This window comes from Stenotrophomonas sp. SY1 (genome assembly GCF_021202945.1).
Classification (GTDB): Bacteria; Pseudomonadota; Gammaproteobacteria; order Xanthomonadales; family Xanthomonadaceae; genus Stenotrophomonas.
Map to the genome: position 1 here is coordinate 2,457,820 of NZ_JAJOYR010000001.1, position 57,671 is coordinate 2,515,490.

The 57,671-nt window shown below is 64.4% G+C and carries 43 protein-coding genes (2 of these 43 only partly in view); 29 read left to right on the plus strand and 14 right to left on the minus strand.

Annotated elements, in window-relative coordinates:
* The 16 genes from flhF to LR961_RS10490 form a co-directional block, all read left to right on the plus strand.
* Nucleotides 1-844, plus strand: partial view of a flagellar biosynthesis protein FlhF gene (flhF, locus tag LR961_RS10415; RefSeq protein ID WP_232148803.1) — the 3' portion only. 803 nt of this gene lie to the left of the window's left edge; the window shows 844 of its 1,647 coding nt (coding positions 804-1,647); its start codon lies beyond the left edge, outside the window; it ends in the stop codon at nt 842-844.
* Complete coding sequence (locus LR961_RS10420; protein ID WP_232148806.1) at nt 831-1,715, plus strand: MinD/ParA family protein; 885 nt, start codon at nt 831-833, stop codon at nt 1,713-1,715. The genes flhF and LR961_RS10420 overlap by 14 nt, the downstream gene beginning before the upstream one ends.
* Nucleotides 1,712-2,458, plus strand: a complete 747-nt coding sequence (locus tag LR961_RS10425; RefSeq protein ID WP_232148808.1) for an RNA polymerase sigma factor FliA — start codon at nt 1,712-1,714, stop codon at nt 2,456-2,458. Before LR961_RS10420 ends, LR961_RS10425 begins: the two co-directional genes overlap by 4 nt.
* A 13-nt stretch (nt 2,459-2,471) precedes the next feature.
* Nucleotides 2,472-2,864, plus strand: a complete 393-nt coding sequence (gene cheY, locus LR961_RS10430; RefSeq protein ID WP_232148810.1) for a chemotaxis response regulator CheY — start codon at nt 2,472-2,474, stop codon at nt 2,862-2,864.
* Nucleotides 2,864-3,484 carry a protein phosphatase CheZ gene (locus LR961_RS10435; RefSeq protein ID WP_232148812.1) on the plus strand — a complete coding sequence of 207 codons (621 nt, stop codon included), beginning with the start codon at nt 2,864-2,866 and terminating at the stop codon, nt 3,482-3,484. Before cheY ends, LR961_RS10435 begins: the two co-directional genes overlap by 1 nt.
* 4 nt (nt 3,485-3,488) lie before the next feature.
* Complete coding sequence (locus tag LR961_RS10440) at nt 3,489-5,342, plus strand: chemotaxis protein CheA (RefSeq protein WP_232148814.1); 1,854 nt, start codon at nt 3,489-3,491, stop codon at nt 5,340-5,342.
* Nucleotides 5,343-5,612: 270 nt separating this feature from the next.
* Nucleotides 5,613-6,356 (plus strand): flagellar motor protein, encoded by a 744-nt coding sequence (locus tag LR961_RS10445; protein ID WP_232148815.1) that lies wholly within the window; start codon nt 5,613-5,615, stop codon nt 6,354-6,356.
* The gene (gene motD, locus LR961_RS10450; RefSeq protein ID WP_232149319.1) at nt 6,357-7,301 is read left to right on the plus strand and encodes a flagellar motor protein MotD; all 945 of its coding nucleotides are present in this window, start codon (nt 6,357-6,359) and stop codon (nt 7,299-7,301) included. It begins immediately after the preceding gene.
* Nucleotides 7,301-8,089, plus strand: a complete 789-nt coding sequence (locus LR961_RS10455) for a ParA family protein (protein WP_232148817.1) — start codon at nt 7,301-7,303, stop codon at nt 8,087-8,089. Before motD ends, LR961_RS10455 begins: the two co-directional genes overlap by 1 nt.
* On the plus strand, nt 8,086-8,976 hold the full coding sequence (locus LR961_RS10460) for a chemotaxis protein CheW (RefSeq protein WP_232148818.1): 891 nt from the start codon (nt 8,086-8,088) through the stop codon (nt 8,974-8,976). The genes LR961_RS10455 and LR961_RS10460 overlap by 4 nt, the downstream gene beginning before the upstream one ends.
* 664 nt (nt 8,977-9,640) lie before the next feature.
* Entirely contained in the window at nt 9,641-9,949 is a 309-nt protein-coding gene (locus LR961_RS10465) for an STAS domain-containing protein (protein ID WP_232148819.1), read from the plus strand.
* Nucleotides 9,946-10,311 (plus strand): response regulator, encoded by a 366-nt coding sequence (locus LR961_RS10470; RefSeq protein ID WP_232148821.1) that lies wholly within the window; start codon nt 9,946-9,948, stop codon nt 10,309-10,311. Before LR961_RS10465 ends, LR961_RS10470 begins: the two co-directional genes overlap by 4 nt.
* 37 nt (nt 10,312-10,348) lie before the next feature.
* On the plus strand, nt 10,349-12,322 hold the full coding sequence (locus tag LR961_RS10475; RefSeq protein ID WP_232148823.1) for a chemotaxis protein CheA: 1,974 nt from the start codon (nt 10,349-10,351) through the stop codon (nt 12,320-12,322).
* Nucleotides 12,323-12,761: 439 nt separating this feature from the next.
* Nucleotides 12,762-15,005 carry a methyl-accepting chemotaxis protein gene (locus LR961_RS10480; RefSeq protein ID WP_232148825.1) on the plus strand — a complete coding sequence of 748 codons (2,244 nt, stop codon included), beginning with the start codon at nt 12,762-12,764 and terminating at the stop codon, nt 15,003-15,005.
* Nucleotides 15,006-15,382: 377 nt separating this feature from the next.
* Nucleotides 15,383-17,614 (plus strand): methyl-accepting chemotaxis protein, encoded by a 2,232-nt coding sequence (locus LR961_RS10485; RefSeq protein ID WP_232148830.1) that lies wholly within the window; start codon nt 15,383-15,385, stop codon nt 17,612-17,614.
* Nucleotides 17,615-17,924: 310 nt separating this feature from the next.
* Nucleotides 17,925-18,695: a flagellar brake protein gene (locus LR961_RS10490; protein WP_232148831.1), complete on the plus strand. Its 771-nt coding sequence runs from the start codon at nt 17,925-17,927 to the stop codon at nt 18,693-18,695.
* Nucleotides 18,696-18,751: 56 nt separating this feature from the next.
* Here LR961_RS10490 and LR961_RS10495 read toward each other — a convergent pair whose 3' ends face one another.
* From LR961_RS10495 to LR961_RS10515, 5 genes are all read right to left on the minus strand, one after another.
* Nucleotides 18,752-19,807, minus strand: coding sequence for a PoNe immunity protein domain-containing protein (locus LR961_RS10495; protein WP_232148832.1), 1,056 nt, complete (start codon nt 19,805-19,807; stop codon nt 18,752-18,754).
* A 152-nt stretch (nt 19,808-19,959) separates the two neighbouring features.
* Nucleotides 19,960-20,151: a hypothetical protein gene (locus LR961_RS10500; protein ID WP_232148834.1), complete on the minus strand. Its 192-nt coding sequence runs from the start codon at nt 20,149-20,151 to the stop codon at nt 19,960-19,962.
* Nucleotides 20,152-21,015, minus strand: coding sequence for a PoNe immunity protein domain-containing protein (locus LR961_RS10505; protein ID WP_232148836.1), 864 nt, complete (start codon nt 21,013-21,015; stop codon nt 20,152-20,154).
* A 9-nt stretch (nt 21,016-21,024) separates the two neighbouring features.
* Complete coding sequence (locus LR961_RS10510; RefSeq protein WP_232148838.1) at nt 21,025-22,449, minus strand: hypothetical protein; 1,425 nt, start codon at nt 22,447-22,449, stop codon at nt 21,025-21,027.
* Nucleotides 22,446-25,400: a type VI secretion system Vgr family protein gene (locus LR961_RS10515; protein ID WP_232148840.1), complete on the minus strand. Its 2,955-nt coding sequence runs from the start codon at nt 25,398-25,400 to the stop codon at nt 22,446-22,448. The genes LR961_RS10510 and LR961_RS10515 overlap by 4 nt, the downstream gene beginning before the upstream one ends.
* Nucleotides 25,401-25,723: 323 nt before the next feature.
* Here LR961_RS10515 and LR961_RS10520 point away from each other — a divergent pair, with 323 nt between their 5' ends.
* The 7 genes from LR961_RS10520 to LR961_RS10550 all read left to right on the plus strand — a co-directional run bounded on the left by LR961_RS10520 (nt 25,724) and on the right by LR961_RS10550 (nt 34,096).
* A complete protein-coding gene (locus LR961_RS10520) occupies nt 25,724-26,215 on the plus strand; it encodes a chemotaxis protein CheW (protein ID WP_232148842.1) in 492 nt (163 codons plus the stop codon).
* A 128-nt stretch (nt 26,216-26,343) separates the two neighbouring features.
* Nucleotides 26,344-26,730 carry a hypothetical protein gene (locus LR961_RS10525; RefSeq protein ID WP_232148843.1) on the plus strand — a complete coding sequence of 129 codons (387 nt, stop codon included), beginning with the start codon at nt 26,344-26,346 and terminating at the stop codon, nt 26,728-26,730.
* A 93-nt stretch (nt 26,731-26,823) separates the two neighbouring features.
* On the plus strand, nt 26,824-29,196 hold the full coding sequence (locus LR961_RS10530) for a methyl-accepting chemotaxis protein (RefSeq protein WP_232148844.1): 2,373 nt from the start codon (nt 26,824-26,826) through the stop codon (nt 29,194-29,196).
* Nucleotides 29,197-29,416: 220 nt separating this feature from the next.
* Nucleotides 29,417-31,585 carry a methyl-accepting chemotaxis protein gene (locus tag LR961_RS10535; protein ID WP_269670575.1) on the plus strand — a complete coding sequence of 723 codons (2,169 nt, stop codon included), beginning with the start codon at nt 29,417-29,419 and terminating at the stop codon, nt 31,583-31,585.
* Between the two features lie 11 nt (nt 31,586-31,596).
* Complete coding sequence (locus LR961_RS10540; RefSeq protein WP_232149321.1) at nt 31,597-32,448, plus strand: CheR family methyltransferase; 852 nt, start codon at nt 31,597-31,599, stop codon at nt 32,446-32,448.
* Nucleotides 32,445-33,044 carry a chemoreceptor glutamine deamidase CheD gene (gene cheD / locus LR961_RS10545; protein ID WP_232148845.1) on the plus strand — a complete coding sequence of 200 codons (600 nt, stop codon included), beginning with the start codon at nt 32,445-32,447 and terminating at the stop codon, nt 33,042-33,044. Before LR961_RS10540 ends, cheD begins: the two co-directional genes overlap by 4 nt.
* Nucleotides 33,041-34,096, plus strand: a complete 1,056-nt coding sequence (locus tag LR961_RS10550) for a chemotaxis response regulator protein-glutamate methylesterase (RefSeq protein WP_232148846.1) — start codon at nt 33,041-33,043, stop codon at nt 34,094-34,096. Before cheD ends, LR961_RS10550 begins: the two co-directional genes overlap by 4 nt.
* 52 nt (nt 34,097-34,148) lie before the next feature.
* Here the strand turns inward: LR961_RS10550 and LR961_RS10555 are convergent, their stop codons facing one another.
* Complete coding sequence (locus LR961_RS10555; RefSeq protein ID WP_232148847.1) at nt 34,149-34,877, minus strand: response regulator; 729 nt, start codon at nt 34,875-34,877, stop codon at nt 34,149-34,151.
* Here LR961_RS10555 and LR961_RS10560 point away from each other — a divergent pair.
* Nucleotides 34,797-35,348 (plus strand): ATP-binding cassette domain-containing protein, encoded by a 552-nt coding sequence (locus LR961_RS10560; RefSeq protein ID WP_232148848.1) that lies wholly within the window; start codon nt 34,797-34,799, stop codon nt 35,346-35,348. The genes LR961_RS10555 and LR961_RS10560 overlap by 81 nt on opposite strands.
* Nucleotides 35,348-36,589: an HlyD family type I secretion periplasmic adaptor subunit gene (locus LR961_RS10565; protein ID WP_232148849.1), complete on the plus strand. Its 1,242-nt coding sequence runs from the start codon at nt 35,348-35,350 to the stop codon at nt 36,587-36,589. Before LR961_RS10560 ends, LR961_RS10565 begins: the two co-directional genes overlap by 1 nt.
* Before the next feature lie 1,019 nt (nt 36,590-37,608).
* On the opposite strand, the gene LR961_RS10570 is transcribed toward LR961_RS10565, so the two are convergent.
* The 4 genes from LR961_RS10570 to LR961_RS10585 form a co-directional block, all read right to left on the minus strand.
* Complete coding sequence (locus tag LR961_RS10570; protein WP_232148850.1) at nt 37,609-41,487, minus strand: Ig-like domain-containing protein; 3,879 nt, start codon at nt 41,485-41,487, stop codon at nt 37,609-37,611.
* A gap of 422 nt (nt 41,488-41,909) precedes the next feature.
* Complete coding sequence (gene acnB, locus LR961_RS10575) at nt 41,910-44,501, minus strand: bifunctional aconitate hydratase 2/2-methylisocitrate dehydratase (protein WP_232148851.1); 2,592 nt, start codon at nt 44,499-44,501, stop codon at nt 41,910-41,912.
* 38 nt (nt 44,502-44,539) lie between these two features.
* Nucleotides 44,540-44,938 carry a type II toxin-antitoxin system VapC family toxin gene (locus tag LR961_RS10580; RefSeq protein ID WP_232148852.1) on the minus strand — a complete coding sequence of 133 codons (399 nt, stop codon included), beginning with the start codon at nt 44,936-44,938 and terminating at the stop codon, nt 44,540-44,542.
* Nucleotides 44,935-45,168, minus strand: coding sequence for an AbrB/MazE/SpoVT family DNA-binding domain-containing protein (locus LR961_RS10585; RefSeq protein ID WP_232148854.1), 234 nt, complete (start codon nt 45,166-45,168; stop codon nt 44,935-44,937). The genes LR961_RS10580 and LR961_RS10585 overlap by 4 nt, the downstream gene beginning before the upstream one ends.
* A gap of 268 nt (nt 45,169-45,436) precedes the next feature.
* Here LR961_RS10585 and acnA point away from each other — a divergent pair, with 268 nt between their 5' ends.
* Nucleotides 45,437-48,199 (plus strand): aconitate hydratase AcnA, encoded by a 2,763-nt coding sequence (gene acnA, locus LR961_RS10590; RefSeq protein WP_232148856.1) that lies wholly within the window; start codon nt 45,437-45,439, stop codon nt 48,197-48,199.
* Nucleotides 48,200-48,741: 542 nt separating this feature from the next.
* Here acnA and LR961_RS10595 read toward each other — a convergent pair.
* Nucleotides 48,742-49,062, minus strand: coding sequence for a hypothetical protein (locus LR961_RS10595; protein WP_232148858.1), 321 nt, complete (start codon nt 49,060-49,062; stop codon nt 48,742-48,744).
* Nucleotides 49,063-49,294: 232 nt separating this feature from the next.
* Between LR961_RS10595 and LR961_RS10600 the strand changes: the two genes are divergently transcribed.
* Nucleotides 49,295-50,977, plus strand: a complete 1,683-nt coding sequence (locus LR961_RS10600) for a long-chain fatty acid--CoA ligase (RefSeq protein WP_232148860.1) — start codon at nt 49,295-49,297, stop codon at nt 50,975-50,977.
* 557 nt (nt 50,978-51,534) lie between these two features.
* Here the strand turns inward: LR961_RS10600 and lysS are convergent.
* Together lysS and prfB are read right to left on the minus strand one after the other, a co-directional pair.
* Nucleotides 51,535-53,055, minus strand: coding sequence for a lysine--tRNA ligase (lysS, locus tag LR961_RS10605; RefSeq protein WP_232148862.1), 1,521 nt, complete (start codon nt 53,053-53,055; stop codon nt 51,535-51,537).
* Nucleotides 53,056-53,157: 102 nt separating this feature from the next.
* Nucleotides 53,158-54,283 (minus strand): peptide chain release factor 2 gene (gene prfB / locus LR961_RS10610; protein WP_232148864.1). Its coding sequence is split into 2 segments (ribosomal slippage): nt 53,158-54,207 and nt 54,209-54,283, totalling 1,125 coding nucleotides; the frame shifts between segments, so codons are not numbered across the junction.
* A gap of 168 nt (nt 54,284-54,451) precedes the next feature.
* On the opposite strand from prfB, the gene LR961_RS10615 reads away from it, so the two are divergent.
* Nucleotides 54,452-55,615 (plus strand): ABC transporter substrate-binding protein, encoded by a 1,164-nt coding sequence (locus tag LR961_RS10615; RefSeq protein ID WP_232148865.1) that lies wholly within the window; start codon nt 54,452-54,454, stop codon nt 55,613-55,615.
* Nucleotides 55,616-55,728: 113 nt separating this feature from the next.
* Nucleotides 55,729-57,075, plus strand: a complete 1,347-nt coding sequence (locus LR961_RS10620; RefSeq protein ID WP_232148866.1) for an ABC transporter substrate-binding protein — start codon at nt 55,729-55,731, stop codon at nt 57,073-57,075.
* A gap of 199 nt (nt 57,076-57,274) precedes the next feature.
* On the opposite strand, the gene LR961_RS10625 is transcribed toward LR961_RS10620, so the two are convergent.
* Nucleotides 57,275-57,671: the 3' portion of a transporter gene (locus tag LR961_RS10625; RefSeq protein WP_232148868.1), read on the minus strand. 380 nt of this gene lie beyond the right edge of the window; 397 of the gene's 777 nt are visible here — the last part of the coding sequence; the start codon falls outside the window, past its right edge; the stop codon is at nt 57,275-57,277.

Below are 57,671 nucleotides of genomic sequence, written 5' to 3' on the forward strand. Positions count from 1 at the left end.
GATGAACCGCTTCACCGACGAGCGCCTGCGCGGCAGCGCGGTGCGCGCCAACGCCCTGGACCTGATGGACGAGTACGGCTTCGACGCCGGCCTGGCACGCGATGTCGCCGTGCAGATTCCCACCGATACCGACCCGAGCCGTGCGCGCGGGCTGATGCTGGGGCTGATTTCCAAGAAGCTGCCGATCGCTCCGGTCGATCCGATCCAGACCGGCGGCGTGATCGCCCTGGTCGGCCCCACCGGCGCCGGCAAGACCACCACCATCGCCAAACTGGCCTCGCGCTTTGCCGAAGCCCACGCGGCCCGCGACGTGGCCCTGGTCACCACCGACACCCAGCGCATCGGTGCCCGCGAGCAGTTGTATGGCTTCGGTCGCCAGCTCGGCATCGCCGTGCACGAGGCCAACAGCAGCACCAACCTCAATCAGCTGCTGGAACGCCTGGCCGACTACAAGCTGGTGCTGATCGACACCGCCGGCCTGGGCCAGCGCGACCGCGCCCTCACCGCCCAGCTGCAGTGGCTGCGTGCCGCCGGCCAGATCCGCACGCTGCTGGTGCTGCCGGCCAACACCTCCTTCCAGGACATGGATGAGGTGGTGCGCCGCTTCAGCGCCGCCAACCCGCAGGGCCTGGTGCTGACCAAGCTCGACGAGACCGGCCGCTTCGGCTCGGCACTGTCGGTGGCGGTGGACCACCGACTGCCGATCACCTGGGTGACCGACGGCCAGGACGTGCCGGAAGACCTGCACCGGGCTTCGGCGGCCAATCTCGTACTTCGCCTTGAAGATTTGCGGCGCGCGGCCGATATGCCCTGCAATCCGGAGTTGAACAATGCAGTCGCGTGAGTACGCCAAGCTGACCCACACCTTCCCGCTATCGGCCACCCGGCGCGATCCGGCGGGCCCGGTGCGTACCATCGCCGTCACCGGCGGCAAGGGCGGCGTGGGCAAGACCAACGTCTCGGCCAACCTGGCCGTGGCACTGGCCGGCATGGGCAAGCGCACCCTGCTGCTGGACGCCGACCTGGGCCTGGCCAACATCGACGTGGTGCTGGGCCTGCATCCCACGCACACCCTGGCCGACCTGGTCGCCGGGCGCTGCACGCTGGACGAAGTGATCATCGAAGGCCCCAACGGCGTGTTGGTGGTGCCTGCCGCGTCCGGGCGCCGGCACATGGCCGAGCTGCAACCGGCCGAACATGTCGGCCTGGTCAACGTGTTCTCCGAACTGGAACGCGACCTGGACGTGATGATCATCGACACCGCCGCCGGCATCACCGACAGCGTGCTGACCTTCTGCCAGGCCGCGCAGGACACCGTTGTGGTGGTCTGCGACGAACCAGCCTCCATCACCGACGCCTACGCGTTGATCAAGGTGCTCTCGCGCGAGCGCGGCGTGGACCGCATCCAGGTGGTGGCCAACATGGCCCGTGACCCCAACGAAGGCCGCGCGCTGTACGAGAAGCTGGTGAGGGTCTGCGAGAAGTTCCTCACCGATGTCTCACTCAATTACCTCGGCTGCGTCCCGCAGGACGACTGGCTGCGCCTGTCGGTGCAGCGCCAGCAGCCGGTGGTGAAGCTGTATCCCTCGGCGCCTGCATCGCTGGCGATCAACGAGATCGCCCGCCGCACCGCCCGCTGGCAGGCGCCCACCGCCCCGCGCGGCGGCGTCGAATTCTTCCTGGAACGCATCCTCCAGCAGAAGGTGAGCGCATGAACGCAGCCGCCCAGTACCGCGAAGTCCAGCGCAGCGCCGCCAACGACTGCCTGGTCCGGCATGCCGATCTGGTACGGCGTATCGCCCACCATCTGGCGGCACGCCTGCCGGCCAGCGTGGAGATCGATGACCTGATCCAGGCCGGCATGATGGGCCTGCTGGAAGCCTCGCGCAGTTACGACGCTGACCAGGGTGCCTCGTTCGAGACCTACGCCTCGATCCGCATCCGCGGTTCGATGATCGATGAGATCCGGCGCGGCGACTGGGTCCCGCGTTCGGTGCACCGTCGCGCCCGCGATGCCGCCGCCACCATCCGCCGCCTGGAACAGGCCAGTGGCCGCGCCGCCAGCGCCAGCGAAGTGGCCGAGGCGATGGACATTCCGCTGCCCGATTACATGCGTCTGGTCGAGGACGCTTCACGCGGCCAGGTGTTGAGCCTGGAGTCGCGCATCGAGGACCAGGGCGAGCTGGACACGCCAACCACCGGCGGCCCGACCCCGCAGCAGGTGCTGGAGCGCAGCCAGTTCGGCAGCGAACTGGGCAAGGCCATCGGCCAGTTGCCCGAACGCGAACAACTGGTGCTCTCGCTCTACTACGAGCAGGAACTGAACCTGAAAGAGATCGGCGCGGTACTCGGTGTCAGCGAGTCACGCGTCTGCCAGATCCACGGCCAGGCCATGCTGCGTCTGCGTGGCCGGTTGAAAATTTTCGAGGCGGCTGATGCCGGCCTTGAGGAACCATGAAGAGGAAAGCCTTTTGAACAAGAACATGCGCATCCTGATCGTCGATGACTTCTCGACCATGCGCCGCATCGTCAAGAACCTGCTCGGCGATCTGGGCTTCTCCAATACCGCCGAAGCCGAGGACGGGCATGCTGCGTTGGCGCTGCTGCAAAGCCAGCCGTTCGATTTCGTCGTCACCGACTGGAACATGCCGGTGATGACCGGCATCGAACTGCTCAAGGCGATCCGCACCGATCCCAAGCTCAAGACCCTGCCGGTGCTGATGGTCACCGCCGAAGCCAAGCGCGAGCAGATCATCGAAGCCGCACAGGCCGGCGTGAACGGCTACATCATCAAGCCGTTCACCGCGCAGACGCTGGAAGAAAAGCTCGGCAAGATTTTTGAACGCCTGGCGGCGAGCGCCTGATGCACGCGCACGCCGAGGCACTGAGCGACAAGTCGGCGCTGATCCAGCGCCTGCAGGACGCATTGGCCGCGCTGGAAAGTGGCGATGAAGCCAGTTGGCGCCGGGAAATCGACGCGTTGGCGGCACTGCGCACCCAGCCGATGATGGCCGGCCTGGGCCGGCTCGCGCGCGAGCTTGGCCAGGCGCTGGGCGAACTGCCCAGCGTGCCCAGCGAAGCTGGCGAACTGGATGACGCCTGCGCGCGCTTGGACCATGTGGTGGCGATGACCGAACAGGCCACCCACCGCACCCTGGACCTGGCCGAGGAATGCCGCGAGCTGACCGAGCGCCTGCGCGCCGAAGGCCTCAACCCGGACCAGGATCAGTTGCTGGACCGCATCCGCCACAACCTCACCGAAGTGGCGTTGACCCAGAGCTACCAGGACCTGACCGGGCAGATCATCCGCCGCGTGGTCGGCATCGTCCGCCGCGTGCATGAAGGCTTCGGCGCATTGGGCCTGCCGCCGCCGGAAGACGAAGCACGCAAGCAAGGCCTGGCCGGCCCGGCCGTCAATGGCCTGGACCGTCACGCCGTTTCCCAGCACGACGCCGACGACCTGCTCTCGGATCTGGGGCTGTAACGCCATGAGCCAGGTTGCCGACGACATCGCCGCCGATTTCATCCTTGAAGCGCAGGAGATCCTCGATCGCCTGGGCGAACAGCTGGTGACGCTGGAACAGGCACCGCAGGACGCCGATCAGCTCAACGCGGTGTTCCGTGGCTTCCACACGCTCAAGGGTGGCGCCGGCTTCCTGGCGATCACGCCGATGGTCGAGCTGTGCCACGCCGCCGAGGAAACCCTCGGCATGGCCCGCGCCGGCAAGGCGCAGCTGCTGGCACATCATTTCGATGCCGCCCAGCAATCGCTGGACTGGTTGCAGGCCATGCTCGATGCAGTCGGCGCCGGTGCCGAGCCCGAACACGCTCCGCCCGCGTTGATCGCACAGTTCGATGTCGGCGCAGCGCCGGTTGCGGCACCAATCAAGGTGGCCCCGGCGGCAAGCGACAGCGCGCTGATCGACGAAGACGAATTCGAAGCACGGCTCGACCAGCTGCACGGCAGCACCGCACCGGGCAGCCAGCCTGCACAGGCAGGCACCGGCAAGGCCGATGATGCGCTGATCAGCGAGGACGAATTCGAGGCCCTGCTCGACCAGTTGCACGGCCAGGCCGCGCCCGGCGCCAGCACCGCGGTTACCGCGCCTGCACCAGTCATTGCCACGCCGGCCCCAGTCCGGCCGGCACCCACAGCGGCGCCCAAACCCGCGGCCGCCAAATCCGGCGAACCCGAACACACCGTCCGCGTGGACACCAAGCGCCTGGACGCGATCGTCAACCTGATCGGCGAACTGGTGCTGTCGCGCAACCGTTTGAAGACCCTGCGCACGCGCCTGAAGGACGAAGAGCTGGACCGCGCCGTCTCTACCCTGGACATCGCCACCGCGCGCCTGCAATCGGCGGTGATGCGTACCCGCATGCAGCCGGTGGGCAAGGTGTTTTCGCGCTTCCCGAAGGTGGCCCGCGACGTGGCCCGCTCCTTGAGCAAGGAAGTGGACCTGGAACTGATCGGCGCCGACACCGAACTGGACCGCAACCTGGTCGAAGCGCTGGCCGATCCTCTGGTTCACCTAGTGCGCAACGCCATCGACCACGGCGTGGAAAAGCCGGAGCTTCGCGAAGCCCAGGGCAAACCACGCATGGGACGGGTGCGCCTGTCCGCGCAGCAGGAAGGCGACTACGTCAGCATCGAGGTGCAGGATGACGGTGCCGGCATCGATCCGGAACGGCTGCGCGCCAAGGCCCGCGAGAAGGGTTTGATCGACCCGGAAGCCGCTGCCCGCCTGAGCAGCGAAGAGTGCCTGCACCTGGTGTTTCTGCCGGGCTTCTCGACCAAACAACAGGTCACCGACATCTCCGGCCGCGGCGTCGGCATGGACGTGGTGCAGTCGCGTATCCGCGAACTCAGCGGGCAGATCCAGATCCAGTCCGAACTGGGCCGTGGCAGCCGCTTCCTGATCCGTGTGCCGCTGACCCTGGCGATCCTGCCGACCCTGCTGGTACAGGCCGGCGAGGACGTCTACGCGCTGCCGCTGGCGCGCGTGATGGAAGTGCTGCATGCACCAGCCACTTCGCTGGGCTGGTTCGACGGCCGTGCGGTCCTCGACCGCAAGACCCACACGCTGGCGCTGGTCGATCTACGCCAGTGGCTGGGGGTCACGCCGATTCCGACGACGCTGTTGACCATCGTCGTGCTGCAGGTTGGCGAAGCACGCTTTGGTCTGGTTGTTGACCAGGTGCGTGGTCGCGAGGAAGTGGTGATCAAACCCTTGCCACGCGCACTGCGCGGCCTGCGCGGCTATGCCGGTGCCACTTTGATCGGTGACGGCCGCATGGCGTTGATTCTGGATGTGGATGGGCTGCGCGGTGGGCCGGATTGAGCGTTGCCTGAGCAACAGAAGGAGCATGACATCTCCCCTCTCCCGCCTGCGGGAGAGGGTGCCCGGAGGGCGGGTGAGGGCAGCTTTCAGCTCCATCAAGCAGAACCTCCCCCACCCCAACTCCTCTCCCGCAAGCGGGAGAGGGGCTCAAGCGAAAGCCCTGCCCGCCCGCTGGCAAGGGCTCGAACAACACCTGCTCCCGCAGGCAGGAAAGGGCTTCAGTTCACGCCCTGATTCAAGACCACCGCCACCAGGCCGATATCCAACACCATGGACCGACTCAGCATCATTGGACTTTTCCTCGCCCTGCTCTCACTGGTGGGTGGCAGCATCCTCAAGGGCGCCGGCCTGTCCTCGCTGTGGTCACCAGCCGCATTCGTGATCGTCATCGTCGGTACCGTGGCGGCCATTCTGCTGCACACCTCTCCGGCGGTGTTCAAGCATGCGTTCAAGATCGTGCGTTGGGTCGTCAAGCCGCCGTCCAGCGATCGTCGCGCGCTGATCCAGCAGATCGTGGACTGGAGCAACATCGCCCGGCGCCAGGGCCTGCTCGGCCTGGAACCGCAGGTGGAAATGCAGGACGACCCGTTCATCCGCAAAGGCCTGCAATTGGTCGTCGATGGCGTTGAGCCGGACACCATCCGCCACATGCTGGAGATCGAACTGGGCAGCCAGGAGCAGCAGGATCTGGCCGCGACCAAGGTGTTCGAAGGCATGGGTATCTATGCGCCCACGCTGGGCATCATCGGCGCGGTGCTGGGCCTGATCGCAGTGATGAAGAACCTTGCCGACCCGAGCAAACTCGGCCACGGCATCGCTGCTGCGTTCACCGCCACCATCTACGGCATCGCCTCGGCGAACCTGCTGTTCCTGCCGGTGTCGGCCAAGCTCAAGGGCGTGATCGCCCACAGCACCCGCGAGCGCGAGATGGTCATCGAGGGCTTGATCGCCATCGCCCAGGGCGAGAACCCGCGCAACATCGAAAACAGCCTGGCCGGCTTCGTGAATCACTGAATCATGGCCCGTCGCAAGCGCCACGAAGAACACAGCAACCACGAAGCATGGGCCATCCCCTATGCCGACCTGATGACCCTGCTGCTGGCGTTTTTCGTAGTCATGTACGCCATTTCCTCGCTCAACGAAGGCAAGTACCGGGTGATGGCCGATGCGCTGACCACCGCCTTCGGTGGTGCACCGCGCACCATCAGCCAGGTGAAGGTTGGCAACATGCAGATCCAGGGCGGCGGCCACGATGCCCCGTCGGTAATCCGCGCCCCGAGCATGACCGGCGGTGCCGTTGCCGATCCCACCCAGTTGCCATCGATGGCCTCGCACATGCGCATGCCGGTCTCGGCGCACAACCAGGAACAGCTCAAGCGCGCCGAGCGCCAGTTGAACCAGATTGCCGACCGTCTGAGCACCGCGCTTGCGCCGCTGGTCAAGCAGGGCGTGATCACCGTACGCCGCACCGAACTGTGGCTGGAAGTGGAGATCAACAGCGACATCCTGTTCAGTACCGGCTCGGCCGCACTGGATAAAGGCGCCCGTGAAACGCTGGGCAAACTGGCCGACGTGCTGCTTGATGCCCCGAACGGCGTGCGCGTGGAAGGGCACACCGACAACCTGCCCATCGCCACGATGCAGTTCCCCTCCAACTGGGAACTGTCCGCTGGCCGCGCCGCCAGCGTCGTGCACCTGTTCGCCGACCACGGCGTGCAGCCCGCCAGGCTGGCCATGGTCGGCTATGGCGAGTTCCGCCCGCGCGAAAGCAACGATCTGCCGGAAGGCCGCAACCGCAACCGGCGCGTGATGGTCATCATCCTTGCCGACTCTGCTGCCGCGGCCGATCTGCCCGACGTCAACGCCACCGCCGCTGCGACCAGCGTCGATGTCGGCAACCCTCCGGTCACCGCAGCTGCATCCGGCGCGGTACCGGTTGTCATCGAAGGAGTTGAATGATGCGTATCTGGGCCATTGCCAACCAGAAAGGTGGCGTCGGCAAGACCACCACCACCCTCTCACTCGGCCGCGGCCTGGCTGCACGCGGGCACAGGGTGCTGCTGATCGACCTGGACCCGCACGCCTCGCTCACGCGCGCCTTCAACGTGCCGGTGGAGCCGGTGCCCCAGGGCGTGCAGGAGCTGTTCGCCAACCCGCCGCATGAAATCTCCACGCTCGCCCTTGGCAGCGATATTCCGGGGCTGGAGTTCCTGTGCGCACAGGCCTCGCTGGCCACGCTGGAACGACGCAGCGCCAGCCAACCCGGCTTGGGCTTGGCCCTGCAACAGGCGCTCACCCGCCACAACGGCCAGCACGATTACATCCTGCTCGATTGCGCGCCCACGCTGGGCCTGTTGATGATCAACGCATTGGCTGCGGCCGATCGCCTGATCATCCCCACCCAGGCCGAGCCACTGGCGCTGCACGGCCTTGACGGCATGGTCCGCACCGGCGAGATGGTCGAGCGCTCGCGCAAGCGTGCGTTGCCGATCTCGGTGCTCCCCACCCTGTTCGACCGCCGCACCCGCGCCGGCAATGACTCGGTGCGCAGCATGCAGGACCGCCACGGTACGCGGGTTTGGGAAGACGCCATTCCCATCGACACGCGCATCAGTCACGTCTCCAGCCTGACCCAGCCCATCGTCGGTGACGACTACCCCGGCCGCGGCCATGCCGCCTATCGTCGTGCCCTGGACTGGCTGCTGGCCGAGGAAGCGCGCCTGCGGTTCGAGCAGGAGGCCGCATGAGCACCGCCGGCGCATTGGACGACTATCTGGACGCGCTGCTGAGCGAGGCACCGCCAGCTCCGGCTGTCCAGGCAGCAGCACAGCCGATCGCGGCGGCGCGCGTCCAGGTACCGGCGGACAACGCCGAACTGGAAGCCGCCTTCGAGGCGGCAGTAGCCGCGCGCGAGGCTGCCGAGGCCACACCTGCACCCACCTGGGACGACCTGCCGGACGAGGTGATCTACGAAACCAGCGCTGCCGAAAGCGCGGCGCTGACGCACACCGACAGCCCGGACCTGCAGGCCGCTTTCGAGGTGGCCGCAGGCGGTGGAGCCGCAGCGGCCAAACCGGCGCCAGCTCTCCCGAGACTCCCACCCGCCGTTGCCCGCCCCTCCCTCGCTCCAGCCGCACGACCAAGCACCTGGCAGGAACTGCAGGCGCAGGCACAACGCGCCCAGCACGCGCCGCCGCAACGAAGGGCCAGTGAAAAGAGTTCGCGCTGGCTGCGGCTGCGCTGTGGTCCGCAGGCCTATGCACTGGAACTGTTGAAGGTGCAGGAAGTGGTACTGCCGGTTCCCCTGCTCGCCCTGCGCGGCACCGATGCATCGATGCTCGGCATCATGAACTTGCGCGGCCAGGTAGTGCCGGTGCTGGACCTGTGCCGCCATCTGGACGTTGCCAGCACACCGGAAGACAGCCAGACCCGGATTGTCGTGCTGGAAGAGAACGGCGAGATCCTTGGCCTACGGGTATCGGCGGTGGAGGATGTTGCCAGCCTCACCGACTCACAGATCGAACCACCGGACACCGCGCGCATCTGCCAGATCTCCAATGAACTGTTCCGGGGCATCGCCCGTCTCGGCAACCAGCCCATGATCCTGTTGGATGCCTCGCGGTTGCTGGGTTGAGCCTACAAAGCGCACCGTTCCTTGTAGAAGCGGCCTCGGCCGCGAAGCATATAGCGCAGTGCCGTTGGCAATCCTGCAACTGCGATCTCAGCCTCTTCCCCTTCGCTGCGCGGAAGAGAGGGGGCAAGAAGATCCACCTCCTCCCTTGCGCATCGCGCAGAGGAGGATTGAGGAGGGGTGCCGTTGCTTCACCGAGCCCCGCCTAGAGCCCCCCCCTCCCCAGCCTTCCCCTTCGCTGCGCGAAAGGGAGGGAGCAAGCAATCCGCCCCGTCCCTTGCGCATCGCGCAGGGGAGGATTGAGAACGGGTGCCGTTCCTTCACAGAGTCCCGTCCAGAGCACCCCTCCCCAGCCCTCCCTTTGCTGCGCGAAAGGGAGGGGGCAAGCAGTCGACCTCCTCCCTTGCGCATCGCGCAGGGGAGGATTGAGGAGGGGTGCCGTTGCTTCACCGAGCCCCGCCCAAAGCACCCCTCCCCAGCCCTCCCCTTCGCTGCGCGCAAGGGAGGGTGCAAGCAAATCCACCCCCTCCTTTGCGCATCAGGCACCGGGAAAACGAACGCCCAAAGCGTGAGCCGGTTAACAGTCTCCATGGCATCGCATTACGCGCCCTAAAGAAGCCGGCCACAACGCCGCTATCTCACCCAGTAACGTTTGTCCGGAGCAACGATGAGCACTGTGGCGCTGTCGCAGGATCTCGGTATCGAGTCCACCAGCGAGCTGAAACAGCAACTGGCCCCGCACCTGGCCCAGGCCGGTGAGCTGCGCGTGGACGCCGGTCAGGTGGCCCGCGTGCATACCGCCGCCATGCAGGTGCTGTGCGCCTTCGTGCTGGCGCGCCAGCAGGCCGGCCTTGGCACCGTCTTCGACAACGCTACCGACACCTTCCGCGATGCCGCGCGACTGCTCGGCATCCTCCGGCCCCTGGGGCTGGAAGCAACCCCTGACACAACGAAATCTGTGGAGAACGCTGCATGAGCGCACGAATCCTGGTGGTGGACGACTCGGCGTCAATGCGCCAGATGGTCTCTTTCGCCCTCACCTCGGCCGGCTTTTCGGTTGAAGAAGCCGAAGACGGTGCCGTGGCCCTGGGCCGCGCCAAGGGCCAGCGCTTCAACGCGGTGGTGACCGACGTGAACATGCCGAACATGGACGGCATCGCGCTGATCCGCGAGCTGCGCCAGCTGACGGACTACAAGTTCACCCCGCTGCTGATGCTGACCACCGAATCGGCCGCCGACAAGAAGTCCGAAGGCAAGGCTGCCGGTGCCACCGGCTGGCTGGTCAAGCCGTTCAATCCCGAACAGCTCGTCGCCACCGTCCAGAAAGTCCTGGGCTGATACGCCCTACCCGCCCCAGCAACGGAACCCCGCGCCGATGAGCATGGACCTGCAACGTTTCCACGCCACCTTCTTCGAGGAAAGCCGCGAAGGGCTGGATGCGATGGAGGCTGGCCTGCTCGCGCTTGAAGACGGCAGCAACGACCCGGAAGTCATCAACTCGGTGTTCCGCGCCGCCCATTCGATCAAGGGCGGCGCCGGCACCTTCGGCTTCGACGCAATCGCCAGCCTGACCCACGTGCTGGAGACGCTGCTGGACGAGCTGCGCGCCGGCAAGCGCGCCCTGGAAAGCAACGCGGTTGATGCGATGCTGGCCTCGGTCGACGTGCTGCGTGCATTGCTGCGCGAAGCCGAACACGGCCAGGCGGCTGACCCGGCGGCGGTCAAGGCAGTCACTGATCGACTGCAGGCGGTGCTGTCCGGTGAAGCGCTGGCAGCGCCCACCGCATCGGCCGCCAAGGTGGACGACATCCCCGACGCATGGCAGATCGGCTTCGTGCCGGCGCCGTCGTTGTTCATGAGCGGCAATGACCCGCTACGTATCATCCGCGAACTGGAGACGCTGGGTTCGCTGCATGTCGCACCGCGCATGGAGCGCCTGCCCGGCTTCCAGCAACTGGACCCGCTGGAAGCCTATCTGGCCTGGGATCTTGGCCTGGTCGGCAAGGTGCCCCGCAGCCGCATCGAGGACACCTTTGCCTGGGTGGTGGACGACTGCGAACTGGACATCCGTCCGGCCGCACCTCCGAGCCTGGCCGTTGAAACACCGGCACCGGTCGCCGCAGCGCCCGTCGCTGCCAGCGTCGATACCGGCAAGCCCGCCGCCAACACCGCGCATGAAGCGGAAACCTCCATCCGCGTCAGCGTCGACAAGGTCGATGCACTGATCAACTTGGTCGGCGAGCTGGTCATCACCCAGGCCATGCTCAAGCAGGTCTCCGGCGGCCTGGACCCGGTACATGCCGAACGCCTGTTCGCCGGCCTGGACCTGCTCGAACGCAACACCCGCGACCTGCAGGAAGCCGTCATCGGCGTGCGCATGCTGCCGGTGGATGCGGTGTTCCGGCGCTTCCCGCGACTGGTCCGCGACCTGTCCAGCCGTCTGGGCAAGCAGGTGCGTCTGCGCACCGTCGGCGAAGGTACCGAACTGGACAAGGGCCTGATCGAAAAGATCGCTGATCCGCTTGTGCACCTGGTCCGCAACTCCATCGACCACGGCCTGGAAATGCCCGACGTCCGCCGCGATGCCGGCAAGGACGAGACCGGCACGATCACGCTGGCCGCGTCGCACCAGGGCGGGCATATCGTCATCGAGGTCAGCGACGATGGCCGCGGACTGAACCGCGACAAGATCCTGTCCAAGGCCGTCGAGCGCGGCCTGAGCGTGCCGGACAATCCGACCGATGCGCAGGTCTGGGATCTGATCTTCCAGCCCGGCTTCTCCACCGCCGATGCGGTTACCGACCTGTCCGGGCGTGGCGTCGGCATGGACGTGGTCCGCCGCAACATCCAGGCGCTGGGCGGCGAAGTGCAGTTGGAAAGCCGCACCGGCCACGGCACACGCGTGCTGATCCGGTTGCCGCTGACCCTGGCCATCCTCGACGGCATGACCGTTTCGGTGGCGGGCGAAACGCTGATCCTGCCGCTGGCTTATGTGCTTGAGGCGCTGCAGCCGCAGGCCGAGGACATCCGCACCATGGCCGGCGAGGGCCGCGTGCTGCGCGTGCGCGGCGAGTACCTGCCGATCCTGTCCTTGGGCCAGTACTACGGTTATCCGGACAGCAACCACGCCGACCCGCTGGTGGTGGTGGTCGAAGGCGATGGCCAGAAGATCGCGCTGGAAGTCGACGAACTGCTCGGCCAGCAGCAGGTGGTGGTCAAGAACATCGAGAACAACTACCGCCGCATCGGCGGCGTCTCCGGCGCCACCATCCTCGGCGACGGACGTGTCGCGCTGATCGTGGACATCGGCGGCCTGGTCCGTTCGCTGCGTACCCCGCAGGCGGCGTAAACACCTTGAGCCCCTCTCCCAACGGGAGAGGGGTTGGCGGGAAGGCAACGCGTCCGCTCCGGCGACAAGCAACGCAGGCAGGGACGAACTCCCACCCAAGCCCGGCCAAGCCGATCACCGAAGAACGCCGGGAATGCGCCCCGCTCCCTGGCAGTCACCCCATCCGGCAAACGACATGAGTGCCTCAAGCCGTCCTCCTCGGGAGAAGGGCTGGTAACAGATCACCGCGCCCGTGCTCACCAAGCAGCTCCCCGCGATCACCTGAACGCCGTCAGCAATCGCACTTCACCGCCGATCAAGAACCCCAAGGCAGTGCCGATACCGCTGCACGCCGTGGTTTCAGCACCACACGGACACCCCGCTCCTCCCCCTTCAATCGCTACTTCCGCAGGTCCGAAGGACCTGTGCGTAGCACGCAATGCCAACGGAGGCATCTGCAATGAAATGGTTCCAGAACCTGTCGATCACGCGGAAGCTGCTGCTGGCGTTCTGCACCACCGGTCTGCTGACTTTGCTGTTGGGTTTGTTCTCGGTGTGGCGCATGGACGCTGCCCAGCAGCAGATCCGCCAGGTCAACGAGAACTGGATGCCGGCCGTGCAGCATCTGGGCGAGATGCGCGCGCAGCTCGGCGAATTCCGCACCTTCGAGCAGGCGCAGCTGGCCTACCAGGGCAATCCCGAACAGCTGGCCGATTATGACAAGCGCATGGCCGACACGCGCGCGGTGATCGAAGCCGAGGAGAAGGCTTACGACGATATCGACACCGATTACACGGCTGAAGAGAAGGCCTTGTATGAGGCACTCAAGCGCCAGCGTGCCGCCTATTTCGAAGCGCACGAGCGCATTGCCGCGGCCATCGCCGCAGATGATTTCGTCACCGCCGCGACCATCTCCAGCACCGATTCGCGCATGACGCGACGGGCGATGTTCGACCAGCTGAAGAAGCTCTCGCAGTACAACCAGGAACAGCTGGCCAAGGAAACGGCAGCGTCGCGCGAAGCACACAAGCGTTCGCTGCTGGCCGTGTTCGGCACGTTGGCGCTGGCGCTGGTGCTGGCCTCGCTGCTTGGCTGGGCCATCATCCGCGCGATCATGGCACCGCTGGGCGAGGCGGTGCGTGTTGCCGATGATGTATCGGCCGGCAAGCTGGACCGCCGCATCAATGCCAGCCGTCGCGATGAAATCGGCATGCTGCTGTCGTCGATGCAGCGCATGCAGGCCCAGCTGCAGTCGGTGATCACTGCGCAGGGTGAGATGGCCCGTCAACACGATGCCGGCTCGTTGAGCTACCGCATGGACGAGAGTGCCTTCCCGGGCGACTACGGCCAGATGGTGCGCGCCACCAACGGCCTGGTGGCCAGCAACGTGGCCACCATCAGCAACACGCTGGACATCCTCAAGCGCTACTCGATCGGCGACATGAGCGTGGACATCGAGCGCCTGCCCGGCGAGAAAGCCGTGATCACCGACACGGTGGACACCATCAAGGCCAACCTGTCGGCAATCAACACCGAGATCAAGCAGCTGGCCGATGCCGCCGCCGCCGGTGACTTCACCCAGCGCGGTGACCTGGACCGCTACCAGCACGATTTCCGCAGCATGGTCGCCGGCCTGAACCACCTGATGGAAACCGCCGACGGCAATCTGGCCAAGGTCTCACAGGTACTGCAGGCCTTGGCCCAAGGCGACCTGACCGTACGCATGGAAGGCCAGTTCAACGGTGTGTTCGCACAGATGCGCGATGACGCCAACGCCACCGTCGACCAGCTCTCGGGCATCGTCGGCCGCATCCAGAACGCCGCCTCCAGCATCAACCTGGCCGCCAGCGAGATCGCCACGGGCAACAACGACCTGTCGCGCCGCACCGAGCAGCAGGCCGCCAACCTGGAAGAAACCGCCGCCTCGATGGAGGAACTGACCTCCACCGTGCGCCAGAACGCCGAACACGCGCGCCAGGCCAACCAGCTCGCCATCGGCGCGCATGGCGTTGCCAGCCAGGGCGGCGACGTCGTGCAGCAGGTGGTGAGCACGATGAATGGTATCGAGGCCGCCTCGAAGAAGATCGCCGAGATCATTTCTGTCATCGACGGCATCGCCTTCCAGACCAACATCCTGGCGCTCAACGCCGCAGTGGAAGCGGCCCGTGCCGGTGAACAGGGTCGCGGCTTCGCCGTGGTCGCTTCGGAAGTGCGCACCCTGGCCCAGCGCTCGGCCGGTGCCGCCAAGGAGATCAAGGGCCTGATCGAGGACTCGGTGGACAAGGTCGGTGAAGGCTCGGTGCTGGTGCACCAGGCCGGCACCACGATGGGTGAAATCGTCGCCTCCGTGCAGCGCGTCACCGACATCATGGCCGAGATCTCCGCCGCTTCGCAGGAACAGTCAGCCGGCATCGAACAGGTCAACCAGACCGTGATGCAGATGGACGAAACCACCCAGCAGAACGCTGCTCTGGTGGAGGAAGCCACCGCCGCAGCACGTGCGATGGAAGATCAGGCACAGCTGCTCAACGAGGCCGTCGCCGCGTTCCGCGTGGCCTCCGCACCACGCCCGGCCGCCATCGCCAGCCGGCCCAAGGCCGTGACGGCTCCGCTGTCGCCGGCCGTGCAGCGTCCTGCCCGCGCAGCGGTGCAGCGTCGTGCAGAGCCGATGGTCGCCAACGGTGAGGACTGGCAGGAGTTCTAAGGCCCCCAGTTGCTGATTCAAGCCAGCGGCCCCGTCTTCCGACGGGGCCGTTTTCATTTCCGTGGGCCAATCCACGCAACCGGGGCTGCGGCCACTCACTCGTAAGAACGACAGCCTCCCGTCACAGATTTCCGGTCCAAAACGCCAATGTCTCTATTGACTTCGCTGGACGCATCAACCACGTGAGAGGCGCGTGAGCAATCGCGATGAATCATTAAGAATTTCAGTTGCTGCCCGCCTACAGCTGGCCATCCGGACGCCGTTATCCGCTGTAACCCCACTGTTTCATGACAGTGATGTGCACGCATCCGGCGGCGTCGCGGCAACAGCCACGCGTCCGCCATACCTCAACCAGTAGACGATCCGGAGAGCAAGAGATGGAGTTCTTTCGCAACCTCACCATCGCCCGAAAGCTTGCGATCGCTTTCACCCTGACGACCGTCGCCACCCTTGCCATGGGCGGGTTCGCCGTGGTCCGTCTCAAGCAGGCCAGCACCCAGCTGGGGGAAGTCAGCAGCCGCTACATGCCGGCCGTGCAGTACCTGGACCGCATCCGCGCCGACCTGGCTGAAATCCGCATCGCCGAACTCTCGCAGCTCTCGCATCTGGACGACCCGGCTTTCGTCGCCGAGTACGACCAGCGCATCGCCAACCAGCTGCAGAAGCTGGCCGAACACAGCAAGCAGTACGAAGCCCTGCCAGCCAGCGACGAGCAGAAGCAGCTCTACGCCGAAATGCAGAAGACCACCAAGGCCTACCTCGACGCGCATGCACTGATGGCCCGTGCCATCGCCGCCGGGGAATCGGCCAACGCCCAGGCCATTTCCAACGAGCAGTCCCGGGTGGCGCGGCGCGACCTGTTTGAAGACGTCGAGCAGCTCAGCGGTTACGTGGCCACTGCACTGAAGCGTGAAACCGACACCGCCGACCGCGTACAGGCCAGCAGCATCACCGCCATCTTCGTGTTCATGCTGGTGCTTGCCGTCACCTCGGCCATGCTGGGCGTGATCATCGTCCGCTCCATCGTCGGCCCGGTACGCAGTGCGCTGCGCGCGGCTGACGACATCGCCAGTGGCCGGCTGGATGGCAGCGTGGACAGTGCCCGCAAGGACGAAGTCGGGCAACTGCTGGCTTCGATGCAGCGCATGCAGGAGCAGCTCAAGGCCGTCATCGCCGCACAGGTGGAACTGGCGCGCCAGCACGACCAGGGCCAGATCAGCTTCCGCATCGATGAGAGCCGCTTCCCGGGCGACTATGGGCGCATGGTGCGTGAGGTCAACACGCTGGTCGCGCAGCACATCGGGGTCAAGATGCGCGCGGTCGAGGTCATGCGCCATTACGCGCGTGGCGACCTGTCGGTGGACATGGACCGCCTGCCGGGCGAGAAAGCCGCCATCACCGACGCCATGGACAGCACCAAGGCCAGCCTGTCGGCGATCAACAACGAGATCAAACGCCTGTCCGGCGCCGCCGCCGTCGGTGACTTCAGCCAGCGCGGCGATGTGAGCCGCTTCGAGCATGACTTCCGTGACATGGTCAGCGGCCTCAATGCGCTGATGGAAAGCACTGAAGACAACCTGGGCCATCTCTCGCGGCTGCTGCAGGCCATCGCCCAAGGTGACCTGACCCAGCGCATGGAGGGCGATTTCCATGGCGTGTTCGCACGCATGCGCGACGACGGCAACGCCAGCATCGATCAACTGGCCGCCATCGTTACCCGCATCCACGCGGCCAGCGGCAGCATTGGCCTGTCGGCCAGTGAGATCGCCACCGGCAACAGCGACCTGTCCCGCCGTACCGAACAACAAGCCGCCAATCTGGAAGAAACCGCTGCCTCGATGGAAGAGTTGACCTCCACCGTGCGCCAGAACGCCGAGCATGCACGCCAGGCCGACCAGCTCGCACGGGGCGCCGCTGACGTGGCCGCCAAGGGTGGCGAGGTGGTCAGCCAGGTGGTCACCACCATGACCTCGATCGAGCAATCCTCCCAGCGCATCGGCGACATCATCAGCGTCATCGACGGCATCGCCTTCCAGACCAACATCCTGGCGCTCAACGCCGCCGTGGAAGCCGCACGTGCCGGCGACCAGGGCCGCGGCTTCGCCGTGGTGGCCTCGGAAGTACGCACCCTGGCGCAGCGTTCGGCATCAGCGGCCAAGGAGATCAAGGCACTGATCGACACGTCGGTGGACAAGGTCAGCGAGGGCTCGCAGTTGGTACGCAATGCCGGCACGACGATGGACGAGATCGTCACTTCCGTGCAGCGCGTCACCACGATCATGGCCGATATCGCCAGCGCATCGCAGGAGCAGTCCTCCGGCATCGACCAGGTCAACCAGACCGTGATGCAGATGGACGAAAGCACCCAACAGAACGCTGCATTGGTCGAAGAAGCTTCGGCGGCAGCACGCTCGATGGAAGACCAGGCACGCCAGTTGAGTGAAGCGGTGGCGCAGTTCCGCCTGGCCGACACGTTGGATGCCTCCCTGGCACGCGCTGTCGCACGGGTCACGCCGCCAGTCCAGCGGCCACGTCCTGCACTGCGTGCCATCCCCGCCCCGGCAACCCGGACGCCGGTTGCCACCGGGCATGACTGGCAGGAGTTCTGAGTTAGGGGAGAAGCAGGCGGCACGGACGCCGCCTGCGACTTTTCGCCGCGCACGCGCCGGGCGCACGCCAGACAGCGTCCATGGCGAGCACCATGCCGTTCTTCTGCCCTGACGGCGCCAGGCTCCGGCCGGCGGCCGGCGGCTGGCTGGCTGGCTGGCTGGCTGGCTGGCTGGCGTAGCAAGATGCGGATGCTTCGTCGTGAAGGAAGCCCGGCTTACGTTCGGCTAAAGACTCGAAAAACGCGGCCGATATCACAGTTTCAAGCCCTGCAAGGCACTTCTTCGGCCCTGTCTTACTGCTATCGCACCCATGCCAGACAACGATCCGTTCGCGCCGAGTCCCTCTAACATCGCCGGCAATCTGTACGCCGACGACCGCTACATGGTGCGCAACCGCCATCAGATCCGGCACCTGCTGCAGGCCATGATCGACCAACGCTCGCCGGTCAGCGTGCATCCGGACGGGCGCGAGCAGTCGTTCCCCAGCGCCATCTTGGAAGTGCACGAGCAGGGAGTAGTGCTGGATGCCAGTCCGCAACCGGCCATCAATCGCATCGCCGAATCGGCCTCCAGCCTGTTGTGTTTCGGCCAGGTGGACAAGGTCATTGTGCGTTTCCAGCTGCACGCGCACCGACGCATCGACCGTGACCAGCACCTTGCCTTCCGCTCATCGCTGCCGGAAGAAGTCCATCACCTGCAACGGCGCGAGTTCTATCGCCTTGAGACACCGGTAGGAGATTCACCGCATTGCCTGCTGCCCGACCCGGCCGGAAGCGAGCCCAGCCGCTGGCGTGTGCAGGACATCAGCGCCGGCGGCATTGCCCTGATGCTGCCCTCGCCCCAAGGCCTGCTTGCCCTCCAGGCCCGACTGCGCGACTGCGTGCTGCAGATCCCCGACGCTCCACCGATCAACACCTCGCTGGTGGTCTGCAACCTGCGCCAGCAGAAGTTGGCCAACAACGTGGAGATGACCCGCGCCGGGCTGCGTTTCGACGACCTGCCACGCGGCGCCGACACCCTTATCCAGCGCTACATCTTCCGTATCGACCGGCTGCGCAAGGCGCGTGCCAACGGTGAATGACAACACGAAGCGAACGCACCTTATCGCGAGGGCGCGCCGTGCACAGGGTGAAGCGCTCAGCCGCCCAGCGTTGGCGCTGACTGATCCAGCGCCCACAACCAGAATGTATCGCCCCAATCGCTGTTGTCGATGATGGGGAGCACGTCGCCCTGCTTGAAGTAGCGACGTGTGCCTTGGGCGGGCGAGTACCACCACCCCGTACGCGAACAGGACTCGCCACCGGCCCGCCGTTCGGGGCGGTGTGCCACCAGTTCACCGGCCGCAATCCGCCGCGCCAGGTCGGCCAGGTCTGCCGGATAGAACTGCATCTCACGATAGCTGCTGTCGTCGATGCCCAGCACAAAGGTGGTTGCCGCCGCCTCCCAGGCCCAGTAGCCGTAGAACGCGACATCGCCCTCGCCGTGCTGGTCGATGTAAGGCTCACGGCGACTGGCGTGGTACCACTCGTCCAGGTAGGTCGCCATCAACGCCGGGCGCTTGTCCGGCTCCGTCGCAAACAACTTGAACAGCTTGCGATACGGCAAGTGACGGGTAGCCTTGTCGGGGATCGGCCGGCCCGGCGCCCATGGCGCAACCAACCGCTCAAGCAGACCATCGTGAATGCCGAGGTTGGCATTGACGTAGTCAAGGATGGCCATCACCCGTGGCATCTGCTCGGCATGGCCGGTAAGAAGACCGAAGCAGACCAGGCGGAGGGCGACGCACCAGTATTCGTTTTCTTCCAGTGCGACATGGGGAATGCGGTCCCCGGACGTGTTCTCCGGGGAGTCGTCATAGGCCTTGTCGAACCTCGCATACTCCTCCGCCCACTCAAGGGCATAAGGCCAGATCTCTGCCAACTGCTCGACCGGAGCGCCGGCTGAGTACTGCATGCTCATCCAGTCCAGCGTGTTCCAAAGCCTGCGCCGGGTGGACGTCATCAAACCACCCTTACGCGCCTTCGCAATGTGCTTCGGCAGGTCCGTGGTGACCAGCGCAATCCCGCCAAGCTTGTCGTCAAAACGTTTCTGATACGTAGCAGGACGCAGGTACTGCTCACGCCTATTCGTGAATCCTGCCTCAGCAACCTTCCACGACATCCAGTTCTTCCAATCTGGCATTTCGGAATTCATAAATCTCCACTACTTCAGAAGAATGGTATTTCGCAGCACAAACTTATGCTTCGACCCAGTGGCCACCTGCGCAAGGCGCGTGCCAACGGTGAATGACAACACGAAGCAAACGCTCCTTATCGCGAAGGCGCGCCGTGCACAGGGTGAAGCGCTCAGCCGCCCAGCGTTGGCGCTGACTGATCCAGCGCCCACAGCCAGAATGTGTCGCCCCAATCGCTGTTGTCGATGATGGGGAGCACGTCGCCCTGCTTGAAGTAGCGGCGTGTGCCTTGGGCGGGTGAGTACCACCACCCCGTACGCGAACAGGACTCGCCACCGGCCCGCCGTTCGGTGCGTTGTGCCACCTATTCACCGGCCGCAATCCGCCGCGCCAGATCGGCCAGGTCTGCCGGATAGAATTGCATCTCACGATAGCTGCTGTCGTCGATGCCCAGCACAAAGGTGGTTGCCGCCGCCTCCCAGGCCCAGTAGCCGTAGAACGCGACATCGCCCTCGCCGTGCTGGTCGATATAAGGCTCACGGCGACTGGCGTGGTACCACTCGTCCAGGTAGGTCGCCATCAACGCCGGGCGCTTGTCCGGCTCCGCCGCAAACACCTTGAACAGCTTGCGATACGGCAAGTGACGGGTAGCCTTGTCGGGGATCGGCCGGCCCGGCGCCCACGGCGCAACCAACCGCTCAAGCAGACCATCGTGAATGCCAAGGTTGGCATTGACGTAGTCAAGAAAGGCCATCACTCGTGGCATCTGCGCGGCATGGCCGGTAAGAAGACCGAAGCAGACCAAGCGGAGGGCGACTATCCAATAGCTCTCCGTAACCAGAGGCGCATGCGGAATACGATCGCCGGAGGTGTTCTCGGGCGAGTCGTCGTACGCCTTGTCGAAACGACCGAACTCCTCTGCCCACTCGAGTGCATAAGGCCATATCTCTGCCAACTGCTCGACTGGAGCGCCGGCGGAGTACTGCATGCTCATCCAGTCCAGCGTATCCCAGAGACGGCGACGGGTTGATGTCATCAAACCGCCCTTGCGTGCTCTGGCTAAATGCTTTGGAAGATCTGTGGTGACCATTGCGATACCACCAAGATTCGCTCTGAACTGCGAACAATAGGTTTCATAGCGTTGATAGGGCTCGCGACGGGAATCGAAGCTATCCGCTGCAACCCGCCAGTTTGCCCAGGCCTTCCAATCGGGGATCTCATTATTCATAGACATCGATCACTTCAACAGAATCGTATTGGGAAGTACAAACTCAGTAGAGATCTGATGACTCCGGACGGACTTTGCGCACCGACCAGAAGTTACGCCTACCGCGTTCTCGTGTGCGTTGTGATTGGGACCAACGACTGTAATGATGCTCCGATCATAAGGGCATTTCGCTAAGGCACGATTTATCGCACCGTCGTCACCCATATCACTTGAAAATCCGATCTTGAAGCTGTTCTGTTCCCACAATTTTATTCTTGGCAAAAGCTCTGTCGAGTTTCCCGGCAGCAACTGCGCCGTATTGATCTTCTCTGCAATCCACATGTGACTCATCTGCTTCCCCGCCCGAGTTTCTCTAGAGTTCATCGCCCCACGCGCCCGGCCCTCATCCTCCTCACCAAGGTAAGCGTCGATGCCGTACTCCAATGCTTCGAACACTGCCCTTGCGCTTTCCAGCCGGTGAAACGGCCCGCCAGTCCCCTTGGTGTCGCTGATGCGATAGCCATGCGGTAGCTGCGTGCCATGCCAAACATGGTCAATTCCTCGATGACCTGGCTGGCGCATCTCGAACAGATTGCCGTTGAAACTCACCTTGCTGCGGCTGCGCTGCCGTCGTACGAAGTAGTAATCGGCAATATGCTCGCCCGAGACACCAATGCCCGGCCGATTCAACGTGGAGCGTTCGCTCTGGCGCTTGGTGCCGTTGGCAGTGCCGACAGCCGGCGTCGTGGTGCCGGATGAGGTGCTACGGACGCTGCCAGGTGCTTGTGTCCCAGGTGTTGGAGTTCGCGCTGCGGTGGTGCTGACTCGGCCCGTTGCGGCGGTGCTCGGCAATGGATCCTGCAGTGCACGCCGGTGCGCCGCCCGCAGTACATCCATCGCCTCGTCTATCTTGGCGACAGCCTGCATGTTCAGCTCCTTCAGACGCGCCACCAGTTGCTGCACGCCCTGCTGGCCAAGCAGGAAGCCACTGATCCGGTTATCAAGCACGTCAACGATTCCGCTCAGTATCTTGCTGACGGCCTGTTTCATCTCCGTGGTGTACTCAGGCCAATCCAGCTTCCGGAACCATGCCTCGACATTCCCCCTGAGGCTGTTCGGCATGCTGTCCAGAATCCGCCCCATCTTCTTGCCGGAGCGCATCATCATGAAGGCGTTCTTCAGTGCATCACCGATACCGGGAACCACGGCCACCAATGCCAACGACAGCTGGATCCAGCTCTCCGAACTTGAAGGAGCACGGGTAAGCGCATAGAGGCTGCGCAGAATGTTGTAGGCATCAACGGCCTGCCCGACGAACGGAAGGCAGCCCAGCACGACGCTTATCACCATCTGCGCAATGGAGTTTCCGCGCCCTTCCACCACCTCCTGCACCCAGGTCAGGATTTCAGCAAGCGTGTCATCCTCGGCCTTTTTCAGCGCGATGTTGCCGCTCATGAGCCAGCCCCTTCCGTGTCACCGGCCTCGTCCAGCAGCACCTCGACGTGCTCGCCCGGCGTACCACCTTCCGATGGCGAACATGCCACCTCATCGAGGTACGCATAGTCGTTGAGCAGGTCGCCATACTCCGCTTCACCGGAGTAGATCGCCGCGACTTCATCCGGGAAGTAGTTGTCCTGCATGTACTCGTCTTCTGCCTTGGCGTAGCACTCCAATGCCTGTCGCGCGTCCTCTTCGGAAGTCGGGAGAAAGCCGTAGATCGGATTGGCCGGACGGCTGGGATAGGCAAACACCTCGCGCTGGTCGTATCCGAAGAAAACCTTCCCTGGGCCCGGCGGGTTGTGAACTGTCGCCTCACCCTTTTCATCCAGTACGCCTTCAGCGCGGGTGCCGTTCTCAAACAGCACGGAATACGGCGCACCCACTACTGGCTTCAGATCCTTGTAGGCGTACTTGAGCTCCAACGCACGGGCTGCAAGCCCGAGCGGAAGCGCAAACAGCGGCTGTTCCACCTTGCTCCCCCCTTGGAACGGATGCTCGCTGGCCTTGACCTTGAACTCGCCCGGGCAACTGATGGTGATGTTCTCGCCTTCCAGCGTGATCGCGCTGTTGCCGGCTTTCAGGACCACTTTGCTCTGCGCCAGTACGTCGATCCGACAATCGCTGGCAGTAATGGTCAGAGCCTGCTCACTGAGCAGTTCCAGCTCGCCGTCATGGGCCTGCAAACTCGCTGGGCCGTTGGCGGCTATCAGCCGCAGCGGGCCGTTCTGTGTGAAGAGCGAAACGTGCCCACCGCTGACGCTGGAGACGGTCTGTCCGGCGCTGATGTGCAGATCCTGTTGCACGGTTATTTCCAGATTGGCGCCTGCATAGGCAATCGCGCTGGCCGGGGTGGTCCAGGCGATATGGTGCGGGCCTTCGGCCACCAACAGCGGCTTGGCAAAGCGCTCCACCGCCTCGTCACCGGGGTTGCGGCCATCGCGCGGTTTGAACGGTGATTGGCCGTTGACGTCGCCCTCATGACGACCATCAGCCTGCGGGTCGATCAGCTCACGCAGCAAGCCGGTGGCCTGCCACGCCGACAAACCGGGGACTTGTTGTTGTTTCAACAGCGTCTGCATCTGCTCCAGGCGGCCTTCGGCACCCTTGAGCTGGGCAACGACCTCAGCGTTGTCCATCACCGTAGAGCCTGCATGCTCCTGCGCGCTCGCCGACAACAACACCCCCTGCGCGGCATGCACATTGCCCCAGCCTTGCGTAGCAAGCTCGAAGCCTTCACCACGCAACGCACCGCGTGCGCTGTTCCGGTGCTCGATCAGGTAGCCCAGCTCCAACCGGCTATCGGCCTGGGAACTGTGCAGACGCGTGCGCAACTGGCCAGGCGTGTCGTCGATGACCCATTGCTGGGTGCCGCTTCCATCGTGGCTCTGTGTGTGCAGCCCGCTGAGAACACCCGGATGCCGGGCTTGTTCATCAACGCCACCGCCAAACGGCGGTGCCACATCGCCGTTGTACAACTGCCCGGTGATGCGTGGCTGGTCGATGTCGCCGTGCAGGAACTCCACCAGCACCTCGCTGCCGATGCGCGGCAGGAACGCGCTGCCCCAGTTCGGGCCAGCCACCCATTCGGCCACCGGCACCCAACTGCCGCTGGTGTGATCGCCGGGCGCGTGACCATCGCCGTGCAGGCCGCCGGGGTTGGGCGTGCTGCCGCGCTGCCAGCTGAACTGGATGCGCACCTGATGGTCGCGATTGGGCGTGAGCGCCGCATCGGGAATGCCCACCACGCGTGCCGTCTGCGGACCATGCACCGTAGGACGGTCCTGCGGCAGCGCTCGTATCGGAACGCCGGCGCCGGTGGCGATGAAGCGGCTGCGGTAGCTGCCCCGGTCCCCATCGGCGATCTCCAGCACCTCGGCGATGCCGTGGTCCAGATTGTTGACCGCCACATGTGCGACCGACAGCACCTGGAACGCCTGCCCGGCATGCTGTGGGTGCTGCGACAAGCGGAAACATGCGCCGGGAATCAGGCCGCGCTCATTGCCGCTGCCACTGAACAGTTGTTGCGGCACGCGTAGCGCATCCAGCCGCGCCTGCGCCGCCTCCCGTGCCCAGCGTGGCTGCGCGAAACGACCGGCACGCGGCTGCACGTAGATCTCCAGCGGCGGTAGCGTCCCGGCATCGGCGCTGCGCTGCGCGCTCACCGCCTTGACCTGCTCGCTGTGCCAGCTGCCAACTGTGCTGGCATTGGGTACGTACTGCTGGTGCTCGGCGAATACGCTGATGCCGTCGCCGGTTTCGGCCGCCTGTGCGTGATGGAACCGCAGTGTGCCCAGATCCGGCTGCTCCACGCCGGGCTCGAAGATCACCCATGTGTGCGCGGCTTCGCCCTCCTGCGCCTGCTCGATGCGCCAGGCCATGCCGGCCTCGGCCAGCAGCCGGGTGATGAAGGCCCAATCGGTTTCCCGGTACTGGGTGGTGATCGCGTACCGCGGCAGCTCGCTGTGTACATCAAAGCGATACGCCGCCTGCGGATAGCCATCGAACACCTGCTCGCAGATCTCCCGCACATCCAGGTCCTGGAAGATCAGCGCGTTGCGCCGATGCCGCAGCAGCGCCGTCCAAGGTTCCAGCCGCAAACGATAGCGTGCCAGGCCGCCGTCACTGCCACGCTGGCCGACCTGCGTACATAGGCCGTGCCATTGCCGCAGCGAGCCATCGGCCAGCCGCAGCTGCAGGGTCAGCGGCTGCTCCAGCCAGGCCGCGTAATCCAGGAATGCATCGGTGGACAGGCAGTCGATCTGCAGGAGGGAATCACCGCAAACGCTTTCCTGGCCTTCGAAGCGCTCGACCACCAGGTCGTCGTGCGGGCCGTGCAGGCGGATCAGGCGATCGTAGTGCGTCGGTGCTGCCAGCGTTGCCAGCAGTGCGGAGCTTGGGATGTCCATATCGACAGGCTCGTGGGAAGGTGGGCCATGAGGTACGCCGGACGCACTCGGTATCCGCCGTCGATGGCCGCCGGATTATCTGCCCCGGTTGCGCAGCCGACGCAGCGCAGGCAGAACTTTGAGCACTGTCCGAGGCTCATCGCGTCAAAAATCAGGCGCGATGAACCCGCAACACCTGCGAAAACTTCTTCGTGGTCGTCAACCCAGTTTCCATCCCTCACCCAACTGCCTGAAATCAGCTCGGCCCTAAAGTCCGCCCGGCCTTCGCCGATACCGGTGCAACAACCACCCGCACCGGCGCCATGCCAGGATCAGGAATCGCCATGAACGACACCCGCAGCACGTCCTCCGAAGGTACCGGCGGCGAGTACCTCAGCTTCACGCTCGGCAACGAGCATTACGGCGTGGACATCCTCAAGGTGCAGGAAATCCGCGGTTATGACGCGGTGACCCGGGTGCCGGACGCACCGGACTACATCAAGGGCGTGATCAACCTGCGCGGCACCATCGTGCCGGTGATCGACCTGCGCCTGAAGCTCCGCCTGGAACACGCCCGCTATGACGCCTTCACGGTGATGATCGTGCTCAACGTTGAAGACCGCGTGGTCGGCATCGTGGTCGATGGCGTTTCCGACGTGATTCCGCTCAGCGCCGAGCAGATCCGCCCTACCCCCGAGTTCGGTGCCGCCGTGGACACGCGCTTCATCAGCGGCATCGGCACCCAGGACGATCGCATGCTGATCCTGCTGGATATCGAAACCCTGCTCGACACGGCCGACCTGGGCACCCCGGCCACGGCCGAAGAAGCCGCCTGAGCCAGCCACAAGAGCGCACCACGTCACAGTTCGGTGCCGAGCCCTTCAGGCGCGGCACACCCCGGCCGATAGGGCAGATGCATGCCCGCTCCCCGACGGGCCCCAACACGCCATCCCGGAGATACCAGATGTACAAGCACGCTACTGCACTGCTCTCGGCAGCCCTGCTGGCCACCACCGCATTCACCGCCGCTGCCGACACTGCAGAAATGATCCCGCCGGAAAACGCTGCCCGCTTCGCAGGCAGGGACGGCATGGTCTGCGGCAAGGTCGAGAAGGCCCGCTATGCCGAAGGCTCCGAAGGCCAGCCCACCTTCCTGCACATGGGCGGCGTGTTCCCGCGCCACACCTTCTCCGCACGCATCGCCGGTGCCAACCGCGGCAAGTTCGGCTTCCCGCTGGAATCGCTGGAAGGCAAGACCGTGTGCGTGATCGGCAAGATCCAGCGTGATTCCTCGCGCGCGGAAATCGAAGTCAGCTCGCCGGCCAGCCTGAAGCTGGCGAACATCAAGTAATCCCGCCAGCCGCCACACCGGCTTGTCCGGTGTGGTGCGCCGCGCAGCTCGCATTGCGCGGGGCGTGCGGACCGTTATTGGAGATCATGCAAGATGCAGTGGATCAACTCGCTCAAACTGAAGCCGAAGCTGTTGCTCACCTTCGGTGTCGTGCTGTTCGTCATGTTGCTGCAAGGCGTGGTCGCCTACCGCGGTCTACATGCTCTGGACGATGTCACCACCGACCTGACCAGCAACCGCATGCCCAGCATGCGCACGACCGATGCACTGAGCGGCATGGTCAGCGAGTTCCGTAACGAGTCCTACCAGAGCCTGGTGCGGGCAAGCGATGAGGTCAAGGCACAGGCCAAGACCCGCGCTGCCGAGCTGCGCAAGAACATCGACACCACCATCGCCGAGTATCCGAAGCTGATCGACAGCCCGGAACAGAAGAAGGTTTTCGACCGCTTCGTGGGCGAATGGAAGAACGCCCTGGCCTCCTACGATGCCGTCAACGAAATGCTGGAGCTGGACCTGCCCGACGACGCCATCGATACCTTCGTCGGCGAGACCCGTACGTTGCACGGCAAGGCCTTCGCATCGCTGCAGACGCTGTCCAACAACGACAACGCAAACGCCCAGGCATCGGCCAAGCGGGCTGCCGAAACCTATACGTCCTCGGCAATCCTGATCGTCATTGCCGTGCTGGTCGGCGCCGGTGCCGGTCTGCTGCTGGTATGGCTGTTCGCCCGTTCGCTGGTTGGCTCCATGCGCGGTGCGGTCGGCGTTGCCAACGACGTGGCCAGCGGCAAGCTCGACGGCCACATCGACGTGACCCGTGCCGACGAAGTGGGCGACCTGCTGCGCGCCATGCAGCGCATGCAGCGCGACCTGCGCGAACGCATCGAACGTGACCAGGCCATCGCCGGCGAGAATCTGCGTATCCGTACCGCGTTGGACTACTCCTCCACTGGCGTCTACCTGACCAACGAAGGCCTGGAAATCGTCTACGCCAACCGCGCCCTCCTCGACACCCTGGCCCAGTACGACCAGGACCTGGCCAGCGAGTTGCCGCATTACGACGCCAGCCTGCCACTGGTCGGTCAGCCGGTCACCGCGCTGGAGCACAACGGCCTGGTCGACAACAAGGTCATCGAAGCGCTGGAGAAGAACGGCGTGGTCCGTCGCCAGATGAACTTCGGCAATGCCGAGTTCGCGCAGGCGATCTCGGTGATCCGCAATGATGACGGCGTACCGGTGGGCCATGTGGTTGAGTGGCGCGACCGCACCATTGAAGCGGCAGTGGAGAAGGAAGTGGCGCGCGTGATCGACGCCGCCGCCGCCGGCGACCTGAGTGGCCGCATTGCTACCGACGACAAGGAAGGCTTCTTCCTGCAGTTGGCGGCGCAGATCAACAGCCTGCTCGATGCCAACGCCAGCAGCCTGGAACAGGTATCGGCACTGCTCTCGGCACTGTCGCGCGGCGACCTGACCGTGCGCATGCAGGGTGAGTACCAGGGTGTTTTCGCCACCATGCGTGACGACGCCAATGCCACCGCCGAACAGCTGACCGGTATCGTCAGCCGCATCAAGCAGTCCTCGCTGGCCATCAACTCGGCCGCCACCGAGATCGCCAGCGGCAACAACGACCTGTCGCGCCGCACCGAGCAGCAGGCCGCAAACCTGGAAGAAACCGCCGCCTCAATGGAGGAACTGACCTCCACCGTGCGCCAGAACGCCGAGTCCGCACGCCAGGCAAACCAGCTGGCCATCGGTGCCGCATCGGTCGCCTCGCAGGGTGGCGAGGTGGTGAGCCAGGTGGTCACCACCATGAGCGCGATCGAGGTCTCCTCGAAGAAGATTGCCGAAATCATTTCGGTTATTGACGGCATCGCCTTCCAGACCAACATCCTTGCGCTCAATGCGGCCGTGGAAGCGGCGCGTGCGGGCGAACAGGGGCGTGGCTTTGCCGTGGTCGCCTCTGAAGTACGTACCCTGGCCCAGCGTTCGGCCGGTGCTGCCAAGGAAATCAAGGGCCTGATCGATGACTCGGTCGGCAAGGTCGCCGACGGCTCGGCACTGGTGAAGAAGGCCGGCAGCACCATGGGCGAAATCGTCGCCTCCGTGCAGCGCGTGACCGACATCATGGCCGAGATCTCCGCCGCCTCGCAGGAGCAGAGCGCCGGTATCGAACAGGTCAACCAGACCGTCGTGCAGATGGACGAAACCACCCAGCAGAATGCCGCATTGGTGGAAGAAGCCACGGCCGCCGCCCGCTCGATGGAAGAACAGGCGGTGCAGCTGAGCAACGTTGTGTCCGTGTTCCAGCTGGAAGAATCCATCGCTGAAGTGGCCGCCCCGGCCCGCGCCGCGCCTGCGGCCAGGGCACAGGCTGCCGCTCCCGCCAAGGAAGCGGCGCCACGCCGTCGCGCTGCCAGCAGAACCGCCGTGGCGGAGCTGGCCGACTCGGACTGGCAGGAGTTCTAAGCCGCCAGCCCATGCAGGAGCGCCTGACGCCACGGGGCTCTGCATCAGCAGCCCCCAGTGGCATCTGATGCAGCAACCGCCCCCGCATGGAGCACTCCCTGAACAACCCCGGCCTCGGCCGGGGTTGTCCTTTTTTGCCCCTCTTGTTGTGCTCTTCGCGGCCGATATCGGAGGTAACCCATCACCTGATCCGCCTTCTACGGCAGCGCCACATACCCCCATGAACCTCTACCGTCTCTGGTCGAACTACATCAGCAACATCTCCGTCAGGCGCAAGCTCAACCTGCTTACCGCCCTGATCATCATTGGCGTGATCGCCCTGTCGGTGATCGCCGCACGCATGCAGTACGTGGACCTGTACGAAACCCGCAAGGCGGCATTGCAGGAGCAGGTGGAGCTGAGCTATGGCGTGCTGGACCGCTACGCCAGGCGCGTGGAGGCCGGCGAGATTGCCCTCGAGGTTGCCCAGCAGCATGCGATCGACAGCCTGCGCGGCATGCGATCGACCAACGACGTCAACTACTTCAACATCTACACCACCAACTATGTGGTGTTGATGCACCCGTTCCGCGCCGACCTGGTCGGCAAGGACATGAAGGACTTCCGTGGTGACGACGGCGTGCGCCTGTACTACGACCAGGTGGAGGCTGCCCGCAAGGGCGGCGGCTACGTGGCCTACACCTGGGCCAAGCCCGGCCACGATGCGCCGGTCGAGAAAGTGGCCTATGCGGGCCTTTACACGCCGTGGAACTGGGTCATTTCCAGTGGCGTCTACATGGACGACGTGCAGGCGCAGGCCCTCAGGTTCACCGCCGTCATGACCGCTGCCGGTGGCGTGCTGGTCGTGCTGGTGCTCGGCCTGAGCTGGATCATCGGCAACCGGATCGTGCTGCCGCTGCGCAATGCCACCGCCGTGGCCGATGCCATCGCGCAGGGACGCATGGACAATGCCATCGCCCCGCCAAGCCGCGACGAGACCGGCCAGCTGCTGGGCAGCATGCAGCGCATGCAGGAACAGCTGCGCGCGGTGATCGGCGCACAGAATGAAATGGCCCGCCAGCACGATGCCGGCATCATCAGCTACCGCATCGATCCCACCGCGTTCCCCGGTGACTACGGGGTGATGGTGGCCGAGACCAACACCCTGGTCAGCAACCACATCGATGTGAAGATGCAGGTCATCGAGATTGCCAAGCGTTACGCCATCGGCGACCTGACCCCGGACATGCCGATGCTGCCCGGTGAGAAGCGCGTCATCACCGAAACCATGGCCGCCATCAAGCAGAACCTGGCTGCCATCAATGGCGAGATCAAGCGCCTGGGTGCAGCGGCGGCCGCCGGTGACTTCAGCCAGCGCGGAGATGAAGCCCGTTTCGAACATGACTTCCTCGAGATGGTGCGCAGCCTCAACACCATGATGCAGGTCAGCGATAACAACCTCAGCCAGATCTCCGCTTTGCTTCGCGCTCTGGCCCAGGGCGATCTCACCGTCACCATGCGCGGTGATTTCCAGGGCGTGTTCGCGCGCATGCGTGACGATGCCAACACCACCATCGCGCAGCTGTCGGGCATCGTTTCGCGCATCCAGCAGGCCGCTGAGAGCATCAACCTAGCCGCCGGCGAGATCGCGACCGGCAACAACGACCTGTCGCGTCGCACCGAGATGCAGGCTGCCAACCTCGAAGAAACAGCCGCATCCATGGAGGAACTGACCTCCACCGTGCGGCAGAACGCAGACTCCGCACGCCAAGCCAACCAGTTGGCGATCGGCGCCGGCAGCGTGGCATCGCGCGGCGGCACGGTGGTCAATGAAGTCGTTTCGACCATGGGCATGATCGAGCAGTCCTCACGCCGCATTGCCGACATCATCTCGGTGATCGATGGCATTGCCTTCCAGACCAACATCCTTGCCCTGAACGCTGCGGTGGAAGCTGCACGTGCCGGTGAGCAGGGCCGCGGCTTTGCGGTGGTGGCATCCGAAGTCCGTACCCTGGCCCAACGTTCGGCCGGTGCTGCCAAGGAGATCAAGACGCTGATCGAAGATTCGGTCGGCAAGGTCTCCGAAGGTTCGCAGCTGGTCCAACAGGCCGGCACCACCATGGGCGAGATCGTGCAGGCCGTGCAGCGGGTCACCGACATCATGGCGGAGATTTCGGCCGCATCGCAGGAGCAGAGCGCGGGCATCGAGCAGGTCAACCAGACCGTCATGCAGATGGACGAAACCACCCAGCAGAACGCCGCACTCGTGGAAGAAGCCACGGCCGCCGCACGCTCGCTGGAAGAACAGGCCGGCCTGCTGGACCAGGCCGTGGCCGTGTTCCGGCTTGAGGACGACGCACCCCTCGCCCCGGCGCGTAGCGCGTCGGCTCCGTTGGCCCTGGCCAGCTGAAGGGCAATCGCATCGACATGACCATCACCTCCGCCAACGAACGGGATTTCGAATTCAACGACCGCGATTTCCAGCGGGTCTGCGACCTGATCTACCGGCGCGTCGGAATCGCGCTGGCACCGGCGAAGCGCGACATGGTGTACGGGCGCCTGTCCCGTCGCCTGCGCTCGCTGGGCCTGCGCTCGTTCAAGGACTACCTGGACCAGCTGGAAACAGGCGGCGGTGAGGAATGGCAGGCGTTCACCAACGCCCTGACCACCAACCTCACCTCGTTCTTCCGCGAGCCGCACCACTTCGACAAGCTGCGCGAGGAGCTGCTGCGGCGGCAGAAGGACGCACCGCTGAAGCTGTGGTCCTGCGCTGCCTCCACGGGTGAAGAGCCTTATTCCATGGCCATCACCGCCTGTGAAACCTTCGGCACGATGACCCCGCCGGTGCGCATTCTTGCCACCGACGTGGATACGCAGGTGCTGGCCACCGCTGCTCAGGGCGTCTATGCGATGGAGCGCATCAGCGGGCTGGAAACCGAGCTCAAGCGTCGCTACTTCCAGCGTGGCACCGGCCCCAACGAGGGCAAGTGCCGCGTCCATCCTGCACTGCGGGCGCTGGTGGAATTCCGGCCGCTCAACCTGCTTGCCAACCGTTACGACGTCGGTGGTCCCTACGATGCATTGTTCTGCCGCAACGTGATGATCTATTTCGACAAGTCCACCCAGCGCGCCATCCTGTCGCGACTGGTGGAACACATGGGCGACGATGGCCTGCTGTACACCGGCCATTCCGAGAACTACCTGCACGCCGCCGACCTGATCCAACCCTGCGGGCGCACGCTGTACCGTCGCGCACGCCGGAGCGCCACATGAAAGCCCCCCAGCAGTACCCCGACGACGTCATGCGTTACCACGACAGTCGTTTCCAGACCACGGCCGCCAAGCTGCTACCCACCCAATACCTGGTAGTCGACGACGACACGGCACTGACCACCACGTTGGGGTCCTGCGTGGCCGCCTGCATCCGCGATCCGATCCTCGGCATCGGCGGCATGAACCACTTCCTGCTCCCCGACGGTAATGTCGGCGATGGCGCACCTGCACGCTACGGCAGCTATGCGATGGAACTGCTGATCAACGACCTGCTCAAGCGCGGCGCCAACCGCAAGCGCCTGGAAGCAAAGGTGTTCGGCGGTGCCAACGTGCTCAAAGGATTCACCAGCAACCCGGTAGGAACGCGCAATGCCGAGTTCGTGCGCCAGTACCTGCAGGCCGAACATCTCCCCATCGTGGCGGAGGATCTGTGCGGCATTCATCCGCGCAAGATCTGGTTCTTCCCGATCACCGGTCGCGTCGCCGTGCAGCGCCTGCCGCATGCGCACGATGCCGAAGTCGTCGCTGCCGAAACCGTGGCGCGCGCACGCCTGGCGCGCACGCCGGTCAGCGGTGGCGTGGAGCTGTTCGAATGATGCTGCAAGCCCCTTGCCGGGTCCTGGTGGTCGACGATTCGGCGGTAGTACGCCAGGTGTTGTCGGAAATCCTTGCAGCCGACCCGGGCATTGAGGTGGTCGGAACAGCAGCCGATCCGCTGCTGGCACGCGAGAAGATCAAACGCCTCAACCCCGACGTGCTCACGCTGGATGTTGAAATGCCACGCATGGATGGTCTGGCATTTCTCGAGAACCTGATGCGCCTGCACCCGATGCCGGTGGTGATGGTGTCCTCGTTGACCGAACGCGGTGCAGACACCACGTTGCAGGCGCTGGCCCTGGGCGCGGTGGACTTCGTCGCAAAGCCCAAGCTCGACATCGCCCGCGGCCTGGAGAGTTATGCCGCAGAGATACGCAGCAAGGTGAAGGATGCAGCGCGCTCACGCGTTCGTGCGTCTGTGTCCCGTCCCCGGCAGGTATCCGAACAACCCCTCATCACGCCCCGCCCCGGCTTCCGTACCACCGACAAACTGATCGCACTGGGTGCTTCGGCCGGCGGTACCGAAGCACTGCGCACCGTGCTGGAGGCCATGCCCGCCGATGCACCGGCCATCGTCATGGCGCAGCACCTGCCGGCAAGTTTCAGCAGCGCCTTTGCCGAACGCCTGGACCGGCATTCGGCGATGTCGGTACGTGAGGCCAGCGATGGCGAGGCGATCCTGCCCGGTCATGCCTACCTGCCCGCCGGTGGCCGTCACCTGCGGGTGATCCGCGACGGCGCCCGCTGGCGCTGCCGCATCGACGACAGCGCGCCGGTCAACCTGCATAAGCCTGCCGTGGATGTTCTGTTTCAGTCGGTTGCGCGCAGTGCCGGCGCAAACGCTATCGGCGCGATCCTCACCGGCATGGGCGAGGACGGCGCACGCGGCCTGCTGGAAATGAAGCAGGCCGGCGCGGCCACGTTGGCCCAGGACGAGACCAGCAGCGTGGTCTGGGGCATGCCCGGCAGTGCGGTGCGGTTGGGTGCGGTGGACGATGTGCTGCCCCTGGAAAGGATCGCCGAGCGGCTGCTGTTGCTCGCCCGCAGCTGAAAGTTCACGCCGCCCTCGCGGCCGAACAGCCTTCAACGCACCGGCTGCATCGTCACGCGACAGCAGTGCATTTACTACGGCCCAGTTCGGCGCGTAGCGCCGTCGCCTGCGCAATTGTCGTTTCGAGCTGAACCGCCAGTTCCCTTACCGCTGCCTCCAGGGCCTGCTGGTCATGCGGGTGTTGCTGGCAGGCCTCCTCCACGCGTTCGCAGGCCCGCACCGACTCACCCGCATCCACCATCCGCGCGCCGCCCTTGATGCCGTGTGCCAAGGCCGCCAGTGCCGCAACCTGCGGATCATCCTTCCAGGCCAGCACAGTCACCACGTCGTGCCGGAAGCTGTCGATCGCCTCGTCCAGGAATACGCAGGCCAGACCATCGTCATCACCGGTCAGCGCCCGGACCATCGCCACCATCGATCCATCCACCGTCACGCCAGCAACGCTATCGTTGGCCACCGAGCTACCTTGCAGCGTGGCCAACTGGGACGAAAGCGCCGACAGTGTCAGCGGTTTGAACAAACAGTCATCCATCCCGGCATCCAGGCAGCGGACACGCTCCTCCGGTAGTACGTTGGCGGTGTAGCCGATCACGGCACATGGTTTGACACCGCGTGCCTTCTCTTCGTCACGGATGCAGCGGCTCAACGTGTAGCCATCCATGACCGGCATGCAGCAGTCGGTGATCACCATGTCGAATCCATGCCATTTCCACAGAGCCAGAGCTTCCTCGCCGTTCTGCGCGCTGACTACCGTCTGACCGAGGAAGGACAGCTGCTCCACCAGCAGGATCCGGTTGGCCGGGCGGTCACCGGCCTGGATCATGTGGCCGCGGCGCACCCGCGCGGCATCAACCTGCCCATCGGCGAGATGGGCGAAGGCGTCTCCGGCGGCCAGCGCCAATTGGTGTCGCTGGCCCGCAGCCTGCTGGCACGCCCGCGCCTGTTGCTGATGGATGAGCCCACCAGCGCTATGGACTCCCAGACCGAGGCGCTGTTCCTGCAGCATCTGCAGCGCGCCACCCAGGGCCAGACGCTGGTCGTGGTCACCCATCGTCCGTCGCTGCTGGCCCTGGTCGACCGCGTGATCGTCATCGATGCTGGCAAGGTGGTGGCCGATGGTCCGAAGGCCACGGTGATGGCGGCGCTGCGCGGCAACGAGGCGCAGCCCTTCGCTGCCGGCGAGGAGGCCGCGCAACCTACGCCGACGGCACGTCCCCGCCGTCCTGCCCTTGCTGCCCGGGAGGCACACTGATGGCTGCCTGGTTCAAGCGCAACACTACGCAGGCCAGCATCAGCGCCGCCGATGCCGCCTTCATGAACGACGTGCAGGAGTCGCTGCTCGCGCAGACCACACCGGGATCGCGCCTGGTCGTGTACATGGTCCTGGCCGTGATCGTCTGCGGCCTGGCCTGGGCGCATTTCGCACGGGTGGAGGAAATCACCCAGGGCGAGGCAAAAGTGATCTCGCGCAGCCGTGAGCAGGTCATCCAGAGCCTGGAAGGTGGCATCCTGGCCGAGATGTCGGTGCGCGAAGGCGATATCGTCAATCCCGGCCAGGTACTGCTGAAGATCGACCCCACCCGCGCCAACGCCAGCTACCGCGAAGCACTGAGCAAGGTCATCGCGCTGAAGGCCACCATCGCCCGCCTGCGCGCCGAAGCCTACGGCCAGCCGCTTGAGTTCGATGCACAGGTACGCGAGTTCCCCGAAGAAGTGGAACAGGAGACGCGTGCGTTCAATGCACGTCGCCGTGCCCTGGTCGAAAGCGTCGCATCACTGGAGCGCAGCTATGCGCTGTCCATCCGCGAGATCAACCTGGCCGAGCCGCTGGCCGCGAAGGGGCTGCTGTCCGATGTCGAACTGCTGCGCATGCGCCGTCAGGCCAACGACATCAAGTCGCAGGTGGTCGAGCGCCAGAACCGCTATCGCGCCGATGCCAACTCCGAGCTGGTCAAGCTGGAAATGGAGCTCTCCCAGACCAACGAAAACCTGGTGGGTCGCGCCGACGTCGTCGAACGCACCACCATCACCGCGCCAGTGCACGGGACGATCAAGAACGTCAGGGTGAACACCATCGGCGGCGTGATCCAACCTGGCGAACACATCCTGGAAATCGTGCCGCTGGAGGACCAGCTGCTGGTCGAAGGCAAGATCCGGCCCAAGGACGTGGCTTTCCTTCGTCCCGGCCTGCCCGCCACGGTGAAGATCACCGCGTATGACTACGCCATCTACGGCGGTCTGACCGGCAAGGTGGAGCACATCAGCCCGGACACACTCAAGGATGACCAGAAAGCCGCAGCTGGCCGCGCCGACGACACGTACTACCGCGTGCTCGTACTCACCGAGAAAAGTGCCCTGCAGGCCGGTGGCAAGGAGTTGCCGATCATTCCCGGCATGGTCGCCTCGGTTGAGATCCGCACCGGCGAGAAGAGCGTTCTGGACTATCTGCTCAAGCCCGTACTCAAGGCGCGCGAAGCATTCCGCGAACGCTGAACAAGAGGGAAAAGCTCACTGGCGACTACTCCATGGTCAGAACAACGTTGTTTAGTACAAACCAGGCCCGCCATTTCTCACGGCAAGGGAGCCCGAGGTTGACGAACTGCCTTCTTCCGCTCCCGAATGAGCATGACAACGCCTGGAAAGATATACCCTCGTTCCGACCTTAGACTCCGTGCAGTGGCGGGAAAGTGGTAGGCGACTGCATCCTGCCTCTTTCCCCATACGCGCTCCTTCAACCAGCCTTCCACAACACTGGAGATGTTTCCTTTAGCCCGCTCGGCACAAGTCGGAGAGATGTAGGGCACAACGAACGTGCATGCAAGCCGATGATCCCCTTCATCCAGCAGAAGGTGTCCTGCATCCTTCCAGGCCCCTTTCATTGCCTTACGCACTTGCACACCGCGATCTTTGGATTGATCTCCAATCGGCTGCCAAGCCTGCTTTGCTTCGAACGCAAAATTGCTACGACCATTGCCAAGGTGCAGGTCGACTCGACCGCTACTAATGGCGCCGCTCTCCACATGCCCTCTGGGCAGGGATGAATCTCCACCTTCAGCTCGCGCAACACGAACTCTCGCCCGCTTGTCACTGATGAATTCCTCGATAGCCATCCACCGTCCCGATGGCACCCTCCACGCAGCCCCCGCCAAGCTGCTAAGCGTCGCGCGCTCGTTGTACCACCACAGCGCGTCTTCTGGCTCACGCCTGCTGTAAGCGCTGAGTATCTCAATCCACGACTCAGCGACTGGCCTTAACTTACTTGCGAAAGGCTTCGAAGCACCATGAAATCCGATCATCCCACTGATGTCCTTCATCCCAATCCCGTTCTTTTTGCATCACTCATTTCGAATCGACCATTTTCTGGCGATTCGTAACCGAAAGTCGATGCCGGAAGTAAAAGAAAGCCCCCGGTTTCGCCGGGGGCTTAGCTTTTCTATGGTTGCATATCCCCACCGCTATCAGGCAGATCAGAAAACCGACTCATGCAACAGGATGGATCCTGCAAACGTCCGTCAGATCAGCGTCACCTTCACCAGTTCCTGCACCAGCAGTTCCGCATCCAGGCCGGAGTGCTGGTAGGTGGCATACGACACCCCGTTGACCACCTGTTTGCCGCCCAGCACCCAGTCACCCAGGTCCTCACCGCCAACACCCAGCAGGTCATCCAGCCGCAGTGCATCGCCGGCATTGCCCTTGACCAACATCTGCTGCCGGGACTCGGCCAGGTTACCGAACAGCCCGACTTGCCCGTTCTCCAGCACATCCTTCAACGACAATGTCAGCGTGTTGTTGCCGGTACCGGTGATGTCGATGATCTCCACGCCGCTCAGCTTGCCGGCTGACGTCGCCAGGGTCAGGTTCATCGCCTGGCTGGCGCCCTGCAGCTTGAGCGTGTCCACACCATCGCCACCGTGGATACCCTTGTTGGCGGTGCTGGCCAGATGGGTGGCTGTCGTATAGCCGAGGGTTATCGTGTCATTCCCCGCGCTGCCGTGGTAGGTATCGGATACCTCGTCCAGCTTGTGCACGTCACGCGCATCAGCCACGTGCAAGGCCTCGACCTGGCTGAATGCATCCATGGTCACGCCCTTGCCGCTGGTGATCACTTTGAAGCTCCCCACATCGCCCCCTTCGGCCCCGTTGTAGGTGAACGCCTTGATGTAACGCCCGGAGCTGAGTGTCCCGGTCAGGGTCTCGCGGTGAATCTGCTTGCCATCCACGCCGTAGACCACAACCTGCACACCGCCGCCCGCGTTGTCCACGCCGGAGAAGCGCAGCGAGATCCGGCGCGCCGCGCCGTCCAGCGTGAACAAGGCACCCGCCTCATCCCCGCCCGGCGACACCAGCTTCAACCCCGCCAACGTGGCGGTGGTGGAAGCCATCTTGGCAAGCTTGGCCGACCCGAACGTCCCCACGGTGACACCATTTCCGTCGTACACGTCGTTCACCACGGCGGTCGCGGCCACGTTGAGGGTGTCGGCCAGCGTCTTGCTCGAGAACCCGCCACCGATGACCCGGTAGGCTTCCGATGCCGGCCCCTTCAGTCCCTGCGAAACGATGCTCGCCACCACGTCGAAGTCGTAGCTCACGCCCTGGCCGGTGGTGGTACCGGTGCGGGTCACGGCAGTGGGCACCTTGACCAGCACCGCATCGGCGGCGATGTCCTGCGCAGTCAACACCTGCTGGTAAACGGCAATACCCCACTGCACGTGAATCACATCACCCACTACCGCCTTGCTGCCAGCCAGCGACACCTGCATGTCCACGCCGTTGTTCGCTTCGGTCGCCGTCAAAACGTCTTCGGCTTCGGCGATGCGCACGATCCGCGGTGCCTGGACACCATCGGCCAGCGTCACCTGGCGCTCCACGCTTTGGACCTGCATGCCATTGGCACCGACGATGCGGGCCTGGATGTTCCAACCGGATGCATGCACGGACAGGTCGGTGAAGAACCACCTCCCGTTCTGGACGATGGCATCGCCCCAGCTCTTGCCATTGTCGGTCGAGACCTGGACCTTGGCGCCGGCAGCCAGTTCGGAGATCACTGTGCCCTGGAGCAGGCGACCGGCACTGCCATCGGCCGTCACGAAGTCAACGGCCGCGCCCGTATCCTTGCCCATCGCATCGATCGACAAACCGGAGCGCACCTCCACGCCCTGCTGTACCAGCACCTCGGCGTCGTATGCCGAATGCCGGTACACCGCGTAGGTTGCACCGCCCACCTGCACCACGCCGCTCATCTTCCATTCGCCCTGCAACGGGCCGCCGGCAGTGCCGTTGAGCTCCAGCATGTCGCCGGCATTGCCCTTGACCAGCATCTGCACCTTGCCACCGCTGGTGAACAGATTCCTGCCACCACCGGCCAGCACGTCGGCCAGCGTCATCCTGAGCGTGTTGTTGCCACTGCCGGTGATGTCGATGATCTCGATCGAGTCGATCTTCTGCCCGATCTCCCCCAGGTCCAGCACCTGCCTGGCACCGGTCAGCTTCAGCGTGTCGATGCCCTGCCCTGCGGATATCCCGCCGCTGGTCGTTGCAGCGAGGTGCGCTATGTTGCCCAGGGAGAAGATGTTGTCCTCATCGCCACCGTAGTACGTGCCTTTGGTGCCGCTTATGGTCTGTTGCGAGAGCGTATTGAGCTTGCCCGGCCCACGGCGCATCTCGAAATTGTCCAGGCCGATCCAGTCGTAGTCACCACAATAGGTTTTAACACCGGGAAGCTTGTACCCGGTGCTGACCACCATGTACGAGAACTCCTTACCAGCGGGTGCCTTGAAGGCGGCATTGAGCGTGTTTGGCCAGTCGGCCGACAGCGTGAGCTGTCCGACCAAGGCACCATTTGCGCCATAGAAGCGGGCCTGCGCCGATCCGAAGGCGTCCGCCTGCAGATTGGTTACCAGGAACTTCAGCTCCGTCAGCGGACCTTCCAGAAAGTCGATGCGGCTGGATCCCATCACGCCGATCTTCATGCCACTGGCGATGGCGGGGTCATAGCTGCTGAAGCCATTGACGGCCTGCTTTGACTGCCAGTGATTGTAATCAAACAGCGAAGTGACGCGGATACCCGCATGGCTGGCACTCTGCCCCGCCATGAGATCCGCCGCTGCGGCACCGCTGAAGTCAACATAGTGGTATTCGCCCTGGTCCAGATAACGCGATGCGTTGCCGGCCTTGTCGACAATGGCAGCCATCACATTGCTCTGCGCCAACGAGATGCCTGGATTGATCCGTGCGGTACCGGCGGCCGCCTCCTGTGCGGTCAGGACGTAATCATGTCGCAGGCCGCCGGCCACGATGCTGACGATGTCACCTTCGGCGACGTCGGCTTTGTTGAAGTTGACGCGCACATACGCGCCGTCCGTGGCCACCAGGATCGGCGCATTCGGCACCAGCGTATCGAAGACCACCTCCTTGAACTGGACCTCACCGGCCTTGCCGGCGCTGTTCACCACCTTGGTCTGGATCTCCCAGCTGCCGCTGTGGCTGTTGTTGTCCTGTGCCGCCCACTGGCGGCCATCAACGATGGCGTCCACCCAGCTGCGGCCACCGTCGGTGGACACCTGCAGGCGCTCACCGGTCAACAAGGGTGCGCTGATGACACCCTGCATCAGGCGCCCTGCACTACCATCACTGGTGAGGCGGTCGGTGCCACTCACGCCCCAGTCCTTGCCGATCGCGGTCACCGTTGCGATCTGCTCCGGACCCTGGGTGCCGACCACGACGATGTACGTCTCTGAAGTCTCCGAGGGGTTGCCGGCCGGGTCGGTCACCATCACCTCGAACGCGTGCTGCCCGTCCATCAACGGTGTGGTCGGGGTGAACGACCAGATACCGTCCTTGCCGACCGTGGTCTCGCCGATCACGTTGCCATTGTCGAGGATGGTGACCTTGTCGCCCGGGTCCGCCTTGCCGGTCAGGGTCGGCGTGTTGTCATCAGTGGTTCCGCCGTGGGCAACCGGGCCGACGTCCGGTCCCTGGTCGTCTGCGACCGCGTCGATTTCCGGCCGTTCCGGTGCGTGCAGATCCACGTTGATCAGGTAGACCGGCGAGAACTCGCTGGTGTTGCCATCCGGATCTTCGTGGGTGACGCTGATCTCGTGCGCGCCCTCGGCCAGCGGTCTCACCGGCACCAGCGACCATTCGCCGCTGGCAGGAATACGCACCCGGCCCAGCAGCAGGTCGTTGTCGTAGACATGCACCAGATCGCCCGGCCGGCCCCGGCCGCTGATGGTCGGCCGGCCGTCGTCGGTGTAGCCACCGTGGGCGATGTTCCCCTGCACGCTGCCCACACCATCAACGATGGCGTCGATCACGGGAACCGTATAGGCGATGCCGCGCGCGGCGGCGTCACGGCTGGCGGCCAAGGGGTCGAGGTTACGGTTGTCGTTCAATTTCCAGCTCCATCAGGTAGTGAAACCGCCCCGCGCGGGGCGATGCAGGTCGTTGTTGTCGATGCCACGCCACTGGAGCCGACTCAGGGCTGCCAGACGCCGATTCCATCGCTCACAAGGGAGATCGGAATGCGCTGTCACGGGATCGTCGTAGGGCGGCACGCTTTCTCACTGCGCGAAGTCATCGCCGTGCGCACCGGTGTTGCGTCAAGCCGGTGACCCGGCCATTCCGGGTTCGGGGTTTCATCTGAAATCAACGCGTCGCGAAGGCCGGCATTCTGGTGAGCACCCCGGTAGCCGTATATGAGATTCACCTCAAACATCACCTTCCATCCCGCACTTCCGGCGGTCTGGCGACGGGCAGCAAAAAACCCCCGGCTTGCGCCGGGGGTTTTCTGTTCAACACTTACCGCAGATCAGACTCAGGCGTTGACCGAATCGGCCACGTCCTTGTAGTCGGCAATCTGGTCGAAGTTCATGTAGCGGTAGATCTCGCTGCCAGCGGCATCGAGCACGCCAACATCGGCCATGTACTCTTCCTTGGTCGGGATACGACCCAGACGCGAGCAGATCGCGGCCAGTTCGGCCGAACCCAGGTACACGTTGGTGTTACGGCCCAGGCGATTCGGGAAGTTGCGGGTCGAGGTCGACATCGCGGTGGAGCCTTCGCGGATCTGTGCCTGGTTGCCCATGCACAGCGAGCAGCCCGGCATTTCCATGCGTGCGCCAGCAGCGCCGAAGGTGCCGTACACGCCTTCCTTGGTCAGCTCGGAGGCATCCATCTTGGTCGGCGGGGCCACCCACAGACGGGTCGGGATGTCACGCTTGCCTTCCAGCAGCTTCGCAGCAGCACGGAAGTGACCGATGTTGGTCATGCACGAACCGATGAACACTTCGTCGATCTTGGCACCGGCCACTTCAGACAGCGTCTTCACGTCGTCCGGGTCGTTCGGGCAGGCCACGATCGGCTCGTGGATGTCGGCCAGGTCGATCTCGATGACGGCGGCGTACTCGGCGTCGGCATCCGGCTCCAGCAGCTGCGGGTCGGCCAACCAGGCTTCCATCTTCTCCACGCGACGGGCCAGCGAACGGGCATCGGCGTAGCCTTCGGCAATCATCCACTTCAGCAGCGTGATGTTGCTGTTGAGGTACTCGATGATCGGCTCCTTGTTCAGGCGCACCGAGCAACCGGCGGCCGAACGCTCGGCCGAGGCGTCGGACAGTTCGAACGCCTGCTCCACCTTCAGGTCCGGCAGACCTTCGATTTCCAGGATGCGGCCGGAGAAGATGTTCTTCTTGCCGGCCTTGGCCACGGTCAGCAGACCGGACTTGATCGCGTACAGCGGAATCGCGTTGACCAGATCACGCAGGGTCACGCCCGGCTGCATCTTGCCCTTGAAGCGCACCAGCACCGACTCCGGCATGTCCAGCGGCATGACGCCGGTGGCAGCGGCGAAGGCGACCAGGCCCGAACCGGCCGGGAACGAGATGCCCACCGGGAAACGGGTGTGCGAGTCACCACCGGTACCGACGGTGTCCGGCAGCAGCATGCGGTTGAGCCAGCTGTGGATCACGCCGTCGCCCGGGCGCAGCGAGACGCCGCCACGGGTGGAGATGAACTCCGGCAGGGTGTGGTGGGTCTTCACGTCCACCGGCTTCGGGTAGGCAGCGGTGTGGCAGAACGACTGCATCACCAGGTCGGCCGAGAAGCCCAGGCAGGCCAGGTCCTTCAGCTCGTCACGGGTCATCGGGCCGGTGGTGTCCTGCGAGCCCACCGAGGTCATCTTCGGTTCGCAGTAGGTGCCCGGGCGCATGCCCTTGCCTTCCGGCAGGCCACAGGCGCGGCCAACCATCTTCTGTGCAAGCGAGTAGCCCTTGCCGGTATCGGCCGGCTGCACCGGCAGACGGAACAGGTCGGTCACCGGCAGGCCCAGCGCTTCACGCGCCTTGGCGGTCAGGCCACGGCCGATGATCAGCGGAATGCGGCCACCGGCACGCACTTCGTCGAACAGAACGTCGCTCTTGACTTGGAACTCGGCGATCACTTCGCCGTTCTTCAGCGCCTTGCCATCGTACGGACGCAGCTCGACGACATCGCCGTGCTCCATCTTCGACACGTCCAGCTCGATTGGCAGCGCGCCGGCATCTTCCATGGTGTTGTAGAAGATCGGGGCGATCTTCGAACCCAGGCAGACACCGCCGAAGCGCTTGTTCGGGATGAAGGGGATGTCTTCACCGGTGAACCACAGCACCGAGTTGGTGGCGGACTTGCGGCTGGAACCGGTACCGACCACGTCGCCGACGTAGGCAACCAGATTGCCCTTTTCCTTCAGCGACAGGATCTCCTGGATCGGGCCTCGCTTGCCGTCTTCTTCCGGCACGAACGGGGCATCCGGACGCTTGTTCTTCAGCATCGCCAGGGCGTGCATCGGGATGTCCGGGCGGGTGGTGGCGTCCGGTGCCGGCGACAGGTCGTCGGTGTTGGTTTCGCCCGGCACCTTGAACACGGTGATGGTCAGGCTCTGCGGCACTTCCGGCTTGCTGGTGAACCACTCGGCATCGGCCCAGCTCTGCAGCACGCCCTGTGCATTGGCGTTGCCGGCCTTAACCTTTTCCTGCACGTCGTGGAAGGCATCAAACACCAGCAGCGTGTGCTTCAGGCCATTGGCGGCGATGGCGCCGACTTCGGCGTCGTCCAGCAGCTGGATCAGCGGGGCGACGTTGTAACCGCCGAGCATGGTGCCCAGCAGTTCGGTGGCGCGCTCGCGGCTGATCAGTGCGTTCTTTTCGGTGCCGAAGGCAATGGCGGCCAGGTACGAGGCCTTGACCTTGGCGGCGTCGTCCACGCCAGCCGGCACGCGGTTGGTGATCAGGTCGAGCAGGAACTCGGCCTCACCCGCCGGTGGGTTCTTCAGCAGCTCGATGACGTCGGCCGTCTGCTGTGCGGTCAGCGGCAACGGCGGGATGCCAAGCGCGGCGCGCTCAGCTACGTGGTGGCGGTAGGCTTCCAACATGACAACTCCCGGGTGTAACGGTTTGAGAATGGATGGGCTCAGCTTTGCGGCACGATCAGCTTCAGGCCCTTGAAGTAGTCGCGATAAAACGTGTCGTTCCAGGTGATCAGGCCGTCGCACTGCAGCAGCGCATGTGCGCCGACCATGAAATCGTCGATGCGGCGGGTGTCGCCGCTGCGCTGGCGATGGCGGCGGTGCATCTCGCCGGCACGCAACGCGGATTTGGCTTCCAGCGGGCTGAAATGGACGCCCATTTCTTCCAATGCTTCCTGTACTTCGGCGCCACCGCGCAGCGAGGCGCAGACTTCGGCCAAGGTGGTGCCGCAGACGACCACCCGGCCACCGACAAGCGCCTGCCGCAGGCAGGCCTCCACCGCGTCGGCACGCGGGCCATCGCTGAGCAGTTCGATCAGCACAGGCGAATCGACCGCGATCATGCTTCGTCGGCCTCGTCGCGGACGGTGCGCACCGCCTGTTCGGCCGATTCAAAGCCATCCAGCGCGAATTTGCCGCGCGCACGGGAAATGGCGTCGTCCACGCTCTTGCGCAGGATGATGCGGCTGCCTTCCAGCTCGACCTTCAGCAGCGTGCCCTTGGTCAGGCCCAACGCATCACGTACCGCCTTGGGCAGGGTGATCTGCCCGCGTTCAGCTACGGTGGCTTCCATGGGACCTCCAATGAAGTATGCACGAATTATACATACTTGCCCGGGCATACCCCAGCCCGCAGCTGACCGTCCGGGCCAACTCTGACGGCCCTGGAGCCGTTACACGGGCGCAACAAGCCGTTGCCTAAACTGGCGGCCACAGCCCTGCCCCGGCCGTGAACGCGTGGTCCATACTCGACCTGCATTCACACGGGCCATCGGCCCCGGAAAGCCCGCGCGGCGCCCCATGCACCGCGGCAAGCCATCTGTAAGAAAGGAGCAATGCCGTATGAACGATACGTTCTCCACCCGCAGCCAACTGGACGTTGGCGGCCAGCAATTCACCTACTGCAGCCTGCCCAAGCTGGGCCAGAAGTACGACATTTCCCACCTGCCCTATTCGATGAAGATCCTGCTGGAGAACCTGCTCCGGCACGAGGACGGCGGCCAGACCGTCGGCCCGGAGCACATCGAGGCCGTGGCGAAGTGGAACCCAAAGGCTGAACCGGATACCGAAATCGCCTTCATGCCGGCGCGCGTGGTGCTGCAGGACTTCACCGGCGTGCCCTGCGTGGTCGACCTGGCCGCCATGCGCGACGCGGTGACCAAGCTTGGCGGCAAGGCCGAGCAGATCAACCCCCTCATCCCCTCCGAACTGGTCATCGACCACTCGGTGCAGGTGGATGTGTTCGGCCGCCCGGACGCGCTGGACATCAACGGCAAGATCGAATTCGAGCGCAACCGCGAGCGTTACAGCTTCCTGCGCTGGGGCCAGAAGGCCTTCGAAAACTTCAAGGTGGTGCCGCCCAACACCGGCATCGTCCACCAGGTGAACCTGGAGAACCTCGCCCGCGTGGTGATGGAACGTGACGTCGATGGCACCCGCTGGGCGTTCCCGGACACCGTGTTCGGCACCGACTCGCATACCACCATGATCAACGGCATCGGCGTGCTGGGCTGGGGCGTGGGCGGCATCGAGGCCGAGGCGGCCATGCTCGGCCAGCCGTCGTCGATGCTGATCCCGCAGGTGGTGGGCTTCAAGCTCAGCGGCAAGCTGCCCGAGGGCGCCACCGCGACCGACCTGGTGCTGACCGTCACCCAGATGCTGCGCACGCTGGGCGTGGTGGGCAAGTTCGTCGAGTTCTACGGCGACGGCCTGCAGCACCTGCCGTTGGCCGACCGCGCCACCATCGCCAACATGGCGCCGGAGTACGGCGCCACCTGCGGCATCTTCCCGATCGATGCCGAATCGCTGAACTACCTGCGCCTGTCCGGCCGCAGCGAAGCGCAGATCGCCCTGGTGGAAAGCTACGCCAAGGCCCAGGGCCTGTGGCACGACCCCAGCAGCCCGCACGCGCAGTACAGCGCCACGCTGGAACTGGACATGGGCAACGTGAAGCCGTCGATGGCCGGCCCCAAGCGCCCGCAGGATCGCGTGCTGCTGGAGGACGTGCACAGCAACTTCTCCGATGCACTCAAGGGCCTGACCGTCAATCGCGACCAGCGCACCGGTGATGTGGCCGATTTCATCAACGAAGGCGGCGGCGCAGCGGTCGGCAACGAGCAACTGGCCAAGGGCCATGCCGACATCGTCATCAACAACCAGTCGGCGCGACTGAAGGACGGCGCGGTGGTCATCGCCGCCATCACCTCCTGCACCAATACGTCCAACCCGGCGGTGATGCTGGGTGCCGGCCTGCTCGCCCGCAACGCGGCGCGGCTGGGACTGAAGGCCAAACCGTGGGTGAAGACTTCACTCGGGCCGGGCTCGCGCGTGGTCACCGATTACCTGGAAAAGGCCGGCGTGCTGACCGAGCTGGAGAAGCTGGGCTTCTTCGTGGTCGGTTACGGCTGCACCACCTGCATTGGCAACTCCGGCCCATTGCCGACCGAAGTCAGCGCCGGCATTGCCTCCGGTGATCTGGTGGTTGCATCGGTGCTGTCGGGCAACCGCAACTTCGAAGGCCGCGTGCATCCGGAAGTGAAGGCCAACTACCTGGCCTCGCCGCCGCTGGTGGTGGCCTACGCCATCGCCGGCACGGTGCGCATCGACCTGACCAAGGAACCGATCGGCCAGGACAGCACCGGCAAGGACGTCTACCTGCGTGACATCTGGCCGAGCAACAAGGAGATCGGCGACATGATCGCCGCCACTGTCGGCCCGGAAATGTTCAAGCAGAACTACGCCGACGTGTTCAAGGGCGACACCCGTTGGGCGCAGATCCAGTCGCCGGAAGGCCAGGCCTACCAATGGAACGGCGACTCGACCTACATCAAGAACCCGCCCTACTTCGAAGGCATGACGATGCAGGTCGGCACCATCTCCGACGTGCACGGTGCGCGCGTGCTGGGCTTGTTCGGTGATTCCATCACCACCGACCACATCTCCCCGGCCGGCAACATCAAGAAGGACTCGCCCGCTGGCCGCTTCCTGCAGTCGCGCGGCGTGCAACCGGCCGACTTCAACAGCTACGGCAGCCGCCGCGGCAATGACGATGTGATGGTGCGCGGCACCTTCGCCAACATCCGCATCAAGAACCTGATGTTCGGCGGCGAAGAAGGCGGCAACACGCTGTACTACGCCAAGGGCAGCAAGGACGGCGAGAAGCTGGCCATCTACGACGCGGCCATGAAGTACAAGGCCGACGGCGTGCCGCTGGTGGTACTGGCCGGCAAGGAATACGGCACCGGCTCCTCGCGCGACTGGGCGGCCAAGGGCACCAACCTGCTGGGCGTCAAGGCAGTCATCGCCGAGAGCTTCGAGCGCATCCACCGTTCCAACCTGGTCGGCATGGGCGTACTGCCATTGCAGTTCAATGATGGCGAGAACGCACTGAGCCTGGGGTTGGATGGCTCTGAAACCTTCGACATCACCGGCCTGCAGGACGGCAACGCCAAGCGCGCCACCGTCACGGCAACCCGGGCCGATGGCAGCCAGAAGCAGTTCGAAGCCAAGGTGCTGCTGCTGACCCCGAAGGAAATCGTGTACTTCCGCAACGGCGGCCTGCTGCAGTACGTACTTCGCCAATTGGCCGCGAAGAAGGCCGCCTGACCGACCGTTGATCGGCGGAAGCCCCGCCCCGCGCAGCACGCGGGGCGTTCCCAGCGGACGCACGGCAGTGCCGTGCAAGCGTCCACTGCTCACCCACAACGGCGGACTGTTGCAGTACGTACTTCGCCAACTGGCCGCGAAGAAGGCGGCTTGATCGACTTCTTGGAAGGCTTGATGATTTGATGAAAAGAACAACGCCCCTTCTGGGGCGTTGTTCTTTTTCACCCCTCCCCAACCCTCCCCTCCGCCTTCGGCGCAAGGGAGGGGGCAGAAGCGACTCGCTGCATCCCGGCCGAGCGCGCGAAACCATCCCTCCACTTGCACCGAAGGCGGAGGGGAGGGGGCAGAAGCGATTCGCTGCATCCCGGCCGAGCGCGCAAAACCATCCCTTCACTTGCACCGAAGGCGGAGGGGAGGCGCAGAAGCGGTTCGCTGCACCCTGGCCGAGCACGCGAAACCACCCCCTCCCTTGCGCCGAAGGCGGAGGGGAGGGTTGGGGAGGGGTAGCGCTCTTGCTCTTGCCTATTGCACTTGCTCTTGCCCTACCTTCCCAGCGGCTTCCAACTGGCGCTGTACACCCGCCACTTTCCATCCTCGTAGCGCCAGCCGCTGACCATCTCCTGCATGTCACCGCGCTCGGGCATCAATGCCCCCGTGCCACCTACCAGCAGCACATTGAACCGCACCGTCGCAGTACTACCGCCCTCGCCCATCTCCACCGTCATCGGCCCGGTCTGCGCGGCGACCTTCTTGTTGAGCAGCAACTGCGCCTTCAGCAGACGCTCGAGTCCAGCCCGGTCCACGCCTTCGTTGCCGATGAACTCAGCCGACACCGAATCCATGAAGTCATTGGGTTCCCCCACCTCCACCGCATCCTGCATTGCAGCAATCGTCCGCCGCAGCTGCTGCTCGGGTGGCTCCCGACCGCAGCCGCCCATGGAAAGCACAATCAGTACACAAAGCGTGCAATTAAGGACTGTTCGGAGCATCTAAATCCCTTCGCCTTTTCAATTCGGAACGGTATGCTGGGACAACGGTGCCGGCAGCCGCTGCCGAGCCCGACCACTAGATCACATCCATTTCCTGGAGGGGAAGATGAATCAGGAACGTCCCTGGCTGCAGAGCTACCCGGCCGGTGTCCCGGCTGAAATCGACGTCAACGAGTTCCGCTCTGTTGCCGCCGTGTTCGATACGTCGGTAGCCAAGTTCCGTGATCGGCCCGCCTACTCCAATTTCGGCAAGACCATCACCTACGGTGAAGCCGATGCGCTGGTAACCCAGTTCGCCTCCTATCTGCTCGGCGAACTGCAGCTCAAGAAGGGTGACCGCGTCGCGGTGATGATGCCCAACTGCCTGCAGTACCCGATCGCCATCTTCGGCATCCTGCGCGCTGGCCTGACGGTGGTGAACGTCAACCCGCTGTACACCGCGCGCGAGCTCAAGCACCAGCTGGTCGATGCCGGCGCTGCAGTGCTGCTGGTGGTGGACAACTTCGGCCAGACCGTGCAGCAGGTGATTGCTGAAACCCCGGTCAAGCAGGTCATCACCACCGGCCTGGGCGACATGCTCGGCTTCCCCAAGGGCTGCATCGTCAACTTCGTGCTCAAGTACGTGAAGAAGATGGTGCCCGAGTACAGCCTGCCCGGCGCCGTGCGTTTCAACGACACCCTCAAGCTCGGCAAGCGCCACGCGATGCCGGTGGTGGAAATCGATCACGACGACATTGCCTTCCTGCAGTACACCGGCGGCACCACCGGTGTTGCCAAGGGCGCGATGCTGACCCACCGCAACCTGGTCGCGAACATGCAGCAGGCTTCGGCGTGGATCAGCGCATCCGGCGTGAAGCCGGGCGAAGAAGTGATCATCACCGCGCTGCCGCTGTACCACATCTTCGCACTGACAGCGAACGGCCTGGTCTTCATGAAGCTCGGTGGCCTGAACTACCTGATCACCAATCCGCGCGACATGAAGGGCTTCGTCAAGGAGCTCAAGAACAACCGCTTCACCGCCATCACCGGCGTCAACACGCTGTTCAATGGCCTGCTCAATACCGAGGGTTTCGACCAGGTTGATTTCTCCAACCTCAAGGTCGCCCTGGGCGGCGGCATGGCGGTACAGCGCGCCGTGGCTGAGAAGTGGAAGAAGGTCACCGGCGTCACCCTGGTGGAAGCATACGGCCTGACCGAAACCTCGCCGGCAGCCTGCATCAACCCGCTGGATCTTAAGGACTACAACGGCTCCATCGGCCTGCCGATTCCCTCCACCGATGCCTGCGTCAAGAACGACGACGGCCAGATGGTCGGGACCGGCGAAGTGGGCGAACTGTGCATCCGTGGCCCGCAGGTGATGAAGGGCTACTGGCACCGCGCCGACGAAACCGAGAAGGTGCTCGATGCCGACGGCTGGCTGCACACCGGCGACATGGCACGCATGGACGAACAGGGCTTCTTCTACATCGTCGACCGCAAGAAGGACATGATCCTGGTGTCGGGCTTCAACGTGTACCCGAACGAGATCGAGGACGTCATCGCGATGATGCCCGGCGTGCTGGAAGTTGCCGCCGTTGGCGCTCCGAACGAGAAGTCCGGCGAAGTGGTGAAGGTGGTCATCGTCAAGAAGGATCCGAACCTCACCGAGGAGCAGGTCAAGGAATTCGCCCGCGCCAACCTCACCGGCTACAAGCACCCACGCATCGTCGAGTTCCGCAAGGAACTGCCGAAGACCAACGTCGGCAAGATCCTGCGCCGCGAACTGCGTGACTCCAAGCCGGAAGCCTGAGGCTCAGGTCATTGGATGACAAAAGCCCTCCCCTGACCGGGAGGGCTTTTTCATTCTGGCGGTTGCATAGCGGACGTTTGGGCTTCATGCGTCCTGGCATTGTTACTGCGCTGTCATTCCCGCGCAGGCGGGAATCGCTCGTTGCTTTTGCTTTAAGCCGCTGCAATTCCCCTGCCCCCACAAAACAAGAGCCAAGAGCGATTCCCGCCTGTCGGGAATGACGACCTGAAAGTACCGCAGGCACGGCGCCGACTTCGTACGTGGGATGTCAGCAGACCCATAGGAGCGACCTTGGTCGCGAAACTCATGCAACCTGCGGATTCAGAGGCGGGCTGCAACTGCAGTCACCCGGGCGGTTCAATCGTTGCCAACTTCGCGACCAAGGTCGGTCCTACATGGCCGCTTCGGGCTGTCCGCAAGAACTGCTCCATCGGCTCGTATGGAACATCAGCCCAGGGCGTCCGCAGATCGGAGGATCGGCGCGCGCATCACACCGAGCGATGCCCACAAAAAAGCCCCGCGACTGCGGGGGGCTTTTAGGCTCACCTATGGAAACCTCAGGCTTCCGGGCGCATGTACGGGAACAGCAGCACGTCGCGGATCGAGGCGCGGCCGGTCAGCATCATCACCAGACGATCGATGCCGATGCCAAGGCCGCCGGTCGGTGCCATGCCGTATTCCAGCGCACGGATGTAGTCCGAGTCGTAATGCATGGCTTCATCGTCACCACCTTCCTTGGCTTCCACCTGCGCCTGGAAGCGCGCGGCCTGGTCTTCCGGGTCGTTCAACTCGGAGAAGCCGTTGGCGATTTCCTTGCCATTGATGAACAGCTCGAAGCGGTCGGTATAACCGGCATCGGTGTCGCTGGCGCGCGCCAGCGGCGAGACTTCCACCGGGTGATCGGTGATGAAGGTCGGCTGGACCAGGGTGTGTTCGACGGTGGCTTCGAAGATTTCCAGCAGCAGCTTGCCCCAGCCGTAGGACGGCTTGACGCGGATCTTCAAACGCTCGCAATGGCGCAGCAGCGCATCGCGGTCGGTGCAGTCGGCCAGGCTGATCTCCGGGTTGTAGTGGCGCACCGCCTCATCCATGCGCCAGCGACGGAAGGCCGGGCCCAGGTTGATCTGCACGCCGTCCCATTCCACATCGGTGGTGCCCAGCACCTGCTGCGCCACATCGCGGATCACACCCTCGGTCAGGTCCATCACTTCGTTGTACGTGGCGTAGGCCTCGTACAGCTCCATCATGGTGAATTCCGGGTTGTGGCGGGTGCTGACGCCTTCGTTGCGGAAGTTGCGGTTGATTTCGTACACGCGCTCCAGGCCACCAACCACCAGGCGCTTGAGGTACAACTCCGGCGCCACGCGCAGGTAGAGGTCCAGGTCCAGCGCGTTGTGATGCGTGGTGAACGGCTTGGCCGTCGCGCCGCCGGGGATGTAATGCATCATCGGCGTTTCGACTTCCAGGAAGTCGCGGTTGTCCAGCCACGCACGCATGGCGCGGATGATGCGCGAGCGCTTGATGAACACCTCGCGCGACTCGGGGGTCACGATCAGGTCCACGTAGCGCTGGCGGTAGCGCTGCTCGACGTCGGCCAGGCCGTGCCACTTGTCCGGCAACGGGCGCAGCGACTTGGTCAGCAGGCGGATGCTTTCGGCCTTGACCGACAGCTCACCGGTCTTGGTGCGGGTCAGACCGCCTTCGACGGCGATGATGTCGCCCACGTCCCAGCCCTTGAAGGCGGCGTAGACGTCACCGAGCACGGTGGCCTGCAGGAACAGCTGGATGCGGCCGGTTTCGTCCTGGATCTGCGCGAAGCTGGCCTTGCCCATGATGCGCTTGGCCATCAGGCGGCCGGCCATCTTCACCGTGCGGCCGGATGCTTCCAGCGCTTCGCCGGTCCAGGTTTCGGCATCGGCAAACTCGGCCTGCAACGTGCCGGCAAAGTCTTCACGACGGAAGTCGTTCGGGTAGGCGATGCCCTGTGCGCGCAGTGCCGTGAGTTTCGCGCGGCGCTCGGCGATGAGGCTGTTCTCGTCGACGGGGGGCTGCGGCGCTACCGGGGTCTGTTCGTTCATGGCATTGGGATTCATTTGGGGGGAGAAAACAGGATGCGGCAGGCGGGGCTTGCCGCACCGTACAACACAACAAGGGAGCGGCCCGTGCAGGGCCACTCCGGATTACGCGTCGCTGCGTTTGGCGCCCGCTTCCAGACCGGACTTCAGGCTGGCCTCGATGAATTCATCCAGGTCGCCGTCCAGCACCTTCTGCGTGTCGGTGCGTTCGATGCCGGTGCGCAGGTCCTTGATACGGCTCTGGTCGAGCACGTAGTTGCGGATCTGGCTGCCCCAGCCGATGTCGGACTTGGTGGCTTCCAGGGCATCGCGCTCGGTGTTGCGCTTCTGCACTTCCAGCTCATAGAGCTTGGCGGCCAGCATCTTCATCGCGGTATCGCGGTTCTGGTGCTGGCTGCGGCCGGTCTGGCAGGCGACAACGGTGTTGGTCGGGATGTGCGTGATACGCACCGCCGACTCGGTCTTGTTGACGTGCTGACCACCGGCACCGGAGGAGCGGTACACGTCGGTGCGCAGGTCGGCCGGATTGATGTCGATTTCGATGTTGTCATCGACTTCCGGGGACACGAACACCGAGGTGAAGCTGGTGTGGCGACGGTTGTCCGAGTCGAACGGCGACTTGCGCACCAGGCGGTGCACGCCGATCTCGGTCTTCAGCCAGCCGTAGGCGAACTCGCCTTCCACCCGGAACGTGGCCGACTTGATGCCGGCAACATCGCCACCGGACACTTCCATCAGCTCGGTCTTCCAGCCGCGCGATTCGCACCAGCGCAGGTACATGCGCAGCATCATTTCGGCCCAATCCTGGGCTTCGGTGCCACCGGCACCGGCCTGGATGTCGACGAATGCGTTGCAGCTGTCCATCTCGCCGGAGAACATGCGCTGGAATTCCAGCTTCTCGATGTGCGCCTGGTACTTGTCCAGGTCGGCGATCACCGCCACGGCGGTATCTTCGTCCTGCTCGCTTTCGGCCAGCTCAAGCAGTTCGGTGGCTTCGGACAAGCCGTCCAGTACATCGGCGATGCCGGTGACGGTCTTGTCGAGCATGGAGCGCTCACGACCCAGGGTCTGGGCGTACTCCGGGTTGTTCCAGATATCGGGGTTTTCCAGCTCGCGGGTTACTTCTTCGAGACGTTCTTTCTTGACGTCGTAGTCAAAGATACCCCCTGAGCGAGACCACACGATCGGTCAGATCGGCGATTCGCTGGCGGATGGGATTGAGTTCAATCATGGTCGGTCTAGGAAAAGGCAGACAAGCTGGCAATTCTAGCATCCGCCGGGAGGCGCAGCTGACGTCAGCAATTGTCACTGAACAGGCGCCGGCTTGTCGGTAGAATCCCCACAGCACCCGCCTTGGCGGGGAACGGAAACCCCCTTCGATGACTACAAGGACTCACGCTTGAATACTCGCCCCGCCCGCCTGTTCGTGGCTCTTTCGATGACAATCGCGCTTGCAGGCTGCCAAAAGCTGACCGGCGCTGCTGCCGACAACACCCCCGAACTGAAAGTCGGCGACACCGTCGCCGGCGAGATCACCTCCACCAGCCGCCTGAACTACAACGACGGCAGCCGCCACCAGAGCTACAAGGTCACGCTCAAGAGTGGCGAGGCGCTGTCGCTGGAACTGGGCGGCGCGCTCAACGGCCAGCTGGCGGTGTTCGACGGCCAGAGCATGCTGGCCAAGGCATCGACCGGCAGCTACGAAGGCGAAGGCGACAGCACCTCCACCAGCGGCGTCAGCCTGGCGTTCCGTGCGCCCAAGGACGGCAGCTTCCTGGTCGCCGTGAACAGTGCCGGCGCCGACAGCTTTGGCCCGTTCAAGCTCAAGACCGCCACCGTGGTGCCCTACGACGGCAAGCCGCTGGCTGCCGGCAGCCAGGCCATCGACTGGCTGATGAGCAAGAAGCAGGAGTACGCGCTGAAGGTGGACAAGCCGGGCCTGTACTCGATCAAGATGGAGTCCAGCGCGATCGACGCCTTCCTGAATCTGAACGGCCGCAACGTGGAGGTCGAGGACGACGACAGCGGCGGCCAGCTCAATGCCCGCATCCAGGCCTATCTGGAACCGGGTGATTACACGATTGGCGCCTCGTCGATGAACGAAACCACCGGCTCGTTCAAGCTCAGCGTGGCGCTGACCCCGACTGAAGGCAACCTGGTCACCCGCGACGGCACCGCACTGACCATCGGCCAGACCGCGCCGGCAATGATGGATTCGCGCGGCCGCCGCACCTTCGTACTGAACCTGGAGAGCGCCAAGCTGGTCCAGTTCGACGCCATTGCCGACGGCTTCGACTCGGTGCTGAAGATCAGCGGACCGGGCGTGGACGCCGAAGACGATGACGGCGGCAACGGCACCAACGCGCAGCTGATCCAGTCGTTGAAGCCGGGCCGCTACATCGTGGAGGTGAGGAGCCTCAACGGCCAGGGCGTGTTCGAACTGGAAACCACCGACCTGGGCGGCGACGCGGCCACACCGGCCAACAGCAACCGCAAGGACGCCGCCAGCGAAGCCGCTGCCGAAGCCGCCAGCGCGAGCGCCGACGCGGCGGTAATCCAGTAATTTTCCGCCGGCCTCGCCTTCCCGGCAGGCCGGCATACCCGCATCGGGCCACTGCATCCCCCGGTGCAGCGCCCCGAACAACGCAATCTGTTCCCTCCCATAAGGAAATTGAAGTGAAGCGACTCGCAGCAGGACTGCTGTCCCTGGCCATCGCCGCCGCGGTGAATGCACCCGTTCACGCCGCCGCACCGGCCCGCACCCTCGCCGTCAACGGCGACGTCTCCGGCGAAATCACCTCTTCCACCCCGGTCAACTTCAGCGATGGCACCCGCAGCCAGCTGTTCTCGCTGCAGCTGGCCGCCGGCCAGGCGGTCTCGTTGACGCTGCAGGGCGCGCTCAAGGGCTCGCTGTCGGTGTTCCACCGCGACGCACTGGTTGGCCGCACCGAAGCTGACGACAGCGGCACCACCACCCTGAGCATCCGCGCCGACAAGGCCGGCCCGTACATGATCGCCGTGAGCGGTGCCGATGCGCGTGCGTTCGGCCCGTTCCAGCTTTCGGCCGACACCATCGCCGCCTATGACGGCAAGCCGCTGACCGCTGGCCGCCGCATCACCGATTGGCTGCAGAACGGCGACAAGACCTACACCCTGCAGGTCGACAAGCCGGGCCTGTACACGATCAACATGGAATCCACCGAGTTCGATTCCCAGATCGCGCTGAGCGGCAACGGCATCAACATGGAAGATGACGACGGCGGCAACCACATGAATGCCCGTCTGCTGGCACCGCTGCAGCCGGGCCGCTACACGCTGACCGCCACCGGTTTCAACGAGAGCAGCGGCGCGTTCTACCTGGGCGTGGAGCAGGCCGACCTGCCCGAAGGCCTGGTGTTCGCCGACGGCACCGCGTTGCCGCTCGACGGCACGGCCAGCGGCTTTGCCAACGCCGAAGACACCCGCAGCTTCGTGTTCACCCTGCCCGAGCGCCGCCGCGTGCAGTTCGACGCCAGCAGCCGCGACATGGACACCGTGCTGACCGTGCAGGGCGCCGACTTCAGCCTGAGCGATGACGACGGCGCCGGCAATGGCACCAACTCGCGTCTGGCCCAGGTGCTCGATGCCGGTGAGTACAACGTGTCGGTGCGTTCGGTGAACGGCCGTGGTGGCGTGTTCCAGCTGACCACCGCCACCTCGCCGGCACCCGATGGCGCTGCCCGTCCGGAACTGAAGATCGGCCGTGAAGTGCAGGGCCAGCTGCGCCCGGGCAACCGCGACCTGTACACCCTGGAGATTCCGCGCAAGGGCAAGTACGTCATCAGCATGACCGGCATCGGCGGTCTGGACGGCATGGTCACGCTAATGCGTGGCGGCGAGGAAGTCGCGCAGCAGGATGACAGCGATTCCAGCCTGGACCCGTCACTGGAAGTGGAACTGGAACCCGGCCGTTACGTGGTCATGGCGCACAGCTTCGACTCCAGCGCCACCGGCGGTTACCGCCTGCTGGCTCGCCGCAAGTAAGCCTTCTGCGGTTGCTACACAAGGAAAAGCCGGCCATGTGCCGGCTTTTCTTTTTGAAACGACAGACGCAGGCGCCGGGATGAAATCCCGAACAACGATTTGCCGATCTGCAGCAACCGGAGAAGGAGAACCCGCGCGTCGCTCACCCCTTTTCCCCTTTGCTATCAGCGCAGCGATCTGCCTGCGCACAATCAACGTTCTATCGGGGATACAGCAATGTAATGGCCAATCGAATACCCCAGTCCGGGTGGCCGGCTGGCCCTTCCAGATATCCTCTTACCCCACCGGTATAGCTGACCATCTGGCTCCCGATCTTGGAAACCTTGCTGTAGGTCAGATTGGCCGGAACCGTCCATTGACCGGCGTGCCAGTCGTAGGTCGACTCGAAGTTGAATGCAAGCGTCTGCCCCTTCCCCAGGCTTCTGGAAACAAATGGCTGGAAGAACGTCGCGCTGATGTCGACACGCCGACTACCTCCCACGTCCGCCAGGTGATTGACCAGCGAGCCATAGGTCCACGGCCCATCCTGCTTGAGCACCACGAACGTCGGGCCAATTGCCCAGGTATCAGCACCCAGGTCGTCGGTACCGGTGGGT

Excerpts from the sequence above, each read along its gene's own strand:
- LR961_RS10490 (WP_232148831.1), top strand. The coding sequence starts at position 17,925 with ATGCCAGACAACGATCCGTTCGCGCCGAGTCCCTCTAACATCGCCGGC.
- LR961_RS10565 (WP_232148849.1), top strand. The coding sequence starts at position 35,348 with ATGGCTGCCTGGTTCAAGCGCAACACTACGCAGGCCAGCATCAGCGCC.
- LR961_RS10535 (WP_269670575.1), top strand. The coding sequence starts at position 29,417 with ATGAACCTCTACCGTCTCTGGTCGAACTACATCAGCAACATCTCCGTC.
- LR961_RS10600 (WP_232148860.1), top strand. The coding sequence starts at position 49,295 with ATGAATCAGGAACGTCCCTGGCTGCAGAGCTACCCGGCCGGTGTCCCG.
- LR961_RS10525 (WP_232148843.1), top strand. The coding sequence starts at position 26,344 with ATGTACAAGCACGCTACTGCACTGCTCTCGGCAGCCCTGCTGGCCACC.
- LR961_RS10440 (WP_232148814.1), top strand. The coding sequence starts at position 3,489 with ATGAGCCAGGTTGCCGACGACATCGCCGCCGATTTCATCCTTGAAGCG.
- LR961_RS10420 (WP_232148806.1), top strand. The coding sequence starts at position 831 with ATGCAGTCGCGTGAGTACGCCAAGCTGACCCACACCTTCCCGCTATCG.
- LR961_RS10425 (WP_232148808.1), top strand. The coding sequence starts at position 1,712 with ATGAACGCAGCCGCCCAGTACCGCGAAGTCCAGCGCAGCGCCGCCAAC.
- acnB (WP_232148851.1), bottom strand. The coding sequence starts at position 44,501 with ATGTTGGAAGCCTACCGCCACCACGTAGCTGAGCGCGCCGCGCTTGGC.
- cheD (WP_232148845.1), top strand. The coding sequence starts at position 32,445 with ATGAAAGCCCCCCAGCAGTACCCCGACGACGTCATGCGTTACCACGAC.
- LR961_RS10530 (WP_232148844.1), top strand. The coding sequence starts at position 26,824 with ATGCAGTGGATCAACTCGCTCAAACTGAAGCCGAAGCTGTTGCTCACC.
- LR961_RS10485 (WP_232148830.1), top strand. The coding sequence starts at position 15,383 with ATGGAGTTCTTTCGCAACCTCACCATCGCCCGAAAGCTTGCGATCGCT.
- LR961_RS10455 (WP_232148817.1), top strand. The coding sequence starts at position 7,301 with ATGCGTATCTGGGCCATTGCCAACCAGAAAGGTGGCGTCGGCAAGACC.
- lysS (WP_232148862.1), bottom strand. The coding sequence starts at position 53,055 with ATGAACGAACAGACCCCGGTAGCGCCGCAGCCCCCCGTCGACGAGAAC.
- LR961_RS10465 (WP_232148819.1), top strand. The coding sequence starts at position 9,641 with ATGAGCACTGTGGCGCTGTCGCAGGATCTCGGTATCGAGTCCACCAGC.
- LR961_RS10495 (WP_232148832.1), bottom strand. The coding sequence starts at position 19,807 with ATGAATTCCGAAATGCCAGATTGGAAGAACTGGATGTCGTGGAAGGTT.
- LR961_RS10560 (WP_232148848.1), top strand. The coding sequence starts at position 34,797 with ATGCCATTTCCACAGAGCCAGAGCTTCCTCGCCGTTCTGCGCGCTGAC.
- LR961_RS10510 (WP_232148838.1), bottom strand. The coding sequence starts at position 22,449 with ATGAGCGGCAACATCGCGCTGAAAAAGGCCGAGGATGACACGCTTGCT.
- LR961_RS10520 (WP_232148842.1), top strand. The coding sequence starts at position 25,724 with ATGAACGACACCCGCAGCACGTCCTCCGAAGGTACCGGCGGCGAGTAC.
- LR961_RS10435 (WP_232148812.1), top strand. The coding sequence starts at position 2,864 with ATGCACGCGCACGCCGAGGCACTGAGCGACAAGTCGGCGCTGATCCAG.
- LR961_RS10470 (WP_232148821.1), top strand. The coding sequence starts at position 9,946 with ATGAGCGCACGAATCCTGGTGGTGGACGACTCGGCGTCAATGCGCCAG.
- LR961_RS10475 (WP_232148823.1), top strand. The coding sequence starts at position 10,349 with ATGAGCATGGACCTGCAACGTTTCCACGCCACCTTCTTCGAGGAAAGC.
- LR961_RS10580 (WP_232148852.1), bottom strand. The coding sequence starts at position 44,938 with ATGATCGCGGTCGATTCGCCTGTGCTGATCGAACTGCTCAGCGATGGC.
- LR961_RS10480 (WP_232148825.1), top strand. The coding sequence starts at position 12,762 with ATGAAATGGTTCCAGAACCTGTCGATCACGCGGAAGCTGCTGCTGGCG.
- acnA (WP_232148856.1), top strand. The coding sequence starts at position 45,437 with ATGAACGATACGTTCTCCACCCGCAGCCAACTGGACGTTGGCGGCCAG.
- LR961_RS10505 (WP_232148836.1), bottom strand. The coding sequence starts at position 21,015 with ATGAATAATGAGATCCCCGATTGGAAGGCCTGGGCAAACTGGCGGGTT.
- LR961_RS10515 (WP_232148840.1), bottom strand. The coding sequence starts at position 25,400 with ATGGACATCCCAAGCTCCGCACTGCTGGCAACGCTGGCAGCACCGACG.
- LR961_RS10445 (WP_232148815.1), top strand. The coding sequence starts at position 5,613 with ATGGACCGACTCAGCATCATTGGACTTTTCCTCGCCCTGCTCTCACTG.
- LR961_RS10585 (WP_232148854.1), bottom strand. The coding sequence starts at position 45,168 with ATGGAAGCCACCGTAGCTGAACGCGGGCAGATCACCCTGCCCAAGGCG.
- LR961_RS10460 (WP_232148818.1), top strand. The coding sequence starts at position 8,086 with ATGAGCACCGCCGGCGCATTGGACGACTATCTGGACGCGCTGCTGAGC.
- LR961_RS10550 (WP_232148846.1), top strand. The coding sequence starts at position 33,041 with ATGATGCTGCAAGCCCCTTGCCGGGTCCTGGTGGTCGACGATTCGGCG.